Annotated in this window: 51 protein-coding genes (1 of these 51 only partly in view); 40 read left to right on the top strand and 11 right to left on the bottom strand. The window is 41.2% G+C overall.

Going from position 1 to position 57,671, the window contains the following annotated elements; all coding sequences use genetic code 11:
* Nucleotides 1-477: 477 nt before the first annotated feature.
* The 8 genes from AS141_RS02385 (at nucleotide 478) to AS141_RS02415 (ending at nucleotide 9,632) form a co-directional block, all read left to right on the top strand.
* Nucleotides 478-1,446, top strand: coding sequence for an MraY family glycosyltransferase (locus tag AS141_RS02385; RefSeq protein ID WP_057936011.1), 969 nt, complete (start codon nucleotides 478-480; stop codon nucleotides 1,444-1,446).
* A 258-nt stretch (nucleotides 1,447-1,704) separates the two neighbouring features.
* A complete protein-coding gene (locus AS141_RS27205; RefSeq protein ID WP_262480989.1) occupies nucleotides 1,705-1,836 on the top strand; it encodes a hypothetical protein in 132 nt (43 codons plus the stop codon).
* A 272-nt stretch (nucleotides 1,837-2,108) separates the two neighbouring features.
* The gene (locus tag AS141_RS02390) at nucleotides 2,109-2,579 is read left to right on the top strand and encodes a hypothetical protein (protein WP_057936012.1); all 471 of its coding nucleotides are present in this window, start codon (nucleotides 2,109-2,111) and stop codon (nucleotides 2,577-2,579) included.
* 25 nt (nucleotides 2,580-2,604) lie between these two features.
* Complete coding sequence (locus tag AS141_RS02395) at nucleotides 2,605-3,183, top strand: hypothetical protein (protein ID WP_057936208.1); 579 nt, start codon at nucleotides 2,605-2,607, stop codon at nucleotides 3,181-3,183.
* Nucleotides 3,180-4,022 (top strand): hypothetical protein, encoded by an 843-nt coding sequence (locus tag AS141_RS02400; protein ID WP_057936013.1) that lies wholly within the window; start codon nucleotides 3,180-3,182, stop codon nucleotides 4,020-4,022. The genes AS141_RS02395 and AS141_RS02400 overlap by 4 nt, the downstream gene beginning before the upstream one ends.
* Nucleotides 3,979-6,459 carry a leucine-rich repeat domain-containing protein gene (locus AS141_RS02405; protein WP_232424797.1) on the top strand — a complete coding sequence of 827 codons (2,481 nt, stop codon included), beginning with the start codon at nucleotides 3,979-3,981 and terminating at the stop codon, nucleotides 6,457-6,459. The genes AS141_RS02400 and AS141_RS02405 overlap by 44 nt, the downstream gene beginning before the upstream one ends.
* A 382-nt stretch (nucleotides 6,460-6,841) precedes the next feature.
* Complete coding sequence (locus AS141_RS02410) at nucleotides 6,842-8,374, top strand: hypothetical protein (RefSeq protein ID WP_157243365.1); 1,533 nt, start codon at nucleotides 6,842-6,844, stop codon at nucleotides 8,372-8,374.
* 85 nt (nucleotides 8,375-8,459) lie between these two features.
* Nucleotides 8,460-9,632 (top strand): hypothetical protein, encoded by a 1,173-nt coding sequence (locus AS141_RS02415; protein WP_057936016.1) that lies wholly within the window; start codon nucleotides 8,460-8,462, stop codon nucleotides 9,630-9,632.
* Here AS141_RS02415 and AS141_RS02420 read toward each other — a convergent pair.
* The gene (locus AS141_RS02420) at nucleotides 9,563-10,966 is read right to left on the bottom strand and encodes a hypothetical protein (RefSeq protein ID WP_057936017.1); all 1,404 of its coding nucleotides are present in this window, start codon (nucleotides 10,964-10,966) and stop codon (nucleotides 9,563-9,565) included. The genes AS141_RS02415 and AS141_RS02420 overlap by 70 nt on opposite strands.
* Nucleotides 10,967-11,251: 285 nt before the next feature.
* On the opposite strand from AS141_RS02420, the gene AS141_RS02425 reads away from it, so the two are divergent.
* From AS141_RS02425 to rffA, 5 genes are all read left to right on the top strand, one after another.
* Nucleotides 11,252-11,758, top strand: a complete 507-nt coding sequence (locus tag AS141_RS02425) for a helix-turn-helix domain-containing protein (protein ID WP_057936018.1) — start codon at nucleotides 11,252-11,254, stop codon at nucleotides 11,756-11,758.
* Between the two features lie 117 nt (nucleotides 11,759-11,875).
* The gene (locus tag AS141_RS02430) at nucleotides 11,876-12,703 is read left to right on the top strand and encodes an ABC transporter permease (RefSeq protein ID WP_057936019.1); all 828 of its coding nucleotides are present in this window, start codon (nucleotides 11,876-11,878) and stop codon (nucleotides 12,701-12,703) included.
* Nucleotides 12,704-12,830: 127 nt separating this feature from the next.
* A complete protein-coding gene (locus AS141_RS02435; protein ID WP_057936020.1) occupies nucleotides 12,831-13,739 on the top strand; it encodes a glycosyltransferase family 2 protein in 909 nt (302 codons plus the stop codon).
* On the top strand, nucleotides 13,732-14,508 hold the full coding sequence (locus tag AS141_RS02440) for a GNAT family N-acetyltransferase (protein WP_057936021.1): 777 nt from the start codon (nucleotides 13,732-13,734) through the stop codon (nucleotides 14,506-14,508). Before AS141_RS02435 ends, AS141_RS02440 begins: the two co-directional genes overlap by 8 nt.
* A 234-nt stretch (nucleotides 14,509-14,742) precedes the next feature.
* On the top strand, nucleotides 14,743-15,984 hold the full coding sequence (gene rffA, locus AS141_RS02445; RefSeq protein WP_057936209.1) for a dTDP-4-amino-4,6-dideoxygalactose transaminase: 1,242 nt from the start codon (nucleotides 14,743-14,745) through the stop codon (nucleotides 15,982-15,984).
* A gap of 479 nt (nucleotides 15,985-16,463) precedes the next feature.
* Here rffA and AS141_RS02450 read toward each other — a convergent pair whose 3' ends face one another.
* From AS141_RS02450 to AS141_RS02490, 9 genes are all read right to left on the bottom strand, one after another.
* Nucleotides 16,464-17,324 carry a DUF5777 family beta-barrel protein gene (locus AS141_RS02450; RefSeq protein ID WP_087149377.1) on the bottom strand — a complete coding sequence of 287 codons (861 nt, stop codon included), beginning with the start codon at nucleotides 17,322-17,324 and terminating at the stop codon, nucleotides 16,464-16,466.
* Between the two features lie 5 nt (nucleotides 17,325-17,329).
* The gene (locus AS141_RS02455; RefSeq protein ID WP_057936023.1) at nucleotides 17,330-17,866 is read right to left on the bottom strand and encodes a YceI family protein; all 537 of its coding nucleotides are present in this window, start codon (nucleotides 17,864-17,866) and stop codon (nucleotides 17,330-17,332) included.
* Nucleotides 17,867-18,161: 295 nt separating this feature from the next.
* Complete coding sequence (locus AS141_RS02460) at nucleotides 18,162-18,548, bottom strand: hypothetical protein (protein ID WP_057936024.1); 387 nt, start codon at nucleotides 18,546-18,548, stop codon at nucleotides 18,162-18,164.
* A gap of 115 nt (nucleotides 18,549-18,663) precedes the next feature.
* Nucleotides 18,664-19,905, bottom strand: coding sequence for a hypothetical protein (locus tag AS141_RS02465; RefSeq protein WP_057936025.1), 1,242 nt, complete (start codon nucleotides 19,903-19,905; stop codon nucleotides 18,664-18,666).
* On the bottom strand, nucleotides 19,874-20,443 hold the full coding sequence (locus AS141_RS02470; RefSeq protein WP_057936026.1) for an RNA polymerase sigma factor: 570 nt from the start codon (nucleotides 20,441-20,443) through the stop codon (nucleotides 19,874-19,876). Before AS141_RS02470 ends, AS141_RS02465 begins: the two co-directional genes overlap by 32 nt.
* Nucleotides 20,444-20,841: 398 nt before the next feature.
* Nucleotides 20,842-21,369 (bottom strand): RNA polymerase sigma factor, encoded by a 528-nt coding sequence (locus AS141_RS02475; protein WP_057936027.1) that lies wholly within the window; start codon nucleotides 21,367-21,369, stop codon nucleotides 20,842-20,844.
* A 464-nt stretch (nucleotides 21,370-21,833) separates the two neighbouring features.
* Nucleotides 21,834-24,038: a hypothetical protein gene (locus AS141_RS02480; RefSeq protein WP_057936028.1), complete on the bottom strand. Its 2,205-nt coding sequence runs from the start codon at nucleotides 24,036-24,038 to the stop codon at nucleotides 21,834-21,836.
* 2 nt (nucleotides 24,039-24,040) lie between these two features.
* Nucleotides 24,041-25,234: a sialidase family protein gene (locus tag AS141_RS02485; RefSeq protein WP_232424798.1), complete on the bottom strand. Its 1,194-nt coding sequence runs from the start codon at nucleotides 25,232-25,234 to the stop codon at nucleotides 24,041-24,043.
* 2 nt (nucleotides 25,235-25,236) lie between these two features.
* Complete coding sequence (locus tag AS141_RS02490) at nucleotides 25,237-26,304, bottom strand: polysaccharide deacetylase family protein (protein WP_057936030.1); 1,068 nt, start codon at nucleotides 26,302-26,304, stop codon at nucleotides 25,237-25,239.
* A 326-nt stretch (nucleotides 26,305-26,630) separates the two neighbouring features.
* Between AS141_RS02490 and AS141_RS02495 the strand changes: the two genes are divergently transcribed.
* The 26 genes from AS141_RS02495 (at nucleotide 26,631) to AS141_RS02625 (ending at nucleotide 54,871) form a co-directional block, all read left to right on the top strand.
* Nucleotides 26,631-27,908 (top strand): MFS transporter, encoded by a 1,278-nt coding sequence (locus tag AS141_RS02495; protein WP_057936031.1) that lies wholly within the window; start codon nucleotides 26,631-26,633, stop codon nucleotides 27,906-27,908.
* Between the two features lie 4 nt (nucleotides 27,909-27,912).
* Nucleotides 27,913-29,085, top strand: a complete 1,173-nt coding sequence (locus tag AS141_RS02500; protein WP_057936032.1) for an AraC family transcriptional regulator — start codon at nucleotides 27,913-27,915, stop codon at nucleotides 29,083-29,085.
* A 62-nt stretch (nucleotides 29,086-29,147) separates the two neighbouring features.
* Entirely contained in the window at nucleotides 29,148-30,425 is a 1,278-nt protein-coding gene (locus tag AS141_RS02505; protein WP_057936033.1) for a hypothetical protein, read from the top strand.
* A gap of 203 nt (nucleotides 30,426-30,628) precedes the next feature.
* Nucleotides 30,629-30,829 carry a hypothetical protein gene (locus AS141_RS02510; protein WP_057936034.1) on the top strand — a complete coding sequence of 67 codons (201 nt, stop codon included), beginning with the start codon at nucleotides 30,629-30,631 and terminating at the stop codon, nucleotides 30,827-30,829.
* A 26-nt stretch (nucleotides 30,830-30,855) separates the two neighbouring features.
* Complete coding sequence (locus AS141_RS02515) at nucleotides 30,856-34,251, top strand: SusC/RagA family TonB-linked outer membrane protein (RefSeq protein ID WP_232424799.1); 3,396 nt, start codon at nucleotides 30,856-30,858, stop codon at nucleotides 34,249-34,251.
* A 17-nt stretch (nucleotides 34,252-34,268) separates the two neighbouring features.
* The gene (locus AS141_RS02520) at nucleotides 34,269-35,960 is read left to right on the top strand and encodes a SusD/RagB family nutrient-binding outer membrane lipoprotein (RefSeq protein WP_057936035.1); all 1,692 of its coding nucleotides are present in this window, start codon (nucleotides 34,269-34,271) and stop codon (nucleotides 35,958-35,960) included.
* A 450-nt stretch (nucleotides 35,961-36,410) separates the two neighbouring features.
* Nucleotides 36,411-37,133, top strand: coding sequence for a hypothetical protein (locus tag AS141_RS02525; RefSeq protein ID WP_157243366.1), 723 nt, complete (start codon nucleotides 36,411-36,413; stop codon nucleotides 37,131-37,133).
* A 213-nt stretch (nucleotides 37,134-37,346) separates the two neighbouring features.
* On the top strand, nucleotides 37,347-37,565 hold the full coding sequence (locus tag AS141_RS02530) for a hypothetical protein (protein WP_057936037.1): 219 nt from the start codon (nucleotides 37,347-37,349) through the stop codon (nucleotides 37,563-37,565).
* Nucleotides 37,566-37,970: 405 nt separating this feature from the next.
* On the top strand, nucleotides 37,971-38,291 hold the full coding sequence (locus AS141_RS02540) for a hypothetical protein (RefSeq protein WP_057936039.1): 321 nt from the start codon (nucleotides 37,971-37,973) through the stop codon (nucleotides 38,289-38,291).
* A 274-nt stretch (nucleotides 38,292-38,565) separates the two neighbouring features.
* Nucleotides 38,566-39,276 (top strand): adenylyl-sulfate kinase, encoded by a 711-nt coding sequence (gene cysC / locus AS141_RS02545; RefSeq protein WP_317043011.1) that lies wholly within the window; start codon nucleotides 38,566-38,568, stop codon nucleotides 39,274-39,276.
* A gap of 163 nt (nucleotides 39,277-39,439) precedes the next feature.
* Nucleotides 39,440-40,324, top strand: coding sequence for a glycerophosphodiester phosphodiesterase family protein (locus AS141_RS02550; protein WP_087149369.1), 885 nt, complete (start codon nucleotides 39,440-39,442; stop codon nucleotides 40,322-40,324).
* 197 nt (nucleotides 40,325-40,521) lie between these two features.
* The gene (locus AS141_RS02555) at nucleotides 40,522-41,334 is read left to right on the top strand and encodes an FkbM family methyltransferase (RefSeq protein ID WP_057936041.1); all 813 of its coding nucleotides are present in this window, start codon (nucleotides 40,522-40,524) and stop codon (nucleotides 41,332-41,334) included.
* The gene (locus tag AS141_RS02560; RefSeq protein ID WP_057936042.1) at nucleotides 41,331-42,581 is read left to right on the top strand and encodes an ABC transporter ATP-binding protein; all 1,251 of its coding nucleotides are present in this window, start codon (nucleotides 41,331-41,333) and stop codon (nucleotides 42,579-42,581) included. The genes AS141_RS02555 and AS141_RS02560 overlap by 4 nt, the downstream gene beginning before the upstream one ends.
* Nucleotides 42,571-43,305, top strand: a complete 735-nt coding sequence (locus AS141_RS02565; protein WP_057936043.1) for a TylF/MycF/NovP-related O-methyltransferase — start codon at nucleotides 42,571-42,573, stop codon at nucleotides 43,303-43,305. Before AS141_RS02560 ends, AS141_RS02565 begins: the two co-directional genes overlap by 11 nt.
* The gene (locus AS141_RS02570) at nucleotides 43,305-44,006 is read left to right on the top strand and encodes a class I SAM-dependent methyltransferase (protein WP_057936044.1); all 702 of its coding nucleotides are present in this window, start codon (nucleotides 43,305-43,307) and stop codon (nucleotides 44,004-44,006) included. The genes AS141_RS02565 and AS141_RS02570 overlap by 1 nt, the downstream gene beginning before the upstream one ends.
* Complete coding sequence (locus AS141_RS02575; protein WP_057936045.1) at nucleotides 43,994-45,097, top strand: glycosyltransferase; 1,104 nt, start codon at nucleotides 43,994-43,996, stop codon at nucleotides 45,095-45,097. Before AS141_RS02570 ends, AS141_RS02575 begins: the two co-directional genes overlap by 13 nt.
* Before the next feature lie 6 nt (nucleotides 45,098-45,103).
* Nucleotides 45,104-46,087: a putative nucleotide-diphospho-sugar transferase gene (locus AS141_RS02580; protein ID WP_157243367.1), complete on the top strand. Its 984-nt coding sequence runs from the start codon at nucleotides 45,104-45,106 to the stop codon at nucleotides 46,085-46,087.
* Complete coding sequence (locus tag AS141_RS02585; protein ID WP_057936047.1) at nucleotides 46,084-46,896, top strand: glycosyltransferase family 2 protein; 813 nt, start codon at nucleotides 46,084-46,086, stop codon at nucleotides 46,894-46,896. Before AS141_RS02580 ends, AS141_RS02585 begins: the two co-directional genes overlap by 4 nt.
* A 4-nt stretch (nucleotides 46,897-46,900) precedes the next feature.
* Nucleotides 46,901-47,890 carry a hypothetical protein gene (locus tag AS141_RS02590; protein WP_057936048.1) on the top strand — a complete coding sequence of 330 codons (990 nt, stop codon included), beginning with the start codon at nucleotides 46,901-46,903 and terminating at the stop codon, nucleotides 47,888-47,890.
* Nucleotides 47,891-48,883 carry a glycosyltransferase gene (locus tag AS141_RS02595; RefSeq protein WP_057936049.1) on the top strand — a complete coding sequence of 331 codons (993 nt, stop codon included), beginning with the start codon at nucleotides 47,891-47,893 and terminating at the stop codon, nucleotides 48,881-48,883.
* Nucleotides 48,883-49,746, top strand: a complete 864-nt coding sequence (locus AS141_RS02600) for a glycosyltransferase family 2 protein (protein WP_057936050.1) — start codon at nucleotides 48,883-48,885, stop codon at nucleotides 49,744-49,746. Before AS141_RS02595 ends, AS141_RS02600 begins: the two co-directional genes overlap by 1 nt.
* A 67-nt stretch (nucleotides 49,747-49,813) precedes the next feature.
* On the top strand, nucleotides 49,814-50,833 hold the full coding sequence (locus AS141_RS02605; protein WP_057936051.1) for a glycosyltransferase: 1,020 nt from the start codon (nucleotides 49,814-49,816) through the stop codon (nucleotides 50,831-50,833).
* A 33-nt stretch (nucleotides 50,834-50,866) separates the two neighbouring features.
* Nucleotides 50,867-51,748, top strand: coding sequence for a glycosyltransferase family 2 protein (locus AS141_RS02610; protein WP_057936052.1), 882 nt, complete (start codon nucleotides 50,867-50,869; stop codon nucleotides 51,746-51,748).
* A 4-nt stretch (nucleotides 51,749-51,752) separates the two neighbouring features.
* Nucleotides 51,753-52,556, top strand: coding sequence for a class I SAM-dependent methyltransferase (locus tag AS141_RS02615; protein WP_057936053.1), 804 nt, complete (start codon nucleotides 51,753-51,755; stop codon nucleotides 52,554-52,556).
* Nucleotides 52,553-53,773: a glycosyltransferase family 4 protein gene (locus AS141_RS02620; RefSeq protein WP_057936054.1), complete on the top strand. Its 1,221-nt coding sequence runs from the start codon at nucleotides 52,553-52,555 to the stop codon at nucleotides 53,771-53,773. The genes AS141_RS02615 and AS141_RS02620 overlap by 4 nt, the downstream gene beginning before the upstream one ends.
* 3 nt (nucleotides 53,774-53,776) lie before the next feature.
* Nucleotides 53,777-54,871, top strand: coding sequence for a glycosyltransferase family 4 protein (locus AS141_RS02625; protein ID WP_057936055.1), 1,095 nt, complete (start codon nucleotides 53,777-53,779; stop codon nucleotides 54,869-54,871).
* Nucleotides 54,872-55,048: 177 nt separating this feature from the next.
* Here the strand turns inward: AS141_RS02625 and AS141_RS02630 are convergent, their stop codons facing one another.
* Nucleotides 55,049-55,450: a helix-turn-helix domain-containing protein gene (locus AS141_RS02630; protein WP_057936056.1), complete on the bottom strand. Its 402-nt coding sequence runs from the start codon at nucleotides 55,448-55,450 to the stop codon at nucleotides 55,049-55,051.
* Between the two features lie 567 nt (nucleotides 55,451-56,017).
* Between AS141_RS02630 and AS141_RS02635 the strand changes: the two genes are divergently transcribed.
* Nucleotides 56,018-57,671: the 5' portion of a TlpA family protein disulfide reductase gene (locus tag AS141_RS02635; RefSeq protein ID WP_057936057.1), read on the top strand. It continues 77 nt past the right edge of the window; 1,654 of the gene's 1,731 nt are visible here — the first part of the coding sequence; its start codon is at nucleotides 56,018-56,020; its stop codon lies beyond the right edge, outside the window.

Here is a 57,671-nt window from a genome sequence, read left to right on the forward strand (position 1 = left end):
CCGGGAATTGACTGGCTCTTAGTCGGTTAATAGTGTCCTCATCAGCTTATAATAGGGAAACTTGTATAAGATGGGATCACCCCACAGCGTTCCAGAGTTTTGGTTTTTTGATCCGTTTATTTCAGAAAGGAAATGTGGGGAAATTTGTCCTTTTAATAATTCTACATTTCTTTGCTTATAATTCTTCAATTTTGTCAGGTGGAGATCCTACGCAAGACTATTTGGGTGTAGAGTTGTCACTCTTTAAAAATGAAATAGATTTCAAAAACTGCCGTTTGCAAGATCTATTCGGGGTAGGAAGAGAAAAAGAGTATTCGAATTGGGTTCTGATTTGCTTTGTAGTGAATTGAAATCCATTGTGTTAGAACTTGATCGCGGCAAAGAAAAGGAGTTCACCAAAAACGTTTTGCCATAATTAGTTCTGGGTGGGAAATGACTCACTGCAGAAAGAAAATTTTATAAAGTAAATATTATCCTGTGGCTCTTTCTTATATCATTGTTTTTTTAATTCTTCTTCTTATAGCCTTAATCTACCACAGACTGGCTCTTAAATTTGCTATTGTAGATAAACCAAACCACCGAAGCTCCCATATACACAGCACGGTGAGGGGAGGGGGAATTTTGTTTCCATTTGCGGTGGTCTTTTGGTGGATGGCATTTGATTTTCCCAATACCTGGATGGTACTGGGTATTGTGTGGGTGGCTGCTATTAGCCTGCTGGATGATATTTATACCATCTCAAGTAAAATCCGCTTTGGAATACAGTTTTTGGCGCTGACCATGGCTTTTTATGATTTGGAGGTCTTCGCGCAGATTAACTGGATGGCGTTGCCGGTTCTGTACTTTATTTCCCTGGCCATTATCAATGGCATTAATTTCATGGACGGCATCAACGGCGTCACGGGCTTATATGGGCTGGTTTTTTTAGGCAGTATATTAGCGGTGAATGCCTACACAGGAATTTTTGACCAGTATCTGATACGCTATGAAATTTTGGCGATATGTGTTTTTTTAATATTTAACCTGCGCAAAAAAGCCCTGATGTTTGCAGGAGACATAGGCAGTATATCCCTGGCCTATTTGATGATCTATCTTCTGCTCCAGTGGTACCTACACTCAGAATCCTGGACAGTAATTCTTTTCCTGCTCATATATGGGCTGGATACAGCCCTTACTATTTTTGAGCGGATCAGAAAAAGAGAGAAAATATCTACGCCGCACCGCACTCATCTGTACCAAATACTCGCAAACCAAGGAGAAAACCCCCATGTGAATATAGCTTTGGCCTATGCTATCCTTCAGCTTGGGATCAACTTTGCGTTTTTCATCTACCCACAAACTACCCCGGATAATTATTTGGCTTTAGGTATTCTGGTAATATCAGGGTTGATCTACCTAGCTGTTAAAATACTCCTTCTCAAAAAATACGCAAAGATCCAGCAGTAATGGCTAGCAAGCTGCCACTCACAACTGTCAGTAAATCAACCTATTATAATAAAAAGACCCAGGGAAGCCCTTGGGTCTTTTTGTGTGGCAGCTGCCAAAATTAAAACTTAACACTTTGCCAAAGTTGGATCGAATATCCCGAAATAAAAATACCCTATATAGGGTATTTTTTGGCAGTTTTAAGCCGAATTAGGCGCAATGTCCAGATAGGAAGGCTAAAAACCAGCTTGTTTGGGGGCTGGGCATAGCGCCGCCGGGATGAGCCGAAAGCCCGGGCAAAATGGCAATGCCTTGATTTATTTTGAGGCAAGTACCGGCCGCGGTAACTTGCATGTAGGTAGAATTGCCAATGTGAAGTTCAGGTATAAGGTCTTTGAGGAAAGAGTTTAGTGGAATTCCTGAGATTCCAAAAATCATTGGATCACTTATTGATATACAGTAGCACGTAATCTGGGTATTTCTCAACAGAAAGAGTAACCACTCTCCTGATTGATAAACCGCTCAGAGGACATTTCAAAATATTAACAAAAAGCATTTTTGATTTGGAATAGCATTTGCGAGTTAATCATATGATTTTATTTACTTTGCACCCAAATCAAAAAGTAGGGGAATTCCCTGTTTAAAAATTAAAAAAAACTCATCATCTTAATTAAATCCCCAAAATGAAGCAAAAATTGTTTACTATTTCGGTTAACCGCTCACTAATGTTTGCCTTGGTGGCCATGCTGGCCATGGGAGCATGTAAGAGTAAAAAGAAAGCTGCACAGCAACCTGCCCCTCCTGCACCGGTAGAACAGGTAGAAGAAACCACTCCACCGCCAGCACCGGTAGCATCAGCTGAAGAAGTAGCTGTAGAGAAGCTAGAGAATTATTTTAACAGCGTGGCTGCGGCAGGTAACGCATCTATTGCAAACCAGACTATTCAGGAGACGTTGGCAATGTTCTCAAATCAGGAAACTCCTGTTTTGATCGTTATTCACGAAGAAAACGGGATCAAAGATTATGATGAGCCTACCACTATCTCGAAGTACCTGGATTACCTGAAGGATACGAAGAAGAACCTTAACTATATCAGCGATATCCGCATGGACGCCAATGGTAAAGTTTCTGAACTTGAGCTTAGAAGAAAATAATCGCCCATCTGAAAAAAACACACACATGAAAAATAAAATGATCCTTTTCCTGGGCTTATTCCTTGCGACTTCAGTAAGCGTACTAGCTCAGTCAGAAACAATTAGTCCTGCCAGAAAACAGGCAATTGACTCACTTGCACTTGAGAAAGTAAAAGATTTAAGTAAGTACATCAGCATTATCGGAAGTAAAGAGACGCAGTTCTCTGAGGCAAACCGGGTGATGGATCGTGCTGAAGAGCTTTTCTCTCCGGGTGCTGAAATGGGCGTATCCAGTATCAATACCAATGAAATCGCCTACTACAAAGTAAGACGTTATTTCGAGCGTTTGATGGCTTTGAACTACGATAGAGTAAATATCACATGGTATGATATCCAATACATTTCTGACCTTGAAAGACAGCCTGATGGCAGATATGTTGGGGTTGTTACCGTGTTCCAGCGTTTTGAAGGAACTTCCATCGAGACAGGCATGAACTACAAAGACACGACTAAGAAAGACATCACTATCTACGTTGAGAAAAAGCAAACCCAAATTGCCGGTAGGACTATCGAATTTTGGGACGTCATGCTAGGTGACGTGAGAGTGACAGAAACCTCCGCATGAGAATAGTAATCCTTATTTTTGCGATAGCTATCGCAAGCATCTCGGTTGTCTCGGGGCAGGGCATAGGCAGCCCCGGGACAATCAAAGATGATGGCAAATTTGCTGCCTCTACAAAACAACTAAACCAATTCTTCAGAAGATTTAATGCCGAAGAATCTCCCACTGATGGCAATGTACGCTATTATCCAGGTGATTCTGCCTATCACAGTATTTCACTGAGAAAGGGATTTCTTCAAATACTCTTTGACAACCAGACTACCTCAGTAAGCCAGGAGCTGAAGACACAGTTTATTAATGCGGTGCTCTCCCCAGATTATCCTCAGTACCTCAACTTTCACAAAGAAGGGTGGTATGCTGAAGTACAGGCGGATTTCACCTTCAAAGGAAAAAGAGAGTCTGCTACCCTGATATTGAAATTGCAGGCCGAAGGACTTGGATATGAATGGATAATAGATGACGTTTCATTTCCCCCGTTCAAGAATATATTCAATAAACCTGTGGGAGATGGAAAGGATTTTCTACACCCGCTTAGCCATGAACTTGGCTTTATGAATCTAAGAAGGGCTTTCCAAGACTCCGATTCTCCTGAGGCTTATACCAAAACCACATTCAAACCAGATTACCTGACCTTATTTTTGTATGAAATGAAGCAAAATAACATCCGATATCAAACGGTAACCGATGTTAAGTTTCATTTCTTCCAAATAGATGGCTGGTATTTTGAAGTAAATCAATTTAACCGCCCTGGAATGAATACAGGCTGGCTGATTGCAAACCTTGTCAAACTGAACCCAGGTGATAAGGAAACTATCCAGAAATACATTTATGATCAGGATTAAGACTATATATCTAAGTTTACTTCTTCTCTGCGTGGGCATTCCTGTAATAGCCCAGACTATTAAGGGATATACCAAAGCTGAGATCGATGACTATACAACAAAGGTAGAAGATCAGGTCCGTTTTTTGGAATACCTGCTCAACACTATAGGATCTGCCGAGACCCAGCCCAGAGATAAGGATGTCGTTATTAGAGAAAGCTACCTGAAAATTTTCCGTGATGCGGAAGTACAGGTAGAAGACGATCTTTTGCTGGACAGAAAAGTTGTTACCAATAAAAATGTGACCTCCTATTTGAAAGACATTGAATTTTTCTATCGGGATGTCAATTTCAAATTTAAAATAAGAGATGTAAAGGCCCATCAAAAGGACAACGGAGATGTGTATTTTACAGCCTCCCTTGATCGGACAATCACCGCTACGGGGATCAATAATGAAAAAATAACCAATACCAAACCACGGTTTGTAGAAGTTAATCTGGACAGTAAAACCCAGGAACTGAAAATTGCCAGCGTATATACGACTAAAGTAAGCCGGGATGAAGAGCTTACTGAATGGTGGTCGGTACTAGATCCACACTGGCAAGACTATTTCAAAGACCGTTTTGCAGTGAGTGAGTTTGACTCCATTAACCTGGATATGTTGTACAGGTTTGTAGAGGTAGATTCTTTGGATATCTCCGGCACCGATTCATTGTTGGATCTTGCCCCTATGGAAGCCATGCGCAATCTGAAGTATGTAAACCTGAGCAATACCCAGATTACCGAGCTGGGTCCTATATCAAATGTAACTTTTCTGGAATATCTTGATGTTTCCAATACCCCGACTTCGGATATCCAGTTTATTAAATATTCTGACCGTCTGAAGCACCTTGATATCTCCCGGACACAGATCAGGGATATCAGCGAGTTGGTTAATCTAAAGTCTATTAGATCTCTCAGGGTGGAGGAAACACCGATTATGAGCTTTGCTGTGTTAAATCAATTTGACAGTTTGAAAAGCCTATACCTTGCTCAGAGCGGATTTAATAATACCGAGAACATCAAGGATCTTTCAAATTTGGAGAACCTTGATTTAAGCAAAAATTATCTGGTGAATTTCAGCCAATTATCAGACTTGGATTCACTGAAAAATTTAAATCTGTCCAATACAAATATCCAGGACCTTACACCTTTGGCAGGACTTGAAAACCTTGAGGTCCTAGATATTACAGAGACAGAAATATCTGATATCTCGGCACTCAACGGGAAGTCAAGTCTAAGTAAGGTTTTGGCAGATGGTACTAAGCTTTCTGTAGTTGCTTCGGATAATTTCATCCGGAATAATCCGAAGGTCTTGCTTATCCATCATGTAAAAGATCTGGAAAGCTGGTGGGCGGGATTATCCGAGGCCTGGAAAGCCAGTATGAAGAAAGCAAATCCTAGCATTACCTCAGACAGCCCAAGTGTGGAGATCCTTACCGGCACCATTGGCCTGGAAGAATTGGATTTGAGCGGCGCAGGAATAGAAACCTTAAACCCGATCACAAGATTCGCCAAACTTACCAAAGTGGATTTTTCGGACAATCCCATTACCGAGCTTATTTCCCTGAGTGAAGTGAAGACTTTAAAGGAGATCACCGGGAAAAACACACAAGTGAAAGACATTGCACCTTTGAAAGCAAATGAAGATTTGGAGAAATTAAACCTGGATGGAAGTCCGGTGGAGAGCATTCTTAGTGTAGCTAGTCTCCCAAAACTAAACTACCTGAATGTCAATGGTTCTGAAATCTTTGTCGAAGAAATTCCTGAGGTGCTAAGTCAAAAAACAGAGTTAACCATAGTTTACCGCACCGAAGAATTGAATACATGGTGGGAAGAGTTAGATGACAGCTGGAAGGAACTATTCAGAAAACAGTTCTCCCTACCTGAGAATCCTACTTCAGAGGAGCTCCATTCCCTTACAGAAAAGTCCTCCCTGACCTTCGAAAGCGTATCAGTAAAAGACATTCATGCGCTTTCAGTATTTGTTAATCTGCGTTCGCTGGTGATTTTTGATGCTCCGGTAGGTACTATTGATCCGATCAAAGAGCTTAAGCTTTTGGAGAAGCTGAAAATATCACAAGTGCCAGTGACGGATTTCTCTCCATTGCGAAATCTATCTAAATTAAAGGAACTGGACATCAGTAATTCCGGGATTGAAGATTTAGATCCTTTGTCTGGATTATTGAATTTGAAAACATTGAATATTTCAGGTACGAATTTAAAAAGCCTAAGAGGGCTGGAAGGGTTGGTCGATCTGGAAGAATTGGATGTGGCCAGTACAAACCTAAGATCCTTAAGGCAAATCGAAGGGCTTCCAAACCTGAAGAAGTTATCCTGTTTCAATACCCGGCTTACCAGCAGGGCAGTAGATCGCTTTAAATCGACAAATCCTGATTGTGAAGTAAGGTATTATTGATTATATTGAAGAAATGAGCTAGCGGGATCAACTGCTAGTTGGGATATGCAATCCCAAAGCAGCCTTTCTGTTCCCCTGGCTGGAACCTGACTGATTAGGATTTATTTTAAATCTGATAAACTGGAATAAAGGGATTTAAAAAATAGTTGAAAAAAAACTTTGTTTTCCCTTTTAAAAAGTATTGTTGGAAAAGTTTCTTAATCACCCTGACATAAAGGTATGCAGTGCCATCCCCAAAAAAAATACCCTGTACAGGGTATTTTTTTGCTTGAAGGGGGTAAAGTTTTCCACAATATTGTATTTTAATAAGAATAGATTTGGTTATTCTTGTTTGGCTCCTAAAAAGTTAGCCTTTTTAAAGGCTTAAAAACAAAGATCCATTTTGAATAAATCGCTGGTCGGGTTTGCAGTTCTATCTCTTTCGCTGATACTATTGGGGATGAACCGCGGGTTTGATATTTCTGATGAGGGCCTTTACGCTTTACTGGCAGTTCCAGATCAGGAAAACCTGGCAGGTATTTTTAACTATGATCTATTCTTCAAGCTATTTTATAAGATCACAGGAATAGAGTTTGGATTAATCGGTCTTCGGTTTCTTAGGCTTTTAACCTGTATTGTGGGGGCTGGGGCATTGATGGTATTTTGGGATAATTTTACCCAAAAATCAGCCCAAAGAACATCCATATTCTTAATCAGTCTTTTAGGGATATTTGCCAGCTATGGTTTCCTGTCGCAAACCTTATCCTACAATTCGATTAATTTGATGTGTGGGTGTATTTGGCTAGGATTGATTTCCAGCCGACAGCTGGGAAGCAGAACTATTCTTTTATTAGGAGTTACACTTTCACTGTTCTTTTATAGCAAGATTACGGTTTGCTTGATCATCAGTGTGCTGACAGTTGGTTTTATACTGTGGAAACAGGATTGGAAGGCAGGTGCTAAAAAGCTGGTACTACTTTGTCTTCCTTTTTTGGTATTTGAATCAATTTTTACGTTCTCTCTGGAGGAATCTGGGATATCACGTGCGTTTGCTGCCCAGGAAATGCTCAATTATAGACCGGATTACCATTTCTGGGTCTTAGTAAAATATACTTGCGTTGGCGTTTTTTGGTCTTTGGTAGTAAGTACTCCATTTGTATTTGCAGGTTATCTAAAAAGTAAATCCAATACCAACTATAGATTTGTTATTGTTGTTGGATGTATAGGATTACTTGCAATTACCTATCTGACAACGATAACCAATGAGGTAAACCATTTTTTCCTGTTGGGGACAGTGTCAATACTGGGTTTTCTGTTGGGGGGGGTAAAAAGTTCCGAGCTCAACAGAAATCAGCTGGTTTTTCTCATCCTTCTTATAGTCTTTCCTTTCATTCTCCATTTTGGCAGCAATGTTTATTTTTTGAGATTAGGGATTCATTATTGGGTGTTCTGGATACTTGCCACCTTGTTTATGCTTAGGTATATTCAAGAGGAGTTCATAAAACCTATGAGGGTTTCGGTAGGAATAGTAACGATAGTATTGGTTGTTAATGGAATTTGGATTCATCCTTTTGAACAAGAGCCCTTGTGGAAAGCAACTCAGAGATGGGATTATGGGGATGGAAATGAGATTTTACTCTCAGAAAAGCAGGTGGTGTTACTTAGCGCAATTAAACCGTTGGTTCAGGGCCAAAAGCAACTGCTAGCTTTTTATCGGATTCCCGGGATCCCGTATTTATTGGATAAAACATCACCCAAATCACCTGGCTATTGGTCAAAAAGCCAGACTGAGTATTTTTTTTCTTCTGATTTTCATACTGATCTGTTTATCTTTTATGCTCTTGATCCATTGCCTTCATTCGTGAAGGGTGATTTTTCCAAGAAACATATCCAACTTCCCCATGGAAAAAAAATCCAGGTTTTATGGAGAAAATAAAGTCCAGTTCTTTTCGGTTGTTTTGGTCATTTCCAATGGTTACAATCTGGTTCCTACAACCCTCCCAACCCTTATCTGTGTATAAATGAGGTTTTTTTTATTCAGTTGGAAAAGGGAAATAATTTTTGATTTGATAGTCTTATCAATCTACTTCCTAACACTTTTTATTTTTCTTACAAAATTCGAAGGCAGTGATATTAGGGGACATAATAGTCTACTTACAACCTATTTAAGTGCAGGGTATTTTCCTATCCCGCCACTTTACTACTGGCTGGTTTATCTGGTAGATATGGTGGTTAGGGTGAAATATGAATTTGTTGCCAGTTCGGCAATAGTGGTAACTTTTTTCCAATGGTGGAAATATAAGCTGATCTATGTATCAATTGATAGGGAAATTGCTGGGCTTAAGCCATTAGCCATATTTCTTTTGACCCTGTCTTTTTTGTTTCTGAGCCCTATTTATATCCCAGCAATAGATGGGGATTTTTGGTACCTGGGTAAATTTACCCAAACTATCTGGCATAGTTCTACCTTAATTTGCTCCTTTCCATTTTGTATTCTTTTGGTGTGGAAAACGCTGGACTGGCTAAAATGGCATAAAAGTGTGGATCTATGGAAAATATTTTTTTTGAGTCTGCTCATAATTCTGACCAAGCCCAGCTTCTTGTTTTGTTACATTCCGGCACTGCCAGTTTTTGTTTTCCTTCAGAATTATAAGGTTTCCAGACAACTTGGCGAGGTCATAGCTCTTGTGGGTCTGTTATTCAGCCTTTTATTGATTGAAAAATACCTGATTTTTAGCTGGGATCCCGTGCTGGATAAGCTTTACACTCCTAGCGAAAAATCGCAGGTTGTATTCAATCCTTTTAAAGTATGGCTGAATTTTACCCAAGAACCCATTTTCGATATCCTTACCAGTTTCCCATTGTTATTTGCGGTTTTAATTATATGGAGAAAAAAAGTTTTCGAATCTCTTTTGTTCAGTTTTTCACTTGTACTCCTTTTTTTCGCATTACTGGTTTTCTTTCTATTGGCTGAATCAGGCTTTAGGGAGTTTCATGGAAATTTCTATTGGCAGATCCCAATTGCGCTATTTCTTTGCAATCTAAGTATCGTCTATTTTGTGTTGGGACAATTCCGTTCAGAAAAAAGAAAAATGAGTTGCAAATTTATGGTTATCGCATTGGTTTATTTTTTACAGGCAATCCTGGGACTTGGTTTTTGGTTGAGAATTTTGATTGATTTAACGCACAAGTGATCGATTTCTTCCACAAGAAAATGACTTGGTTCTTTGTGTTTCATACTGTAGTAGGGGAGGATATAGGTGATTGGTTTTCTGTCGGTGTTGAGAATTGGAAGATCTATTACTTTATAGTTTGAGAGCAAGGCAGTGTCAATGAGAACTAATGGTGCGTCCAAACCCTTTAAATCAATCATCGTTTTTTGCGGGATTTTCTCCATCCTTGAAGGTACTCTATAGTTCATTAGTACGGACTGAAGTGGAAGAACCAGGATAAAGGAAATCAGATTTAGAGCTAGCAGAGTGATTATGGGGTACCTATCACGTTGACTATCAATTATTCCTAGGTTTAGAAAAATTGTCATGGGACTATACATTCTAAGATCTACCCACGTGTAATTTTTATAAAGAATCAAATTGAATAGCATAATACATCCAAGTATCACCAGTCCACTGCAGATTAATTTGTCTTTTCTGAAAATTGTAATGCTAAGCAGTACCGTAGTCAGGATCCAAATTTTTTGTACTACATAAAAATTGCCATCGGCATAGGTAAATGCATAGCAAATATTTTGTTTGAAGTTATCGAGAACAATATGAAATGCGGAAAAATATGCCCCGGTTGCCAACATATCCCCAAGGTCCGAAAAGGTATTAGGGACTTGCTCATGAAGAAAATGCTGATATAAAAACGGCAATGTGAGACCAAGAAAGAAGTATAAAGATTTGGCAAATCCTTTGACTGGACCTGGAAGGACCAATAATCCAAAAAGTGCAAAAAACCAAGTACTTCTGATTGAGCCTAAGAGTAGGATGAATAAGAGGAGCAGTACGAAATCTTTTGTTTTTTCAGTTGAACTATAGCGGTTCATAAGAAGATACAATCCTATTGCCCCGGCAATATGAAGCAGTTCAGGAAGGTAGGTGACAGAATAAAAAAGCGTAATTGGGCTTCCAATTATAATAAGCAGTTGAAGGAGTCTAGTTCTCCATGGGGTCTTATTGTTATACAGAAGGGGCATAAGAGCAAGAACCAAAACCCCTATATTGATTAGGGGAATTGTAAAACCCTTCCAGCCGACTAGCTTGGCAATAATGCCATAAAGCAGAGGATACAAAGGCCCATGGGCATCAGCACCGATAAGCCTCGAACCTTTTCCACTATAAGTAAACGTCGCTTTTAGAGAATTGCTGAGGTAGAAATTTTCAGAGTTCTTATAAAAGAAGTATTCATCTCCATAATATGGTGAGTAGTCGAGTCCCAAAAAAGAAAAGAAATAGCTATAAACAATGAGGATCCCAGCCAACAGCACCAGTAGATATTGAACCTTGCCAATCTTTCTGAAATCCATTAATTCTCGAGGAATTTATCCTTTAATCTTTGCATATAGGTTATGAAGTGATAAAGATTGAGAATAAATCACCAAACTCCAACCAACAAAGCTGCAGCAAATATCCCTTCTTGCAAAATTCCCAAAAGCCCCTAAATTTGTCTAACCGAGTCAAAAAATTACTCGATGAGGCTAAGTCCTTACCTTGCTCTCTGAAGCATGTAGTGTGACCGACAGAGCGAAGCTGGCTTTACTTTTAAATTCTTCCATTCTAAATTCTCAGTTCCCTCCATTTTAGATTTCCCCTTGCTCGAATCCCTAGTCACTTCCAAAACCCGGATCAAGCTTCTGCTGAAGTTTTTTTCACATGCCAATTCAGGTTATTTGCGCGCTCTGGCCAAAGAGTTTGAGGAGTCAACCAATTCTGTCAGGGTAGAGTTGAACCGTTTGACCGAAGCAGGCTTATTGGTTTGCGAAGATGAAGGAAAAACCAAAATGTATAAGGCAAACACCAGTCACCCCTTCTTCGATGAAATCAGGGGTATGGTTTCCAAATTCCTCGGTTTGGATGATCTGATGGAGCGGATTGTCAAAAGAATGGGAGAGGTAGAGATGGCCTATATAGTCGGTGACTATGCCAAAGGCATAGATTCTGGGACTATCCAAATGGTACTTATTGGCAAAGACCTAGATAAGGAATATTTGGAATTTCTTAAAGAGAAAACCTACGAGAAAGTACATCGAAAAGTAGAAGTATCTATTTTGGAAGCCGACCCAGGTGATATTCAAGGTATTCTGGTCTATGGAAAATAAGCTTTAGCGGGACTAAGGCCACCGTCCCAAGACCACCTGGATCGCTCTACATGACTTTCGGGTTGGGATCCATCAACCAATTTAAATTTTTAAGCTGCTTCGTTTTAAACTCAAAAATTGAATCCTAAAGAAAATATTAAAATCATCCAGCCGACATCAGGCTGGCAGCTCATCGATTTCAAGGAACTCTGGAGATATAAGGATCTCCTTTATTTTTTAACGTTGAGAGGAATAAAGGCGCGGTACGCACAATCAGTACTGGGAGTCGCCTGGGCCATAATCCAGCCTTTATTTACCACCATTGTATTTACTGTCGTCTTTGGGAACTTAGCCAAAGTAGATTCAGATGGTATTCCTTATACTCTATTTGCATACCTGGCACTTTGGCCCTGGAATTACTTTTCTGGAACCCTTACCGAATCGGCTAATTCCCTGATCCAAAATGCCAATATGATTACCAAAGTTTATTTTCCCAGAATGGTATTACCTCTTTCCTCCATACTTTCTAAGCTGTTGGATTTTCTCATAGCATTTGTAGTGGTGGTAGGGATGATGATCTATTATCAGATTACCCCTGGATGGGGATTATTGGTTTTGCCCTTGTTGATCATCCAACTTCTAATGTGTAGCCTGGGGATGGGAATGGTGCTTTCTGCTATGGCAGTTAAATACAGGGATGTTAAGCATGCATTGACTTTTGTGGTACAGCTCTTACTTTATGCAGCTCCGGTAGTTTATAGTACCACCGCTGTACCTGAACAATACCAGAAATTTTATGTGTTGAATCCTATGGTAGGAGTTATTGAAGGGTTTAGGGCTGCTTTTCTAGATCGCCCTATGCCTTGGCAGTGGATCTGGCCAGGTTCCATCGTAGCCTTGTTTCTCTTCGTTTTTGGAATGATGTACTTCCGCAGAATGGAAAGGATATTCGCGGATGTAGCTTAGTGAAATATTGGCCGTTTCGAATTTTCGATTTCTCTAGTTACTGCGTTGAGCCTATTGTAACCACAACTCCGACAGCTCAAATAAAACACACAATACCTATGGTCCCTAACGGTACCCATCCCTGAAAATGCTTTCAATTATCTCCCCGGTTTATCGCGCAGAAAATATCCTGGCTGAACTCGTAGCCAGAATAAAATCCGCCATCCCAGAGGAGGAATTCGAAATTATTCTGGTTGATGATTACAGTCCTGACAACTCGTGGTCTGAAATTGAAAGGCTTGCTACTATCCACCCAGAGATAAGAGGCATCAAACTTTCCCGCAATTTTGGTCAACATTACGCTATCACAGCCGGGCTGGATGCTACAAAAGGGGATTGGGTAGTGGTGATGGATTGTGATTTGCAAGACCGGCCGGAGGAGATTCCCAACCTGTTGAGGAAGGCCCAACAAGGTTACGATGTAGTGCTTGCCAGGCGTGTCAACAGGCAAGATAGTTTTTTCAAAAAGCTCTCTTCCAAAGTCTTTTACCGAACCCTCGCCTGGCTTACCGGATCAGAGCAGGACGAGCGTATTGCCAATTTTGGCATATACCACCGCAAGGTCATCCGGGAGATATCAGGCATGCGGGAAAGCATCCGCTATTTCCCTACTATGGTCAAGTGGGTTGGTTTCCGCCAGACCACCCTTGATGTGGTTCATGCAGAAAGAGAGGTAGGGAGCAGCAATTACAACCTCAGGCGACTGTTCAACCTTGCGTTGGATATTATGCTGGCTTACAGCGACAAGCCAATCAGGCTTACCGTTAAACTCGGCCTTATGATAGCGCTCACCGGGTTTTTGTTTGCTCTTTATACCCTATATAAGTATTTGCATGGAGATATAGTAGTAGCCGGTTATGCCAGTTTGATTATCTCGCTCTGGGTGCTCACAGGCTTCCTGCTGGTAACCCTCGGGATGGTAGGGCTTTACATTGGAAAAACCTTTGAGGGAGTAAAGAACAGACCGATTTATATTGTAGAGAAAAGAATTGGCTAGCTATGGAAGAAAGTATTGTACAAAGCAGTATTCACCAAATCATTTTTTATCCGGCCAAACACTAAATCCCTTAATTTTAAATTCCAGACCAACACCAATCCTGAAACCTGAACTACTATATCTCCCCTTTGACAGCTCTCTTTTCGGTTATCAAGTCGGCAAAACGACTATCGGGGATAGTTGGAATGAAAAAGACTTTCTGAAAGCAGCTGGGGATTTTCGGCTTGTCTATCTCTTTTCAGAAAAACCAGTAGAATTGCATGATCACGGATTCCATTGGGTGGATACAAAAGTCATTTTCGAAAAGGAATTACAAAACCAAATCGAAGTTGTAAGTATTCAGCCTTTTCAAGGAAACCTGAACAATGAGCTAGAAGAGCTGGCTTTTCTAAGCGGCATACATTCCAGGTTCAAAATTGATCCCAGGCTCCAAAACGGAGAATTTGAAAAACTATATAGACTTTGGATTACAAAGGCATATGAGTCTAATTCAATCCTCCAATCCCCAGATCTGGCCGGAATGGTAACCCTCACTGTTGAGCATGGGCAGGCGAATATTGGCTTGATTGCTGTTTCCGGGGAAAACCAAGGGAAAGGTTGGGGCAGAAAACTCCTTCAGGCAGCAGAATACCAAGCCTTCAGGCAAGGAGCTGTCATCATGAAAATTCCAACTCAAAGCAGCAATGCACCCGCTTGTAAGCTATACGAATCACTAGGTTATCAATTAAAGAACAAGATTCATGTGTACCATTATTGGAATAACAGCTGACAAAGAGGTGTATAGCTAACAAAAGATAGTAAGTAGTAAAAAATATGAATTATACACGTGAGGTATCATCATTATAATTCAATTTACAATTTAGAATTGGATTATAGGTATATCAGTTTTTATGTCCATAGCGTAGTAAAAGCATCTTAAGATTCGGCTAACACCAGTTTTGGGGCAATAGTCCGACAAAGCAGGTTTTCTGTCTAAGGTCATCCAGCTCAAACCATGGAAGATATGGCTGCCCACATCCCACATCCGACCTTGAAAATCCCCTTCAACAAACCCTACCTTACAGGAAACGAACTCAAGTATATTGAAGAAGCGGTAGCAATGGGGAAAATCTCAGGCAACGGGGAGTTCACCCACCGTTGTCAGGAATTTTTCGAAAAACAATACGGTTTTCTGAAATGCCTGCTGACTACCAGCGGTACCGATGCTCTGGAGATGGCAGCTATTCTACTATCTATTCAGCCGGGTGACGAAGTAATACTTCCCAGCTATACCTTCGTTTCTACAGCCAATGCATTTGTGCTACGCGGAGCCAAAATAGTTTTCGTGGACAGCCGTTCGGATCATCCCAATATCGATGAATCCCTCATCGAGGACCTGATCACTTCGAAGACCAAAGCCATTGTGGTGGTTCATTATGCAGGACTTGCCTGCGAGATGGATGTGATCATGGATATAGCCCACAGGCATAGGCTATTTGTGGTGGAGGATGCTGCCCAGGCTATTGCATGTTATTATAAAGGCCGGGCACTTGGGAGTATCGGACATCTGGGCACGATGAGTTTCCATGAAACCAAAAATATCCAGTGTGGGGAGGGAGGGATGCTTATGATCAATGATCCCGGGATGATCAAAAGAGGGGAGAGGATCTGGGAAAAAGGTACGGATAGAGCAGCTTTTTTCAGAGGTGAAGTGGACAAGTATGAATGGGTTGACATAGGAAGCTCTTTCTTGCCATCGGAACTCAATGCCGCATTCCTCTGGGCCCAATTGGAGAATCTTGATAGCATACATGAACGGAGGAAAGGAATCTGGGAAGATTACTATAAGTTTTTCAAGAAAGGTGGTTTAACTACAAAAGTTTTAAGTTCTGATTACCTTGATGAGCTGTTAGTTGCTGATTTTCAGTTCGTTTTCAACGAACTGCACGCAAGCGCCAGTCTGCCGACCATAATTGGCGCATCCAATGTGGAAAAACCGTTTTACAACCAGCATGCAACATTTAATTACCATATTTTCTATCTTCTCTTCCCGTCTGCGGCATCCAGGGCAACCTATGCTTTAACCCTTAAAGAAAAAGGGGTTTTAGCCGTTTTTCATTACCAGAGTCTTCATAGATCGGAATTTTCCAAAACACACTTTCCGGAGCAACACCTCCGTAGTCTCCCTAATGCTGATCGCTATTCAGATTGTTTGTTGCGATTGCCTATGTTTTATGAATTACCGGAATTTAGTGTCTTCGTTTAGCATATTGCCAATTCAGTTCAGAGGAGAATAAGATTAAAGTTTGTTGTTTCATCTGTTTATAATAGTTTTTCAAAGGTCATATGGAATCTCGCATGCATTATAATCATCCCAGTGTGTGACTCTTGAGTCATGCTCGATTTCATATGATTATAATTTGTCTTTTAAGGGCCATATGGAATCTCGCATGCATTATAATCATCCCGGTGTGACGTTTTCGTCATGCTCGATTTCATGCGTTTATAATTTGATTTTTATAGGTCACATGGAATCTCGCATGGGAGATAATCATCCCAGTGTGTGACTCTTGAGTCATGCTTGATTTCATAAGGGCAACCGGTAGTAGGAAAGATGCTGTCTTTTGGCTGTGGGAGCGTCCCAATCGACTGAACTCCATGCTTTCCTAAAGGATATCAACCATAACCTTGACTGCCCTCATACTTTTTTGCTTTTCCAACATCATCGCGCACCAGCTCGCTCCCTCACTTTTTCTTCCCTATCTGAAATGATCTTACGACGTTAAAACCAAAATGAATATCTCCATCAAAGAAATTTCCCTGAGTAGAGGGAATAAAACCGGATGGGGTCATTTCATTGGAATTGGTGAGATGAAGTTGGAAGACATGCCCGCCCGTTTCTATATCCACACCTATCCCCAGCGAGTTGTACCCAGGTAGATCTTTACCAAACCTATAGTAATATTCACCTGTTATATTGACCCTATTGGAAACGGCCACTTTACCGGCAATTCCCAGGGAAGCAAGATTATTGGGTTCCTCCTGAGTAGGCACCAGGTTTCTATGCACAAAACTGGGCATCAGCTGCAGGGAAAATGCAGAGCCAAACTTCCTGGCCAGCAACAGCTGGTGCACATAGCGCAGCCTTCGCTCGAAATTCATGGGTAATTCAGGTCTTTTGAGGGTGTAGATTGAGAAATCACTTACCCAGGTGGCAGAGATAGGCATATCCTCAGCTTTTTGTTCCAAAATCCTGGCTTTAATAAAACTGTCATATACCTTGTTGACAGAATTCCTTCCAAATCCTACAGTCACCCGGTCCGAAATGGAGTATTCCAGACCCAATCGTACATTGGAATCATCCAGACCAAACAGATTGTATGCTCCGGAATTTAATCTGCCAAAACGGTGGGAAATGATTACATCCAGATTTCCTTTTCCTCTGGTTTCTATAGATTGGCCGTTGATTATCCGGGTTCCCTTGAAGGTTCCCAAAACTATTTCCGGCTCCTGTTTAGTACTCGTCCTCAACTCCTCCAGCAAGTCCTGACATTGGGCAGATGTCGCCATCAAGGCAATAAACAAAGTGAAATACAGTTTTTTCATTGTCATTATTGGGGACTTTTAAATTCAAATTTTACAGTTACCTCTACTTCCTCTGCGATATTTTGGAACATCAGCCTTGGGATATCAATTTTGTAGTCTTTCAAAACCACAGGGAATACAGCCTCCATTCTTATTTTCCCGTTCACCTGTGTGATAGTCCCCGGGATTTTCACACGCTTTTTCACTCCATGGATAGTCATATCCCCTTCTGCAATGGCATTGGACTTGGCGATTTCCAGGTCATATCCTGATATTTTTCCCTGAAAAAATGCCTCCGGATAGTTGTCAGATTCCAGGTAGTTTTCATTGAAATGCTCCTTCATCAGGGATTTTCTAAATTCAAATCCGTTTATGGGAATCAGAAAAACAGCCTCTCCGCTTGCCACGTCAAAAATTGCTGTGGCTTTTTTGTTTTCAGCACTGATGTCCTCGATAATAGCACTGCTAAAAAACCGGACATATCCTGTTTCGGAGCGTAATTCCTGACTATGAACCTGCATAGTCTGGAATAGCAAAAAGGACAAGAGTATTAACCTTTTCATCTGTTTATAATTGTTTTAAAATGGTCAGATGGAATCTTTGACGATTAAAATAATCATTGCCCTGTGTGTTTTAATGATGATTTTAATCGTGTCGATTTCATGTGTTTATAATTTGTTTTTAAAGGCCTTATGGAATCTCGCATGGTGAATAATCATCCCGGTGTGTTACGTTTTCGTCATGCTCGATTTCATGTGTTTATTTATTGGTTTTTAAAGCCAGATGGAATCTTTGACGATTAAAATAATCATTGCCCAGTGTGTTTAATGATGATTTTAATCGTGTCGGTTTTATGACTTAGTTGTCTTTGGCACCAGCAGTAACCCAGCAATAGATGAGCTCTTTTTGCTCAGCGTTGATGGATCTGCCAGAAGCAGGAGGCGGCATGGTCCCTGCTTGGGTATTAGCCCGTATAGCACTGGAAAACTGTATAATATTTTCCGCGACTGTAAAATCCACTCTACCTGTGCCTTCCACATGGCAACCGGAAACCGCACAGTTTTGCTGAAGTATAGGTATGATATCTGCCGCAAGAGAGGCATTACTATCTTCACATCTCACAGCACCTGGGGGAGGTAGCTGATCTTCCGAATCAGAAGAGCAGGAGATGGAAATCAGAAGAAGGGCAGCAACACTTGCTAGTATTGCCCATTGGGATTTCTGGGATGGTGTTTTCGTTTTCATGATGTAGAAGATTAGGTTTTTTTTAGACAAATAGATTTCTATCACCCCCTGAAGAAGGAGTGTTCAACTTGCTTGATAATATGATTGGGTAATGAGTTTTTCTGCCTTTATGCCATTATTTTCCGTCCGGTCTGCCAGGGTAAAATTTAAGTCCTACAAATAAGCCTGTGCTCTTTAGGGAAATATCCCCTTCACCCACTCCGTTGAGCGGTACTTTAAAGTAAGGTTCTACCTGGATGCTCAATTGTTTTGCTAATTTCCGCTCGTATCCTATACTGAAATTGGCCACCCCAAAGAAATGGTTATTGGCACCCTTCACATCTATTTCATGGGTGTAAGGGTAACCGGTACCAGTATCCTTGTATTCCAGTTCATAATGCTCTTTGAGCATGAGATAGGAGGAAAGTCCTACACTTGCAAATACCCGCTGAAGCTTGCCCTCAAGAGGATAAAACCTCAAATTGAGCGGGATATCCAGAATATCGCATTCACCTATGACTCTGTCCGGTTGGTCACCATAGCCGGATTGATACCCACCTTCAGTGCTGTAAGGCTTGAAGGAATAAAATACCCCGCTGGAAACACTGATCCGTGGTCGCAGGAAGTATTCGGCACCTATTCCCACTGCCTGACCGGCTTTTCCGACCTGGTTCAATTTAATCCCGCTAAGGTCTGGTGCGGCCTGGACAGAAATGTTAAACCGCCCTGCAAACCGATGCGGTTTTCTTTCCTTTTTTACAAGTCCTCCATCGGCAGCAGTTTTTGCCAGGATTAGACCGTCTTCTGGCCGAAAATCTTCATAATCCATGGCAGGAATCTGATTGGTCTGCCATAGGAAAGTAGTATTTTCCAGTTTCTTGAATTCCGGGATTTCAGAAAGAATGGCTTCCGAAGCCGTTTTATCTACCTTCCCGTTTTCAATAACTTGTATCTTCGGTTCAGAAACCCCGGGTTTCCCTAATCCGCTTGCCTTCGCTGTAGATGATTGAACTGGCTTTGCTTCATCTTGAGTCAAAGTAGCTTCGGAGTGGGTTATCTCAGTACTTTTAGATCTACCTTCATTGCTTTCCGGTATGTTGTTTTGTGTTTCATAGGCAGTTGTATTTTGGTTCAGGTCCTTTTTTTCCTGCAATGGATTCCAGAATACTATTGATATCAGCAGAATCAGGAGTACTGCTCCCGACCAGCCCAGATTTCTCTTCCCCCACCAACCCGGAGAGGGCGCTGATGTTTTATCCAAACGTGCTTTCATGTCACCCCAATCCTCCTCAGAGAAGGGGATCTCAGCCGAATCGGATATTTCTCTTAGGATATCATCCAGCTCCTTATCGCTCCTGACGTAGGATTTGTTGCTCATGGGTTCTGGGGTTTAATAACGCTCTTAATTTTTCTCTGGCCCGGGAAAGGTTTGATTTGGAAGTTCCGATACTGATCTCCAGCATACCTGCAATTTCTTCGTGGCTATATCCATCGAGAATATAGAGGTTGAATACCATGCGATAGGAAAGAGGCAACCGATGGATCAGAAGGACCAATTCCTCGTATTGCATAGTATCCAGTGCACTTGGCTGGGAATCCTTTGATTCAGGAATAAATTCAAAGCCAGTTTCATGGACTTGCTTTAGTTGTTTTTTGTAATAGTTGATAGATAGATTTACCAATACCTTTCTAAACCAAGGTTTGAATGCCTGATTAGGATCGTATTTTTTTGGAGAGGAAAACAGGATCATAAAGCCATCATGGAGAATCTCCTTAGCCTCCTCCCGGGTGGCGGTATACCTAAGGCATATACTCATCCCATAACTGTAATAGTGCCTATACAGTACCTCCTGGTCTTTGCGGTTGTTATCCACCAGGCCCTGCCAGATTTTTTTATCCAGATATTCAGATTTCACATTCCCGGGTTTGCCTAGTCCTTACAAAGGAATTTACAAATTGGTTGCGTAGGAATTTGAGAAAAGTAAAAAAAGAAGCTGCCGGGAATTTTGGTCCCATTCCTTTTGGCATCCCATAGCCAATGCAGGCCTGCCTTATAAGGAGCCAGTACCTGTCCATAGTGAAGTGTTCTACTATGGACTTCGAAGTAGTCTTATTTAAAAATTACCGGGTAAATTCAATCCCCAGTCAGCAGGGTTTATTACAAAGTAATTGGGTGATAAAAGACCGGCCCTTTATGCCGGCGAGGGACATGCGTACCCAGATGAGTCACATACCAGTTTTTGCACTTACTTCAAGAGCCCTGACCATTCCGGCAACAACCATATACCGCGGGAAAACCGACAAAAACGACAACCTACGTTAAATAATTCCTGAGGCTTAATCTTGCTTTGATCAAATGGTTTTTAACGGTGTTTTTTGAGATCAGCATCTGATCTGCGATTTCCTGATAAGAAAGATTTTCGAAGTAGGAAAGCTTAACCACCTTCTTCCTTTGATCGGTAAGCCTTTCTATTGCATCTTCCAAACGGATCATAAGGGCTTCCTCTTCCATCTTCAGATCCACCGAACTTTCGATCCTGTTTTTATAAAATTCCTTTGACCTTACCTTATCCCTGCTTAAATGATTAAAGTAATCTATCACTTCGTTTTTTGAGACGGTAAAAATGTAGGATTGAATTCCCTTTTCTGAATCCAGATCTTTTCTCTTTCTAAGGATTTTTAGAAAAACATTATGAAAAATAACTTCAGCCTCTCCCGCATCTTTAATAAGGGATACAATAAACCTGACCACAATAGGTTTATATATATAGTAAATTGACTCAATCGCCTCCTGTTTCCCCATTTTGAAATTTTCAATAGTGTCTATAGTAGGTGTTGTCATAGGACTTGCTTGGTTTGCTTACCCAATTTTGAAAAAATAAAGCCAACCAGATACGTAAATCACGCATTTAAATCCTCAATTTGCGAAAATTTAGAACTGGTTACCGATTAATAATCAGAATGTTATCTTATTGTTACCTGGTAGCCCGCAAGGATGTCGGTCAGGTCGTATCCTTCTCTTATCCGGTAGGAAGACCGATACTTCGTCTACGCTCAGCACAATAGACGGGAGACTAAAGCATGCCCCAATTCTTAAGTTTATCAGATTCTAGGCCTCCATACTGGCTGTAAAGCGGATAGCTATAAACTGCCCGATGTTTTCTTGGATAACCAGCTGCTGGACCATGGGTAACCCTTTCTGCCTATTAGCTACTTTTTATCAGTATTAAAAAAGCTTTGACAAATAAAAAGGCCTAAACTTCAGCAGTGAGTTTAGGCCTTTTCATACCTGATTCCAGGTTTACCTTATTCTATTGCACCCAGATAGCGGCCCATCCAATAAGGAAGTAACCAAATATCCCCTGGGCTGTAGGCAGACCTTCCGTTTCCGGTTCCATCCAGATTAAAGCGATTGGCATTGTGTCTTGCTATTTTGGTCTCCGAGGGAGATAGCACCTGGGAGGTCGTTTGTCTTCTGAAATTGGTTTCAACGTTTTGGATATCCTTACGGTGGCTGTTTTGCACATTCCAGTTGATCAGATCTATAGGATGCTTCTGCAGAAACCAGATAGATTCCTCCAGATCAAATTTTTCCGGTTGGACGACAGCGGTAATAATGTTCCACAAGCCGTCTTTTTCAGGTCTTTCTGCCTCCCAGTGATCAAGGATTGTTTCCTTGAATTTAGTTTTCAGTTCAGGATCTAAAGCATACCTATACAGTCCCCAATACCCTAAAAAGTACATTTCGTCATCCGAATGGTTCCAGGCCTCTGATAGCATTTGGCTATAGGAATCACTACCGTCCCCGGCTTCCCCGATGATTTTCATAGGTCTCATCAGGTTTTCCAGATACCCGTGATCCTCCATCAACTCAACCGCCTTTTCCTTATACTTCTCCTTGCCGGTAAAGTGGTAGGCAGTCTGAAGCATGCTGATGATATTCGAGGAGTTGAGTTTTCTGTCCCCCACCTGAACAGGAAAGTTGTTGACATAATCAGGATTCCACTTGCCCCAAAGTGTAGGTTTCCCGTCAAAATCATACAAATACATGTCATGCGCCACGATGTGCGACATCATGGTGTCCATCAGTTCGATGGATTTGTTTTTTACCCATTCATCCTCTACAAGTTCGGCCAGCACCCCATAGACAAACATATGTCCGATTGCTTCATCGCTGCTGGTTGTAGATTTCCAGTCCCATTCCGGATCCGGAGCATGTTGCCATCTTTCAGGATCTGCCAGTTTTTCTATGTAACCTGATCTTTCAAAAGAGCGGGAAGGGAAACCCGCCACAGGATTAATGGTGAACAGGCGCTCCATAGCCAATAGAGATTGTCTGATCTGGGAAAGGGCTTCCGGATCCTTGGTCTGCGCATATCTAAACCCCTGAGAAGCTAAATACATGGAGGTCCAAAGCCCATCGTTATCCGAGTCATCCAGTTTTCCTGAACCTATTTTTCCCGGCTCTGTAAGTTCAAGAGAGGCATTAAATCCATGTCTTAAATGGTTTTTTCGGGTGTATTCATCGAAAAATTCCGCTTTTTCTGCCAAGGTCATCTCTTTGCGAGCTATAGTTGCTAGACCTTGATCGGTAAGGAGGTAGATTTCGTGCTCACCAAAGGCAATGTCAAAAACTGCCTCCCCGGGAAGCCATCGCTCTAAATAGTAGTAGTTGATTTCCCCGTTGGGGAGCAATACAAAAGCTCCTTTGCTTGTACCAAACCAGATTTCATCTCCATTTGTCTCCACCACCAGTATATCTGTCCACGGGATTTCTGTATACAGGGGGGATTGGTTTTTGGATTGTATGTCATAGGTGAAATATCCTTTGTCACTTCCTAATACCAACTGGTTTTTGGGAGAGAAGTAAGCCAGGGATTTCAGTCCCTTACCCGACAATTCTTCCTGTAATTTGTGGGATATAGGATCAAACTGATAGACTTTTTCCTGGCTCATGACCCAGAACTTTTTCTGGGCAGGGTCATATTGAATGTCCACCACTTCCTGGGGGGCGGGTAGCGTGATTGTTTCATCTATGCCTGATCCTACATACTGCAGTTGCTTTCCGTCACTGAGCAAAAAATCAAATTGGTCTCCTCCTTCGAAGCGATGCGCCGATGGCAGCTGATGCTTCAAAAATAAGCTGCCTGCCCAGGCGTTGCTGAATATGGCTTTGTCATCCAGATAAACTAGCTCGCCCTGATAGCTGTCGATTGCCCGGATTTTTTTTGCAGACATAGGCAGGTAGGACTGATCTGTTGCCAATGTACCCCAAACCTGAAACTGGCCTGCTTCAGGTCGCAAAAGCTGCGTGCTCTCCAGTATCTGTACATTCCCGGTCTGGTTACTCGCCAGGCTTTGTGTAGATAAATCCTGGAGCGGCCTGGAATTGATAATGGCATATTCCTGTACAAAAGGCGTGTCCGGGTAAGATCCCCCTGTCCCGGATTGTCCTAGTACCGCGGTCTGAGTCAGGGCGGCAAAAAGCAAAGCATATATTTTTTTTTGCATAATCAATGTATTTGGTTGGGATCCAATAAGCGGTACTGGATGGTTTTACCTTCTTCTAAATGTTTGGAATAGGTGAGATGTACAAGGCCGTTCCTGTCCTGAATCAGTGCGGGATAAGAGAATTTCCCCTGACGGGTGGAGTCTAGCTCAAGGTATTGGGGAGCGCTCCATGCATTTCCCTCATCCGATGAAATCCAAAGTGCCAGCTGGTATCTTCCATCCTGGATATCATTTCCTACCATCCACCATCGTCCGTCTTTGAGTTTCAGCAGTTCCACACTGGCAGTATTAGGGAATGCTGTTTTTTTGGCGGCCGTCCAGGTTTCACCCCCGTCTTTTGAAATACTTTGTTGAATCATGGTAGGAGCATCCCCGGCATCCCGAAGCATGGCTACTATATCTCCATTTTCTTTCTGGATCAATGCCGGTTGGATAGGGCCTTTCCCGACAAGCGGCAAACCAGGTTTCCAGCTTTCTCCCTGATCGTCTGAAATAGCCATCAGGGAAAAGTTGAAACCGTCTGAATAAAGCGGCAGAAGAATCCTGTCTTCAGTGACAAGAGGCTTGATGCGCGTCATCCATCCCATACTTGTTTTTTTTGAGTCCTGCGAGGCTTCAATAATCAGTTTCCCATACTCAGGAGCATAGGATGACCATCCCAGGTGGGAGGGAGGAAGATCCTTGAACTTGCGGACTACTTCCTGTGCAAATTCATCTCCGGGTTTAAGAAAAATATTGTCCTGCCAGTGCCAGACAGGTGCCCCATCGGTATCAAAAGATTTACTTCTTCTCAACCGCAGAATAGAATTTTCCCATTCGTTGGCATTTACGGCGATCCATACCAGGAACAGCTCTTCTTTTTGATTTAGAAAAAGCACAGGATTACAATCTGGTATCCCCGGTGTGTCGGCCATCTCAAAAGGTTTGGACCACTTTTCCTGCCCCTGTTTTTTCCGTGACCCCATCAGCAGGACATCATCAGATTTTCGTTCACCGGAACCTTCAAACCAAACAGTAAGCAAATCCCCATTGGGAAGTGCCACTATACTGCTGGCATGGGTATGTTTTGCCAGCAAGGGGAATATAGACTCGTTGACCAGGGAGGGCACTAGAGGGGATTGGGCAAGGAGGCAGACGGGTGCCAGTACCATTCCTATCCATAAGAAGGTTACTTTTTTGAAAAGGTTTTTTAGCATAATCAGTTGATGTTTTTTCTACGCTCCATGACTTCTCTCCAGGTAGTCAGGATGATTCCTTCCTCTTCAATATAGGTTTGCAATTCTGGAGAAAGCATGGCTTCCAGGTCCGCCTGTCTGGAACTCCCTGAGCCTGAAAAACGCTGGAAGTTTTCCGTGTTTTCACTGCAGTGGACAATGATCATGGCCAGGCCAGGCTCCATCCGCTCTAGCGTTTCCTTGAACTTCATGATTTTATGTTGGGTCAGCTCTGCTTGGGTGAAAGGCTTCTTTTCAGGTTTCCAGTCCCCGCTGTCCTTGTGGAGGTCATCCAGCACAGGAAAGCCCGAGTTCCAGATTTTTTCTCCCAAAGCCTGAGTCTGGAGCAGAATATCAGGAGTAGGCAGCTCCATCCCTTCTTTATAGTTTCCTTCTTTCTTTAACTGCTCGATCACAGGTTGTTGAAAACTCTCAGTGATAAGTTTATTGTTGCCTCCCGGAAACATAACCGGGATCCGGTATTCCAATCCTACCCTCAGATAAGTTTCCAAAAATTCCGGACTGGCAAAAAGCGTCCCCATATGGGAATCCAGATGGGTTGGCACAATACCGTTTTGCATGGCGCGGTCCACCTGCGCTTTCAATTCCAGATATACCTCCTGCGCAGAGGCATGGGCCACGACCTCTTCTACGCTGGGCCAAAAAGAACCTTCCGGATCCAATAATCCAGGCACCAAAGTGCTGCCTGCCAGAGGCTCCCAGCGGTAAGTTTTCCACTCGGAGGTGAGTACCAGATGCAGGCCGATGTCCATGCCCGGCGTTTCCTTGCTTATTCTCAAAAATGTGCCCGCCCAGGGACAGGGCATCATGACGCTACAGGAGGTGGCCACACCTTCCTGCATGGCCTGAAAGGTCCCTTGATTGGATTCAAAGGACATGCCAGCATCATCTACATGAAATATCACCACCTTGCTTCCTCTAGGATATCCCAGTTTTTCGGCATAAGTCCGGTTTACATTGGATTGGGCAAAAGAACAAGTGATGGACGAAATCCATAGAATCAGAAAAAACTGTTGTTTGTTGAAATGCATTTCAATTGACCATTAGCTTTGGTTGGTTTACTGGTGTTACCTTACTATTTTAGAAATGGACTAACAGATTGATTTTAATTTAGTATAATTATCAGTATTCTGTCGGGCTTTAACCGATAAGTATTAGATCATCACTAACGTATTGGATCATTATAGTATAATTAAGAAACCGTTAACCGGCTAATTTCTATTGTCATTCTGTTTAAACTTGAATTATAATCCAGTTGTATCCGTCTTTCAATCCTATCATTGATGAAATCTCCATCTTCGGTCTTCTGACTCCGCTCTGCAATCTCATAATCGGATAATCATAAAAATCTAAAAACATGCCTGGACAAGAAGTGGGAACCCAAAAGAATAAGCAAACGAAAATCCTCTTACTTATTTTTTTAATATTCTTTGTTATATCCCTGATGTCCAATATTCTTGGCCCAATCATTCCGGGGATCATTGAGAGTTTTTCCCTGAGCTATGGTTTAGCCGGGTTTTTGCCATTTGCATTTTTTGTGGCTTATGGGGTCATGTCTCTTCCTTCAGGATTATTGGTGGAACGCTGGCGGGAAAAACCAGTGCTCTTGCTGGCATTTAGCCTGGCAGCCATAGGTGCCCTGTTGTTTGGTTTCAATCCCCGGTTTGGTTCTGCTTTGGGCTCCCTGTTCATTATCGGCATGGGAATGGCCATGCTCCAGGTGGTCATCAATCCCCTTTTAAGGGTTACCGGAGGGGAGGAGCACTTTGCGTTCAATTCTGTGTTGGGCCAATTGGCTTTTGGTGCTGCTTCCTTCCTTAGTCCCATGTTATACAGTTACATGGATCAGTCCCTGTTCACTCCCGAAGCGCCTGCATGGATCAGCCTGTTGGAAGAATGGGTTCCCGTGGAAATGAAATGGGTTTCTGTCTATTTTGTGTTTGCCCTGCTTGCTGGAGTCATGTTGCTGTTGATAGGGGTTACAAATTTCCCGAAAGTGGAACTGAAAGATGACGAGAAAGTGGAACTGGGGAAAACCCTGAAAAACCTCCTGGGCAAGCGGATGGTCTGGTTGTATTTTCTTGGCATATTTTCCTACGTGGGGACAGAACAGGGGATCGCCAACTGGGTAAGCCAGTTCCTGCAGGATTATCATGGCGTGGATCCAGGTACCGGCGGGGCCAAGGTAATTTCCTATTTCTGGGGGCTGCTGACCCTAGGTTGTTTGCTGGGATTGGTGCTGCTGAAATTTATGGACAGTAAACTGGTTCTGGTTTTGTTCAGCTGTACGGCCATCCTTTCTTTATTGACCGGCTTGTTGGCAGAAGGCAATCTGGTACTGATCGCATTTGCCTTCTCAGGATTCTGTCTCTCGGTAATGTGGTCTATCCTGATTTCCCTGGCGTTGAATTCCGTTGATTTTGCGCATGGGACTTTTGCAGGATTACTCTGTTCGGGTATTGTGGGCGGAGCCGTCATCCCCTTGGTTATCGGCAGCTTAGCAGATTTTATCGGATTGCAGGCAGCGATGTTCTTCCTGTTCATTCCACTCGGTTACATACTGTTCATTGGGATTTGGGCCAAGCCTCTGGTCAGCAACTCCCGTGTCCGGTCACTAAAGGAACTGTTCAACTAATCATATGCACCGGATAATATTACTGCTGGATTTTGCCGAAGAGTATAGCAAATCATTATTGAAAGGGATCAGTACCTATTCCGGTAAAAACGGGCAATGGACCTTTTGCCGCATGCCTTTATACTATAGGGAAACGGTGGGGGTCAAAGGTATTCTCAAGTGGGCAAAGGAATGGCGGGCCGATGGGATCATTGGTCAGTTGTATAATGAAATGGAGGAGGAGTTTATAGATGGTGATATTCCTGTCATAGCCCAGGATTTTAAAGAACGGTTTTCCAAAATCCCCAATATCACAGGTTCCTACCGGAAAACAGGGGTGATGGGAGCCGACTATTTTCTCAGCAAGGGGTATTACAATTTCGCGTTTTATGGGTTCAATACCATCGTTTGGTCCCGGGAGCGAGCGGAAGGATTTGAATCTGCTGTCAAAAAAGCAGGATACCAGGTCAACTATTTTGAGCATAAAAAATCCCGCTCTACCGACATCTGGTATTACAAGAGCAAATCCTTGAGTAAATGGCTGAAGAACCTGCCCAAACCCGTTGCCTTGATGGCATGTGATGATAATCAGGGAGTCCATATTCTGGAAGCCTGCAATCACAACAAGATCAGGGTACCCCAGGAAGTGGCAGTATTGGGAGTGGACAATGACGTGACATTCTGCGAACTTGCAGACCCACCCTTATCGAGTATTGTCCTGGATATAGAAAGGGGAGGCTATGAGGCAGCGCAGGTTTTGCATGAAATGATAAAAACCGGAAAAAACAACTTCCGGGATGTGGTTGTCCCCCCGCTCAAAGTAATGACCCGCTCATCTACCGATATGTTTGCCTCCTCAGATGCCTATGTTGCCGAAGCCCTGACTTATATCCATAAGAATATTGATAGAAATATCCTGGTGGATCAGGTGGTCAAGGAAGTGCCTCTTTCCCGCAGGGCCTTGGAGAAACGATTTTTACAGGTTACCGGGCATCCCGTGTATAAGTATATCACTAAGATCAGAATGGAGAAACTGGCCCAAAAGCTTTTGAGTTCAGACCAGAGTATTTTTGAGATAGCCATGGATCTGGGATTCCAAGACAGCACTAATATCGCCAGACAATTCAAACAGTTGATGGGCTATGCCCCTGGCGAGTATAGGAAGCGGTTCGGCGCCAACGCCTTACCTTTCAAATAAGAAACCATGGAATAGTTTACCTGCCATTAGTCCAAACAATGCCTCTTGGGGTAGTGTAAGCAATGGGAAAGAATAAAACCATCCTTTTACTAACAGCCTTAAGCTTAGGCACCACCTGGGCGATCCGAGGCCAATTCGGCCATGAACAGGGAGCTGCCTGGGCTGGAGGCGTTGCTTGTATCCTTTTAGTTTATAGTTGCGCCAATCCCAACTGGACCAGAGTAGGGCTTAAGGCATCCCTGATGGGGGCCGTAGGATGGGGGCTTGGTGGAATGATGAGCTATGGGGTAGTGGTAGGTTATGGAAGATCCGAGGACTGGCTCAATGCAACGTACGGACTGCTGATGTTGGGACTGATAGGCGGGTTATACGGATTGTTGGGCGGCGGTTTGTTCGGATTGGGGATAGAAGAAGGCAATTCCGGTAAAAAGGTGGCCTGGCATCAGCTTTTGGTGGAGATGACCGCTGGTGCTGTTATTTTTTACTTTTTTATCGTGGAGCAGCTGGGAATTTATATGACTCCTCCCAGATCTGAAGCCTGGGCCATATGTGCCGGTGCTGGGTTGGCCTTACTTTATTTTTTGGTAAGAAATTCCTATTCCGGAGCGCTGCGCACCGCCTTATTCTCTGCGATCGGTGCAGGGTTTGGTTTTGCTTTTGGTAACTTTCTGCAAGTCATGGGGTTCCTGTCCAAAATCCATTTCAATTTCTGGAATGTCATGGAGTATAGCCTGGGCTTTTTCGGAGGTTTGGGAATGTCTTATGGGTTGTTGACAGGATTTAAAATGGCTTCTTCAGGCACCATACAGAAATTTCCGGTCAATTCAAGAATAAAGTGGTCCATGATTGCTTTGGTAGGAGTGATCCCTTTGATCGTTTTCCATCAATCGTTTATAGAAAAGGACCTCATTCCTTCCTTTTCCGGTTTCGGGCTTTCCGATCCTGGGTATTGGGCTGCTTTTGCCACCTTATTTGCTTTTTTCCTTTGGGTACTGATGCAGCTTTTGGGGTATTGGAATTACAAAAAACTCCGGTTAAAGGAAATAGGGGATGATCAGTTTTTATATAGGACAGCAATGATGTTGCTTTTGACTTATATGGCTTTTTCCCTGTTGATCACCGGAGCATTCATCAGTATGGAAAGAATAGAACAATACCTCTATGTACTGAATTTTATCGTTATTGCTATTTTGATCAGTAAGAGAACTGTAGAGAAAGGTGTTTTACCGGCTTTTTCAGCAGCTAAAGTAGGGGCTATTGCACTTTTGGCAGTTCTGGTTGCAGGAGCAATTGCCGCATTTTCTCATGGCCCCATTCCGGGAGGACAAACGAGATTCTAGAAATCCCTTATTCCCTTGCATGAACCTGATTTCCCGGGGAGTCTCAGAAGACTTTGTGTAGTCGGTCTTAGGAGATCTTCCGTAGTGTTTCCCGAATGTTATGGAAGCCGCATTTTTTTATCCATCAAATTAACAAACTGGTAACCAGTGGATAGGTAGTCCATTTTTTAAAGAGGAAGGTATTAGAGGAGAAGGTACAGCCTATGAAAAATCCAACGATCAAGGAATTACTGGAAAAACTGTCAACCGGTGAGATACTCAAGGATGAATTTGATCTTTTTCTAAAAAAAATAAAAAAGGAAAAGGGAACAAGCGACTTGGATCAAGCCTTTCTGGAATTTTTTGATGGATTGGCCCCGCCGGAAGAAAATGAATGCCCAGACCAAAAACCGAAAAACAACTAAGATTTACCCAATAAATGATTATGCTTATGAAACATTTTTCCAAAAACAGAAAGCCGAAAATCAGTTGGGGGCTCCCCCTGATTCTTGGATTGGTGCTGTTCCCCCTGTTTGGGATTTCAGCCATGACTTCGCCACTCCCCGTCCTGATTGAGGATGCCCTTCAGGCCCAGCAGGTAGAGGGGAAAATTGTCTCCAGTGAGGACGGATCTCCCATCCCCGGGGTTACGGTGCTTGAAAAAGGGACCAGCAATGGGACGGTCTCAGAGATAGATGGAACCTATTCGCTGGAAGTTGCAGGCCCTGGTGCAATACTAGTTTTCTCCTTTGTGGGATTTGACTCCCAGGAAATCACCGTAGGAAACCAGTCAGTCATTAATATTTCCATGAGTGAAACTGCCACCGATATGTCTGAAGTGGTGGTGACAGCCCTGGGAATCAAGCGTGACCAGCGCTCTCTGGGATATGATGTCTCCAATGTAAAAGGGGAAGAGCTGACCCAGGTTTCCCAGGAAAACGTTTTGAGTTCCCTTTCCGGTAGAATGCCCGGGGTTACCATTAACCAGACCAGTGGTCCGGGATCCTCCATGAGTATGGTCATCCGGGGTGCTACTTCGTTGACTACAGACAACCAACCCTTGTTTGTGGTGGACGGAGTGCCCATGTCCAACTCCCTAAACAACATTAGGGAAAACGGGGATGGAAACCAGGTGGATTACGGAAATGCCATTTCGGATATCAACCCGGATGATATAGAAAGTATATCCGTGCTGAAAGGTCCCAGTGCCGCTGCATTGTATGGCACCAGGGCAGGAAACGGGGTGGTGATCATTACCACCAAATCCGGAAAAGCAGGAAAGACAATGGGCATTTCCTTCTCCTCCAGCAACGTTTTTGAAAGACCTACACGACTACTGGATTTTCATTACAAATACGCAAACGGCAACCGTAATGCTGTATTCAACGAAGGCTCTGCCTATTGGGGAGGTCCGGAATTAAATGCCGGCAATACTGCTGTTCAATGGAATAGTCCATTGGATGCCAATGGAGACCCTATCCCAACTGAATTGATAGCCTATCCGGATGCAATGAAAGATTTTATGCAGACTGGCATTACTTCCACCAACAATATTGCAGTGGATGGGGGAAGTGAGCAGACTACCTATAGAATTTCTTATTCCAATATGTTGCACCAGGGGATGATACCAAATTCTGACCTGTTCAGAAACAGTTACTCTACTTCCCTGAGCCATAAAATCACAGAGAATCTGACGTTTACTTCCAATTTCAACTACACCAACAGCAAATCCAACGATCGTCCGAGTACCGGGGATAGAAGGGCGAATCCCCTGGAAGCGGTTTATAATTCCCCTTACGTGGATTATGAGCAGATGAAAGGTGTCTGGGTGCCGGGGCAGGAAGGGGTACAGCAGATCAGGACTGAGGCCGGTGACAACCCCTACTTTATCGCCTACGAAATGCAGAATGCATTTGAAAGAGACCGCATTTATGGAAATGTGGCACTGGAATACCAATTTTCTGAATCCTTCAACATCCGGGCGCGCTACTCTCTGGACCGCTCAGACGAGAACCTGGAAACTATTATCCCATTTAGCTATAGCAGGATGGCCCGTGGAGGATACTACACTTCTGATATTCTGACACAGGAATCCAATGCTGACTTTCTTGCTTCCTGGAATGATGATTTTGGAAAACTGGATGTAAATGCTTCCATAGGCGGCAATATCATGAACCGTTTTGGCAGAAGTACCAATGTGGGAGTAGGAGGGGACAGAAACAACGGACTGGTCATCCCTGGAATTTACAATGTTCAGAATATTCCTGCTGACAACCGCTCAATGAACAATTCCTATTTCGAAAAGGGGATTTATTCCATTTATGGATTGGTTTCCTTCGGCTATGCGGACCAGCTCTACCTGGACTTGACCGCAAGAAACGATTGGTCTTCCACCCTGCCAAGTGAAAACAGATCCTATTTCTATCCCTCAGCTTCCCTGAGCTGGCTGGCAAATTATACGCTGGGGCTGCCGGATAACATTGATATGTTAAAACTGAGATTTGGTGCGGCACAGGTAGGGAATGATACTGGTCCGTATAACCTTCTTCCAAACCTGTCCACCGGGCTTTACAATTCCATCAATACCGCCAGCATGCCTTCCAGTCTGTTAAACCCGGACCTGAAGCCAGAGCAGGCAACTTCCTATGAAGGCGGGATTGACCTGAACATGTTCAGCAACAGACTGCGATTTGCAGGAACAATCTATCAGATTGATAACAGAAACCAGATTTTCTCAGTAAACCTTCCTTCATCATCCGGCTATTCAGGGCGTCTGATCAATGCCGGTCTGATCCGGAGCAAAGGCGTGGAACTGGCGCTGGGAGGAACTGTCCTCAATAAGAAGAACATCACCTGGGATGTAGACCTGAACTGGAGCAGAAACCGGACAACTGTGGTAGAACTCACAGAAGGGTTGGACAGAATCACACTATGGTCTGAAAACGGCGGTGGAGCTATCACCTTGGTAGGAGAGGAAATCGGCAATATGTACAGCACTTCTTATGCCGAGGTAAAAGATCCAAATTCTCCCTACTATAAATGGCCGGTTCTTTCCAACGCAGGAGAATGGCAGGAGCTTTCCGGGACCGAAAACCTCAAGAAGGTAGGGAACTTTAATCCGGATTTCCAGATGGGAATGCAGTCTACCCTGAAAATCAACCGCTTTATCATAGCCGCCAGCTTTGACTGGAGGCAGGGTGGAGAGTTTATGTCCTTTACCTACAGGTATGGGGAGTCGGACTGGAAATCCCAGAGACAATTGGATAATCTGATTCCGGGCAGCCTGTATGAAACCGACGAACTGATCGCGATGATGAAAGCGGATCCAGATAAATACATTATCCCTGGCCCCGGCAATTACCCTAGAGTTGGAGGCCACACTGCTGCCACAGGAGGATATTCTGTGGACGAAAATGGCAGTGACGGCGCCTTTGTGCCGGGCGTGATCCAAACAGCCGGGGCTGATACTCCGGATGATTTCAGCGATGATGTGTACACAGAGCACCTGGGAGGGGAGGGGACCAATATTTATCCGATTACCAACACCTACCCTTGGGATTACAACGAGCAGGTAACCTTTGATGCTTCCTTTATCAAATTGAGGGAACTGAGCATAGGTTATAGCATTCCAAACTTTGGGAAATTCAGAAATGCAACCATTTCGATCTATACCCGGAACCTGATGCTCTGGACCAAGGCTGATATAGGAATCGATCCGGAAAGAGCCTTCTGGGCAAGCGGCGGAACACAAGGGAATACCTCTTCCCAATTCCGTCAGGGAATCGAACGTCAGAATGTGATGCCATGGAGCTTTCCTCTGGGCTTCAAACTGAATTTTAATCTTTAATCTCAAATCAACGAACCATGGACATAACATCTAAACTATATCGAGGATTATTGATGGCTTTGATTTGCTGGCTTGGATTCTCAGGCTGTGATGATAAGCTTGATGAAATGAATGTCAATCCCTATGGAATTGATCCTGCGGAAGTAAATCCTAATTTATTGATGCCTTCAATTTTGGCAGATGCAGCCCAAAGTTATGCCGGGTTGGGAGTAAATGACCTGGCCGGTGCCGTACAGCATACCCAGAAAAACGGCTGGTACGATGCCCATAACAATTACGCTTGGGAAAGTGTAAGCTGGGCAGGATGGTATAACATCCTTCGAAACAATAACCTGTTATATAACAGAGCTGTAGAGCTGGAGAGCAACTATTTTCAGGGGGTAGCCCTGACCATGAAATCCTTTGTCTTTGGCAACATCACCGATCTTTGGGGAGACGCTCCTTACACCGATGCCCTGAAAGGGGATGAATTGGCCACTGAGTTTCAGTTCCCGAAATTCGATAGTCAGGAAGTGATATATGATGGGGTTATTGCAGATCTGCAAACAGCCGTTACGCTATTTAATTCAGCGAATACCGACGCAGTGACACCTGCCAATGACCTGTATTTTGGTGGGGATGCTGCGGCCTGGAAAAGATTTGCCAACTCCCTTTTACTCCGCTACTACCTGAGAATATCCACCCAAAAACCGGACGTGGCCAAAGCGGGCATTGAGGCAATCTATGCTTCTGGGGATTATATCCAGAATGCCTCCCAAGATGCCGTACTGGATTATACCGGGGGAGCCAGTGATATCTGGCTCACCCGGCATGTGGCTCTGAACCCCGATGATTTCCAGCGGTATCAGGCCTGCCAAACCTTTATCGACCAGTTGATGGGAACTAATGATCCCAGACTTCCTGTCTGGTTTGCACCCGTACGGGTAAAGTGGGAGGCTGATGAATCGCTCGATGTTGCCGCTGAGGATTTTATCCGCAAAGACGGTACACCTTTAGGCGTGGTCACCTATCCATTTGATGACTTTGTGAACAACTACCCCGGTGAGAACTTTACCCGAAGGTATAATCCTGCTATGGCAGACTATAATGATGCTGAATACGTAGGATTACCCCCTTCACTGATGGTTCCCGAATCCTATAACGGCAACCCTTCCCCGGGGCAGGGTACCCAAAATCAACACGTGTCCCAGTTGGCGGACATCTACCAGTCGGCAGGAGCCGCAGGCGATATTCTTAAGGCCAGGTTGATCTCCTCAGCAGAAGTGAGCTTTATCTTTGCCGAAGCTGCTTTGAAAGGCTGGAGCGTAGGATCCGCAGAGGAGCATTATTATGCAGGCATACAAAAGTCGTTGACCGTATGGGGTAAAGCTGACGATTACGAGAGCTTTATCGCTGGGGAGGGAGTCGCTTTTGATAACACCCTGGAGCAGGTGATGGAGCAAAAGTGGGTGGCAAGCTGGACTGCAGCAGCAGAAGCTTTTGCAGACTACAGACGTACAGGTTACCCTATGTTGCAAACAGGTCCCCAGTCTCCGCAGCCAAAAATTGCCCTGAGATTTCAGTATGGAGATGATGAGTACAACAACAATGGCGAAAGTATCACCGGAGCGTTGGACAGATTGGAGCTGACAGACTATTCCGGAGGGTTCGGAAAGGACAGCCAATGGTCCAGGCCTTGGTTGTATCAGGGAACTACCATTCCCTGGTAAGCTTCTGACTTACTTCTTTTGATCATTTTAACCTCCATGTTAATTCATAGACATGGAGGATTTTTTATACACTATCAACTAGGAAGTAGGGAGCAATAAGTTCTAAGGGATAATACCCAATTGCTTATTTATGCTTGATTTTTAGTCCGTACTAACCTTGACATCTAAGTCTCCAACCTCCGACATCCGGCGCCCAACCTCTTTCAAGCCACTAACAAACTTCCAAGACCAAAGTTTGCTTTTCAAAAACTACCGAGTAAATTTATTACTCAGTCGTCATTACATGAAGGCCAAAGCCGACAAAGCCTCCCTGAGGGACGACAATCTCTAGTAAACAACCGGCAGCCTAACCACTACCCAATCAAACTGGCTGTGGGTGAAAGGGCGAAGCTATGGCAAATGGTCGGTGATCTAGGTGAACATCCGACATCCAACATCCCCCAGTCCTCAATGGGTTTAAAAAAAACGATAAGAAAGTACCTTGGCATACCACAACTGGAAGAATCAATCTCCCAAGCTACCTTAACTCTGGAAAGGGAAGTTGCATTCCGGCAGCGGGAACTCAAAGCACTGGAAATCCTAAAGCCCTATTTGCCGCAGGGATACTTATTTGAAACCGGATTTTCCCTGCCCCTCCAGCTCATCCAACATATAGTCAACGACATCTTGGTATACCAGCCCAAGACTATACTGGAGCTGGGATCCGGATTATCCACTCAGATCCTCGGCAATATGATCAGGATGGAGGGCTTGGACATAAAATTCATCAGCGTGGACAATAATTTCACCTGGCAAAAGATGCTGAAACCCAAGTGCCCCCAAGTAGCCTTTTATAGCTTTCTCCTGTCGGAGCAGAGCCCTCATTCTTACACCAAGTCGGGAGTATGGTATGAAATCCCTGAGGATCCTCCATGGGGAGAAAACCTTATAGATATGGTGCTGGTGGATGGCCCCAAAGGGAATAGCTGTGAAAAGGCCCGGTATGGATTTATCCCTTTTCTAAAAGGTAGGTTAAGTGAGCTTCCTATAATCTATGTAGATGATACCCATAGGGCTGATGAGAGATTTATAGTGGAGCAGGCCAGTAGTGCATTTGATCTCCCACAAGTTCAGTCTTTCCATCGGTACAGCCGATTGTCCAAAGTAGAAGATTTCTATACCGCCCCGGCGTAAAGAATTGAAGGTAGCAATTAGTAGTCAGTAGGTCAGTTGTCAGTCTTCAGTAATCTGATGCCCAACTTGGATTTCAAATCTCCAGTCCCCAATCCCCAATTGTCTGACATCAAACATCGGTCACCGGATATTCACAAAATGGACAACTTAAAAAAACAACCTATATTGATTTTGCGTTTGGAAATAAATCCCAAGTAATTAAATAGCTAGACGATGAGCAAAAAAGAATTAAGTACTAAAGATCTAATAAAAGCTCAAAGTAGGGCTGGTCAGCGTGCTAAAAAATTGATCAGAGTCTTGGGACTAGAGGACATGGTAGCACGAAACAATAAAGTCATTCAAATTAAACCGAATGGTCAAGAAGTGACAGTTAAAGAATCACGGTTTAAAAGCAAAAAAGTCCAGAAAGGAACTTTTAAAATACAGAATTGATCACCAAAACTTCAAAATTCAGACTTTTTGCTGACCCAAACGGAAGCGGAAAATCCACTTTGATCTGAGAAATCAATGAGTCTTTTAATCTTGGAGTTTTCGTGAACGCAGATTTGATAGAATATGAGCTAAGGAAAAGCAAGTTTATTGAGCTTTCCACTATTTTTGGAAAGAATACAATATCTGAAATTGACTGGAAAGCATTTTATAAAAAGTATCAGATTGAAGATAGCAGAGCAGTTGGTCTGATTCCAGATAAGTTAAGAAGGGGTCTTAATCTGGAAAAGCGAGATCAATAGTTATGCTGCTTCAATAATAGCCTCTTTTTTCTGTTTTGAATTGTTGAGAAGAAAGACGACTTTTTCATTCGAAACAGTAATGTCTCATCCATCAAAATTTCATTTTATGCAAGATGCAAATGCGGCAGGATTTAAAACATACCTCTATTTTATTTGTACGGAAGATCCCTTGATTAATCTTCAGAGAGTGCGAAATAGAAAGGAAATGGGCGGTCATGATGTACCCGAATATTTACTAGAAAGCCAGTATTGCAGATCCTTAGAACAACTTCACGCTGCATTTTTGACCGCACATAGAGCCTTTGTAATTGATAGTTCAAATAGGAATCGAAACTTAATTCTAGAGAAGAACCACAAAACTGTAACCATTAATACAGAAGCAATCCCAGGCTGGATAGCTGAGTGTTTGGTTAGTAAATTAAAATAGTTAGTTGCCATCATGAATTGTCCTGCCAACCGACGATATACCCCAGTGGTTGTATTCGGCAAACAGAAACTATTTTAGAAATTAAAGCCTACAAGCGCAGTCCCATTTCATCCAGCACCAAACATCGGTCATGGTACATTCCTTATTTCAAATTTCTGACTTCAGATTTCAAACCCTTAACCCCTAATCTTTATTCCCTAACTCTCAATCCCATTTACCAGACACTATCTTGATAATATTTGAAGCATGATAACGTTTAATCAATAGTTTGTCAATGGTGAAGAAGTCTGTTTCGACTCTGGCTCTGGATACATCCAAGGCAACTAAGGGAGTTCGAATCCTCCCGTACGCACATCTAATTTATTCCCCCACTGTGGCTATGGAAAAGCATGCGCATATTTATCCCACCACACAGAAGGTGACAAAAGAGGACAGGGCAAGACTATTAATGCAAAAGCCTTTACTAATCTGGTTTACAGGTCTGTCTGGCTCAGGAAAGTCAACTTTGGCAAATCATCTGGAAGTAACCTTGCATCAAAAGGGGCTTAAAACATTCATCTTAGACGGTGATAATCTAAGAACGGGATTAAATCAGGATCTAGGCTTTACTGACGTAGATAGAAGAGAGAATATCAGAAGAGTAGGCGAAGTAGCTAAGCTGATGATGGAAACGGGTTTAATCGTAATTGCAGCCTTTATTTCTCCAATGCAAAAGGAAAGGGAAATGCTCAGGAAGCGAGTAGGGGCCGAACAGTTTTTTGAAATTTATGTCGATTGTCCTATTGGGGTTTGTGAAGCAAGGGATCCTAAAGGAATCTATCAAAAAGTAAGAGCAGGGGAAATCAAAAATTTTACCGGGATAGATGCACCTTATGAAATACCTAAAACTCCTAATCTGACAATTAATACGGAGAATTGCTCAATCCCGGAAGCACTTACGCTTATTAAGAACAGTATTTCCGAAAGATACTTGGATATTGCCTAAAGGATTACCCCAGTTCAGTAGGAAAGGCTTTTAAAGAGTTGAAAAAAGTATGTAATCAGTGGTGTGATGAGTAAATCTATAGATCGATAGCAACTTCAGATCTCAAATTTCAAACCTTAGATTTTAGACTTTAGATTTCAAACCCCAAATCCTCAAACCAAAATTGCTTTCCCGCTTCCTTACATTTCTTTACCTTCTATTTTCCCTGACGCTCTCAGCGCAGGAGCTGCATAGGATCGCGCCAAACTCAGCAGCCGAACTCCATGCTTTCTTTCAATACCAAGAAGGAAATGCCCCGATTATCTCAGGACATCGTGGAGGAAAGGAACCCGGATATCCTGAAAATAGTCTGGAAGCCATGGAATATACCCTCCAGTTTACTCCTGCGATCTTTGAGGTAGATCCTCGGATAACCAAGGATTCTGTCATTGTGCTGTTTCATGATGCTTCGCTGGAGCGTACCAGCAATGGGCAGGGCAAGCTGATTGACCACACATTTGAAGAACTGCGACAGCTGCAGCTTATGGATGTCAATGGAGTACTGACACCGTATAAGATTCCATCTTTAGAAGAGTCTATCGCATGGGCCAAGGGAAAGACCATCCTCAATCTGGATCATAAGGACGTTCCTCTGGCAGTCACTGCTCGTACTCTAATTGATTTGGATGCCTTAAGCCATGTCATGATTACGGTGCATGCTCCTGAAGAGGCAGCATTCTACCTCAGCCAGGATTCCCGTTTTATGTTTTCGGCTTTTATCCGGAATTTTGAGGAACTGGAAGCCTACGAAAAAGCAGGCATTCCCTGGAGTCAGCTTATAGCTTATGTTGGCCCGCTCTCCAAACCGGAAAACCAGGCTCTTTACGATGCCCTTCACCAGAGAGGAGTAAAGGTCATGATCTCCGCTGCCCCCAGCTATGACAAGGAAACTGACGTGGAGAAAAGAGCAGAGGACTATAGAAAAGTCATTATCGAAGGAGCCGACGTACTGGAATCTGATTATCCGATTGCAGTAGGAAAGGCTTTTAAAGAGTTGAAAAATAAGTAGGTAATCAGTGTGAAGTCACGATCTTCAGTATGACATTCATCTGGCATTTAACATCGGTCATCGGACATCAGGCATTTTATCCTTCTAACTTAAAACCTTGCTTTTCAATACCTTCACTTTGCTTCTATTCCTACCTATAGTATTCCTACTATACTGGTTTGTATTTCAGAATAATTCGAAGCGTATTATTATTCCGCATGAATAATGCCCTCAAAAGGAAGTTATATAACGTGCTCTCTCGCAGTAGGAAAAAGGGCTTTGTGAAAACCCTTTTGAGATTAATTAAAACAATATATTTTGCTTTAGAAAATAAGAATAATGATCAGAAGAGTAATGGCGAAGTTTGGTTAATTAATCAACTGAAAGATTCTGAAATAAAATTAAATACAATTTTTGACGTAGGAGCAAACGTTGGTAATTGGACTAGAATGGTTAGGAGTAGATTCCCGAATTCAAGATATCATATTTTTGAACCTCTCCCAAGTATTTATAGAATTCTCGAAAAGTCTTTTATTTCTGATTTGAATTTAAAAATCAACAATCTTGCATTATCCAACTCATCAGGAGAAATAGATTTCAATTTTTGTCCTGATCAGCCTTCTTTCAGCTCTATTTATAAGACATCATTAAGAGATAATTTTCAAACTATACAAATATTTTGTCAAAGAGGTGAGGACTACTGTTTAAGTAATAGAATTGAATACATTGACTTTTTAAAAATTGACACGGAAGGATCTGAACCTTTTGTTTTACAAGGGTTTGATAAAATGCTGTCTTCAGGAAAAGTGAAAATAATTCAGTTTGAATATGGTCCTCATAATATAAAGTCGAAGTTTTTGATAATTGATTTCTATATTTTTTTTAAAGAAAAAGGGTATGTGATTGGCAAGATTTATCCCAATCATGTGGATTTTTCAGAATATCACGAAAATAAAGAAAACTTTATTTTATCAAATTATTTAGCAGTTAGAGAAACTGAGACTGAAATATTTAGGGTATTGGGGAGATGAGTAAAACAGTAATTAAAGTAGAAAACCTCTCCAAGCGCTATCGACTCGGCTTAAAGGAAAAACAGGCTGAAACTTTAGCAGGGCAAATAGCTAATCTAATAAAATCCCCTTGGCAGAATCTAAAGCGACTTCGTGAGATGAGTCGTTTTGGGACAGAAGATGAATCAGTCTTCTGGGCACTTAAGGATATTAACTTTGAGGTCAAGGAAGGAGAAGTATTAGGGATCATAGGTAAGAATGGAGCAGGTAAATCAACCTTACTTAAAATACTTTCCCAGATCACCGAACCAACTTCAGGAAAGATTGAAATTCACGGGCGTGTCGCCTCACTTTTAGAAGTTGGAACTGGTTTTCATCCGGAGCTATCTGGCAGAGAAAATATCTATATGAATGGGACTATATTGGGAATGACCCGGCGGGAAATAGATGCCAAGCTTGATGAAATTATTGATTTCTCAGGAGTTGAGAAGTTTATCGACACACCTGTTAAGTTCTATTCCTCAGGGATGAAAGTACGATTAGGATTCTCCGTTGCGGCTCACTTAGAACCTGAAATTTTGATTATAGATGAGGTTCTTGCTGTTGGCGATTATGAATTCCAGAAAAAGTGTTTGGGAAAAATGGAAGATGTGGCTGGCCAAGGGAGAACTGTATTGTTTGTGAGTCATAATATGGAAGCCGTTTCTACTTTATGTAAGAAAGGCCTTTTATTAAACGATGGAGGTGTTCTGAATTATGGAGTAATAAAGAATGTTTTAAATTCTTATTTAGGGCTTGCGAGCAATTTTGGCCACCTATATACTGATTATGAATCAAAGGGAACTCCGTATGTAAGAAAAATTGAGATAGTATGTTCAGATTCAGATGGTCATCATAATTTCGGAAAGCCTTTACGGATAGATTTCGAAATATTGTCGAATATAACAATACCAAATGCAACGTTATCATTTCAGTTAATTGATGAGAAAAACAGAGCGATAGTTCATTGTTGGATTTTTCAATCAGATCAAAAATTCTGTCACTATAAAGGACTGCATAGAGTTTCTTGTTTTCTAGAAACTCCAAAATTATATATGGGAAGATATTCTTTAACTGCTCATTTCGGAGAAGGAAAGGGGGGGAGGAAATACCAAACAATAGAGCATGCCTGTTGGCTGGAAGTCAATATGCACGGTGTTTATAGAGAATTTGACTGGTTACCAAATTCTTGTACTTATTTAGAAAATTTTAGATGGGATGTTAAATAAGATTTTTAAGAAATTAAAAAGCTCCAAAAAGCAGATGGATAATACGTTTGCAGATTTTTCGCAGAAGGAGAGAGAATTTATTTCATCTGTATCCAAATTCACTATGACTTCTCCAGAACGTTTAGTTACTCTTATTAGATCTGTGTACTATTTAGAGGAGAATGGTATAGAAGGCGATTTTGTTGAATGTGGTGTTTGGAAAGGAGGCAGTGTGATGGCTATGATTAAAGTCTTACAATCACTAAATATTGAAGAAAGAGATATATGGTTGTTTGATACGTTTGAGGGCATGACTGAGCCAAAGGATATGGATTCAAAGTTTGACGATACAAAGGCTGAGATCTTGCTGAAAAATGATTCATCGAGAAAATCTACAGTATGGGCAGTAAGCAGTTTGAAAGAGGTTAGTGCGAACATATCTTCACTAGGTTACCCATCTGAAAAAATTAAGTTAATTAAAGGGCCTGTAGAGGATACTTTACTGAAAAATAAAACCGAGAAAATTGCTTTGCTTCGTTTAGATACTGATTGGTATGAGTCCACAAAAATTGAACTTGAAACTTTATTTCCCAAATTGGTCAAAGGTGGAGTTTTGATAATAGATGATTATGGCCATTGGAAAGGATGCAAACAGGCTGTGGATGAATATTTTGTAAAACAAGGCTATCCAATCTTTTTAAATAGGATAGATTATACCGGTAGGATTTTTATAAAATACTGGTAATGATTGATTTTAATCCGAAGGAAATAACTTATGAAAATATCGATCGATTTTTTATTAAAGCATCGATTTTTAAATTTATTCAATCTAATAAGAATGTTTTTAAAGGAAAGTTTCTTGATGTTGGGTGTGGGGAAAAGCCATATGAATCACTAATTCTGTCAAATCATAATGTCATATCCTACACCGGTATTGATTTGATAGGTGGCCAAGAATATAAAAAAGGAGTGAAGCCTGATTTTCTATGGGATGGGATTACTTTTCCTTTTGATGACTCAGTTTATGGTTCTGCGATGGCCACTGAAGTATTAGAGCATTGTCCTGATCCATTAGTTAGTTTATCTGAAATATACAGAATTCTAAAGGCAAGCTCTCCATTGCTTTTGACTGTTCCATTTATTTGGCCTACACATGAAACTCCTTATGATTTCTATAGATATACTCCGTTTGGGCTAAGGCACTTGCTAGTGAAAGCAGGTTTTGAAGATATTGAGATCACATGTCTGGGAGGCTGGGATGCATCTTTAGCCCAAGTCTTAGGGCTCTGGTTAAAACGAAGAAAAATGAGTAGAGCAAACCAGAAAAGGCTTTTCCTTATAGTCAAACCTGTAATCCAATATTTACTTAAGAAAGACAGGATTTTGGAAGAATCATCTGAGCAAAATCTAATTACAAGCATAGGAGTAGTGGCATGGAAAAAATAAAAATATGTTTTACCTCAACTGACCTAAATACTTATTCCGAAACATTTATTCGAAATCTAAAAGATGGGTTAGATGCTAAAATCTTTCATTGTTATGGAGCTATGTTTCCGTACTTGTCAGAAGATAAAAGTCTCCAAAGCTATAAGACCCCACCACTGATTGATTTGATCATGCATAGAGTAGGGCTAATCAAAAAGCCTTTAAGAGAATATTATCTAATTAAGTATCTCCAAGCGCAACGAATCAATCTTATTTTCGCGAATTATGGGCCTTCAGGAGCTGCATTGGCTCCTATTGCTGAGGAACTCAATATCCCCTTAATTGTTCATTTTCATGGTTTTGATGCTTCTATTTATGATGTACTTGCAAAATATAGAGAAGCTTACTATCAAATGTTTTCTATTGCCAAAGCTATTATTGTAGTATCAGAAGAGATGAAAAGTGATTTATTATTGTTAGGAGCACCTGAAGAAAAACTGTTCAAAATGACTTATTCACCGAAGCCTTTGTTTTTTGATGTCATTCCAGATTATCATAGCAATCAGGTGTTGGCAATAGGGAGGTTTGTAGAGAAAAAGGCGCCGCACCTAACTTTATTAGCTTTTCAAAAAGCAAAGGAAATTTGTCCGGAACTCCGATTGAAGTTTGTAGGTAGTGGAGTTTTACTTCCTGTCTGCCAGGATCTTTGTTTGTCTCTTGGTATAAAGGATGTAAACTTTGTAGGAGTTTTATCACCCGAAGAGATAGCTAAGGAAATGAGCAACTCTTTTTGTTTTATCCAGCATAGTAAGCAAGCAGCAAATGGGGATAAAGAAGGAACACCAGTTGTAATCCTAGAAGCTTTGGCCGCAGGACTTCCTGTGATAAGCACGCTACATGCAGGTATTCCAGAAATGGTAAAGGACGGGTATAATGGTTATCTGGTCGAAGAGGGCGACGTGTTGGGTATGACGGTAAGGCTAGTTGATCTTGCTCATGACCGAAATAGAGCAGCGAGTTTTGGTAAATTTCGGAAAGAGTCAAATCAAATTGATTTTAAGGATTATTTATTTCAATGGAATAAATTAATATATAAAATAGCATCCAATTAAAAACCATTGAAAATAGTCTTTATACATATTACTGCGGGGAATGATTTTTACTCCGCGATGATTAGATTATCAATAGCATCTGTGAGAGCTTCTAATCCAGAAGCTACGATTACTCTTTTGATAGACCATTCGAGGTACAATAAAGTTGAAAATAGTAGAAATTTCATTGTAAACGAGGTAGATGAGGTTCTTGTGCAACATACACCTGATGGTACGCCTGCATTTAAAAGTAGGTATTTGAAAACAAATTTGGGTAAGCTTGTAGATGGTCCTTTTGTTTTCTTGGATTCAGATACTTTTGTTCGAAAAAGTTTAAAATCAGTTTTTCAAAGTCATTTTGATATAGCAGGGTGCAAAAATCTAAATAGAAAGAAGGTACATGAGCAAATAAATGGGCGTGATTTAGCTATTTTAGAAGGGATAGGATGTGATTTATCTGACAGAGACTATATAAATAGTGGTGTTCTTTTTTTTTCCGGAACAGAAAAATCTAAACGATTTTCTGAGATATGGCATCAAGAATGGTTAAAGTCTTACTCAATATCAAAGGAGATAGTTGATCAACCAGCACTATATTCAGCCTTCTCTAAATTTGAAATAAATTTCAAGCTTCTATCTGATGATTTCAATTCTCAAGTTAAGACAAGATTCTGGTTTAAAACTTCTGAATTCAATTCTAAAGGCTATTCAAACTTGGAGTGGGATTCCACTATTTGGCATTTTTTTGCTTCAATTGAGGAGTTACAAATCACAACAGAGTTTGAAATGGCTGTGAATGAACTACTAGCCAAAAATAAATTGGATGAAATTAATATTCATAGAATATTAAAACGTAATCATCCATGGAGATCTTCAGGTTTTCTAGATGAATTGGTTATTGATAAAGTGTTAAAATCTTCAAAGATTAATGGCATTTTGAAACTTTGGATCTCTGGTGATAGAATAGGGGCAATGAAAGAGTGGTTGTTAAATAGGTTTTATAGGTTTTGAGATATACACTTTCCATAATAATCCCATGTTTCAATTCAGGTGTCTTCCTTAAGGAAGCTATTGAAAGTTGTTACAGGTCTGAATTTCAGGATTTCGAAATTATTATAATCAATGATGGATCTTATGATAAAATCACATTAGAATTATTTATGGAAAGTTGGCCACAAAACTTGAAAATAGTAAATCAGCAAAATAAGGGAGCTGCAGCAGCTAGGAATTTTGGGGTTTCGCTAGCGCAAGGTGAATTTCTTTTGTTCTTAGATAGTGATAATAGAATTTGGCCTGATTATTTGACGAAAGCTCTACAAATAATTAGACAAGACTCAAAAATAGCTGTTGTTTATAGCAAACCTTATTTTTTTGGGGGAGAAGAAACGCAAGAAACCAGTCGTTTTGATGTAAAAGACTTTTCATTAGACTCGTTATTGGCTGGTAATTATATAGATATGTGTTCCTTGGTTCGAAAAAGTGCTTTTAGCGAAGTTGGAGGATTTGATGAAAATAGGGAGATTTTTTTTGGAGAAGATTGGGAGCTTTGGATAAGAATAGCTCATGCTAATTGGAAATTTCGATTTCTGAATGAGGTGGTTTTTGACTATCGGATTCGAAAGGGATCTTTAATGGATCAAATAGATCAGGAAAGATGCAGGCGTACCCTTCAATACGTGGGTTCGAAGCATGGGTTAATGATTCATAAGCATTATAGAAAGTATTATCGTATCGTGGAGAAGATGCAGACAAAACCTTTTAGGTATTTTATTAGAATTTTGTATTGCAAGTATATCCTCCGCAAACCATTTATAAATTAAAAATTTGAATAAAATTTATTTTACTCTCTGCTCCAATAATTACTTAGCGCATGCAGCTACTCTCGGAAAATCTATCAAGCAATATGATCAAGAGTCAAAGTTTATTATTGGATTGGTAGATAAGAAAGATTCTACTATAGACTACGGACAGTTTTCGTACTTTGAGATTATCCCCTGTTTTGATCTAGGGTATTCAGAGTTTACTGAGATGCTAGTTCACTATAATATTATCGAGTTCAATACAGCGGTAAAGCCTTATTACTTTGAATATTTATTTCGAACTAGACCTGAGGTAGACCGCATCTATTATATAGATCCGGATATTTTACTGTATCAACCAATAGAATCATTTGATATTGAATGTGACGAAGCTGATATTTTACTTACGCCAAATTTAGTTTATTTGCCAGAATCAACTTCCACCGGAGAACTGGCATCTCTCCGTCATGGGGTGAATAACCTAGGATTTATTGGGATAAAGCGAGGGACACAAGGTTTAATATTTATACAATGGTGGAAAGATAGACTTAGGACTCATTGCAAAATCGATAAATGCAGAGGGATATTTGTGGACCAAAAATGGGTGGACCTGGCTCCACTTTTTTTTGATCGAATCAAATCCATAAAACACCCAGGTTGGAATATGGCATGGTGGAATTTTTCTGAGCGTAAATTGCTGAAGTCCGGTCAGACATTGTATGTAAATTCAGAAGAATACAAATTGATTTTTTTCCACTTTAGTGGCTTCAAACCTGGTAATCGGCAGATCACTGAGCGGTTTCAGTCGGATGAGTTTACGATTGATGATGATCACTTGCTACAGTCTCTTTTCGATGATTATGAGAAGCGTCTGTATTCCAATGGATTAGAGTATTTAAGTAATGTCAAGCCTCTCTTGCAGTTTAAGGAGGTTCCAGATTCTTCATGGATTAGATTTGGTAAAAAGGTCAAGTCCAAATCCAATAACCTTATCTTTAGAATTTTTAAAGTATAAATGGATTCCTTTCCTGGAATAAGTATAATCATCTGCACTCACAATGGAAGTGCGCGTTTAACACCCACTTTAGAGGCAATTTCAAAGTTGAATGCTGAATTCCCCTGGGAAATAGTAGTTATAAATAATGCTTCAACAGATGAAACTGCTACCGTTGTTAAGAAATTTTTTACCTCTCACAGCAGTAAAAAGTTGAAATGGAAACTAGTCGAGGAAAAGACTCCGGGATTGGTTTATGCAAAGTTTAAGGGAATTGCAGAATGTTTATATCCGTATTTATTATTCTGTGATGATGATAATTGGTTGTTTCCTGACTATTTGGTTAATGCTGCTGATATTCTTTCAAAGAATAATCAAATAGGTGCATTAGGAGGTAAGGGGATAGCAGTATTTGAAGGAGAAAAACCGAATTGGTTTGAGAAGTACTATTCCACTTTTGCAGTTGGAAGCCAAATCAATCATTTAGGAGATAATTCAGCAAGACTGGGATATGTTTATGGTGCAGGTGCTATTTTTAAAACAAATATTCTAAAAGAAATTATAGATTCAGGGTTTCAATTAGCGCTTACAGGAAGGAAAGGTGATATCTTAATTTCTGGTGAAGATGTTGAGCTTTGCTATTTAGTACAAATCAAAGGCTATGAGTTACATTACAGTGAGCGATTGGCTTTTTACCACTGGATACCTAGAAAAAGAACTGATTGGGAATATTTTTTGAAAGTAAAAGAAGGAATTACACACAGTTCTGCATTCCTATTTTCTTATCAATATTTTTATATGAATAAGAATAGAGGTGTTATTGCCTTTACTCGGGCTTTGTACTGGAAACTTCTAGTTGCATATTTAATTTATCACAAAAATAAGGTTAGACCAACTAGAGGTATTATTAACTTTGACTTAGCGATTAGGATATTAAAAGCAAGGAAGCATTCACTTAAAAAGGATTTTTATCTAGCAATCACCCATTTTAAACAATTAAAAGAGTTCTATTGATGCCTGATATTTCTATAATTATACCATTTTTTAATGAAAGAAATACATTAGAGAAAGCTATAAATTCTGTTTTAATTCAAGATTTTAAAAATTGGGAATTGATCTTAGTGAATGATGGGAGTACTGATGATTCATTATCTATTGCTCAAAACTTTGAATCTTCGAGAATTCATATTCTTTCTCAGAAGAATCAAGGAGTTAGTGCCGCTCGTAATAGAGGAGCTGATCATGCAAGTGGAAAATGGTTAATTTTCTTGGATGCAGATGATTTGCTATTAGGGGACGCTTTGGACAATTATTATGGAAAAATGTCTAATACTAATGCTGGGCTCATCAGATCAAGTTATACTAGAAGAGTATGTCTTGAAAATCAAAATTGGATAGAAGAAAAAAATAGGAAAACGGCAAAAATCCCGGGCAGTTTTGCCATTCTAACAAAAGTTTTTTTTGAGGTAGGTGGCTATGATGTAGATTTTTGTTATGGAGAAAATTCAGAATTGTTCCGAAGATTAGAGTTTAAAAAAATCATGACCTCCCATTTGGATAAGGATACTTTAATTTATTTTGATAAGGAAGGAACTCAGAGTAAAAATATTCATGCGATTATTTCGTCAAATAAATTGCTAATTGAAAAATATAAAGAATACTTTGAATATTATCCTAAAGAAAAACAAGTTTATTTACAAATTTTGGGTGTTTGTTATCTAAGGATTGGTGATTATAAAGCCGCTAATGAAATTTTGTGGAATGCGTATTTACTGAATAAGTTAAATTTCAGAACATTAGCTCGATGGGTTCTAAGTCTTTCGCCATATGTCTCAGAAAAAATTTATCCGAGAAGGGTTAAATATATAAATGAATAGTTGTCTTATATTATATAGAGGTCCTCTCCAAAGATCAAGGCTTACCTTAATTATTTCTTCCTATTGTATGTCATATGATACAGTTGATTTTGTATGGCTTTTACCACATGCTAAATATTTTGACGATGTAGTATTTGGGGATTTTATGAAAAAATTCGAAGTGAATTCTAGTAAAGTGATTTCAGGCAGGATTTCGAATATTTTAAAAACAAGGATTTATCTTAAAGAAATTATTAATGAAAGAGAATATAAGAAAGTGGCTTTGGTGGGTACAACTTCCAGATTTTTCTATTTCAAGAATAGTAAAGAAAAAGTCGATTGGTTCATAAATGGTGTTCCAGAGGAAAGACTTATTCATGATAATTCTCCTACGAATAAACTAAGAGTTAGAGCTTTTTGGTATTTTACTAATTTGTTCAAAGAGGTAGACCAAGTTGTTGCTGTTTCCTCATATATGGCTGAATATTTGAGAAATAAAGTAAATGCAAATGGTTTCTATTTTGTTCCAAGTGGGATTTATCATCTAGAATCAAAGCTTAATGTAGATAGAGGGCTTAAGATGGTTTACTCAGGGTCTGGTGCCCCATGGCAGTGGATAAAAAGACTCTCCCTTTTATGGAGAATGATTCACGAAAAGGAGCCGGATGTAGAATTTCTTGTTATCTCGAGGGATAAAAGATGCGTCCTGCTAAAAGAGGGCATTGATCCTAAAAATATTCAATTTAAACAAGCAGAAAATGGAGAAGATGTTTTTTTATATATGCAGGAAGGTGTATTAGGGTTTTTAATTAGAGAAGAAAATATTGTAAATCATGTTTCATTCCCCATTAAATTTGGAGAATATCTTGCAGCTGGCTTGAATGTGATAGTTTCTGATTTTAATTGGTCTTGTGCAGATTTTATTAAAAAGAATGGAGGTGGGCTCCTTGTTGATAATGATGATATTCAAGGTTCTGTAAATAGAATTATTGAATTTTATAAGGGATTGGACAAAAAATCAGAATTAAAAGCTATTGGGTTAAGTAAAAGTTTAAGATTTGATAATTCTCAGCAGCAATTGATTCAAATAATTCGTGCTAATTTTTAAGTGGGGAACAGGAATATCCTTCTTAACCATGAAATGTTTTTTTCCATTGTAATTCCATTTTACAATCGAATGGATTATTTGGGATATGCAATTGAAAGTGTACTAAACCAAAATTATTCTAACTGGGAGCTAATCTTGGTGAATGATAGTTCTTCCGATAAATCTGTTGACGTAGTTAAAAAATATACCGATAGTAGGATAAAGTTAATTTCTCTTTTAGTTAACGGAGGGAATGCCAAAGCTAGAAACGAGGGGTGGAAGGCCGCTGTTTCTGATTGGGTGGTGTATCTAGACAGTGATGATTGGTTGGAATCAAATTACCTGGAAAATTTGTATCAAAGTATTCAAGGCTATCCAGAAACTAGCTTTTTTTGGACTGGGGTTCGTTTTATTAATTCTCATTCTAAAATTCTGAAAGAAGAATTCTGGCAACCGAGGGAGAGTCTTCCAGGATCAACATTCTTTGATGAATTAAGAATTGGAACCAATTGTGGTGTCGCATTCAAACGAGAATTGCTTGAAACTCACCAAGGATTTGATGAGTCTTTTAAAGCCTCAGTTGATAGAGAGTTTTTTCTACGGATATCAAAAGAGGAGAAAGGGCTAGGAATTAATAAGATTCTAGTCAATTGCCTGATAGGTGATCATGAATCTGTAAGGAAGAATTATGCCTCACAATCAGAAGCATACAATAAATTAATTGCTCTACATCGGCAAGAGATACAATCTACTAATTCTCGAAAAAAATGGTGGTATCATAAAGCAATGTGGCTCGCACTTTATTGTGGAAATACTGCCATAGCCCGTGCCTATTTGCTAGCTATGAATTGTCCTATAAAGTCACTCTTACTTTATTCTATATTTTCTCTTTTTCCCCTTGGTATGGCAAAGGATCTACATAAAAAATTGGCCTAAAGCAATGATTAAGAATTATGTAAAAGCTTATTTACAAGAAAATATTTCGCTTGATGAAACTTTGTGCCTACAACTTTCTAATCCTTCAGAGAATGATTTTTTGATCTTGAAGGAGTCTCCTGGAGGGTGGTCCATAGACAAGCATGTGGCCGAAGCTTTAATGCGTCTGGTGGAAAAAAATAAGATAACAAGAGTAGTAGAAGTAGGAGCAGGTTTCTCTACCGTTGTATTTTACTATGTGCTTTCCAAATTAGGTTTAGACTATGAAGTATTTTCTATGGAAGAGAATGTTGATTGGTTTAAGATTCCAACTGTCTTGGAAGCCTTGGTAAATGTGGAAGCTTTGCAATTTCATACCGGAGACCTTAAATTTGTCTTTGGATATTTTGGTATCCACGCAACCTATAAAATACTTGAAAGAGAAAAGCTTAGTCCGGGAGTGGAACTAGTATTTATAGACGGTCCTCAGTATTACTATGGTAGAGAAGGAGGTTTAGATGGGATATATGACAAGCTGAAGGTTGGTTGCTTGATTATAATGGACGATACGGAGCGCTATACTGAGCAATGTGTGATATATAAATGGTTAAAAGTATATAAGGGGCTTCAACTTATATACCATAACGAATATTTTGGCGATAAAGGATTTTCAATCTTGATGGTCGAATCACCTTTGACGAAGCAATTTTCCTTGAAAGCTTATTCCTTAGGATTGATGCAAGGGATTAAACGGGTTACCAACTATAGGAGAATTATTAAAAAGCAAGCCTTAATAAAATCTAGTATAAAATTTAATAAAACAGTTTGAAGCTTCTCTTCACCCAAGATGCACTTAATAACGGTGGTGCTGAGCGCAGTCATTTAGAGATTTTATCCAGGTTTTCGAGGGAAGTGGATGTTTCCTTTGTCTATCTCTATCCCAAACATGATTTAAAACAAGAGTATGAAAAAGCCGGCATACGGCTTATTTTTTTGGATATTCCAGAATCCTACCATTTGCAGTTGGCTGTTTCCCGGTTGGTAAAGCTGATACGTTTCGAAAAACCAGATATCCTCATCTCTTCTCTTTGGAGAGCAGATGTGATTACCCGTATTACTTCCGTAATTACCGGCGTTCCATTAATTGGAACCTTGGTAAATGACAGCTACGCACCCTCAGCCTGGAAGGATAAAAAAGGCTTGAAATACAAAATAGTGTATTGGCTGGATCGCCTGACTGCCGGAATACCGACCCATTGGATCGCCAATTCCCAAGCTTTGGCAGATTCACATGTAAGGACGCTGGGATTGGATGCGAAGAAGATTTCTGTGATTTATCGTGGGAGGGAAGTCCCCACGCTGATCGGGATTTGCAATCCTGATGTCATATCCCAGGAATTTGTAATTCCGTTTGCTCCTTCTCCGCGGTCCATGCCTGCCCGTCCGTCAGGGGGATCCCCACAGACCGAAACCACCGAAACTTCCATCACACACGAGGCATTTCGTTTTATAACCTACGGTCGTCTACTGGAGCGCAAAGGCTTTCAGGATGCGATTCATGCATTTAGGCAAGTGATTCAGTCTTATCCTAATTCTACGCTCACTATTTATGGTGAAGGGCCGTATCGAACAGAGTTGGAAAATTTGATTATAAAGCTGGAACTAAAAGGCAAAGTCACTCTTCCGGGTCATGTCTCTGGCCCAACTGCCTTACTAAAGACTGCCCACTGCTTTATCTTCCCATCTTGGTATGAGGGTTTTTCAGGCACACTGGTGGAAGCCATGATGGCCAGTATGCCAATCATAACTTCGGATATCCCCATGAACCTGGAGGCTGTAATCCATCAGAAAACTGCCTTGATTTATCCTGTGAACAAGTTTGAAATACTAGCTGAGCAGATGAGCTTTGCATTAAATAATCCTGAACAAATGGCAAAGCTGGGGGAAGAGGCGCGCAAAGTAGCTATGGAGAAATTTTCCATAGACAAAATTGCCAAGGACTACGAGGCTATGATACATTCCATTTTTGAATCAGCAGGCCAGTAAATATTGAAAATAATCCAACTTATCCAGAAGCCACAGCGAAGGGGAGCGGAGATATTTGCCGCCCAACTGAGCGAACAGCTTAGACGCAATGGAAATGGGGTGTTGCTGGTAAGTATATACGAGGGCGTTGCTGAACTGTCTTTCAACGGAGAATGGATTAAGCTAAAGAGACCGATTGCTAATCGGTTTTTTGATTATAGAGGCTGGAGGGATTTTGCCAATCTGGTGAAGGAATTCCAGCCTGATGTCATTCAGGCCAATGCTGCAGATACACTTAAATTTTCAGTATTTTCTAAAATACTCTTTCGATGGAAAGTCCCTTTAATCTATCGAAATGCCAATCAGATGGGAGACTTTATACGCAATGCTTTTCACCAAAGATTTAACCAATTTCTCGTTAATCAGGTTACTTCGGTAGTCTCTGTGTCCAAAGAGTCCAGAACAGATTTTCACCAGACCTTCAGCTTTCCACAGGATAACTCAATTGAAATTCCCATTGGCATTGTACCGGAAGAAATTGAGCTGATGCAGCAAGAAAAAGATCCCGTAGATCTTCCAAAGTCTTTTATCATTCAAATTGGAAGCTGGGTTCCTGAAAAAGACCCGCTGGGAATGTTGCAAATTTTCAAAGAAGTCTTAAAATCCCGACCGGATCTTCAGCTGGTTTTTATGGGTTCAGGTCCATTAGCTGCTAAAATACATCAGAGCATAGAAGATCTGGGATTAAAACACGCTGTTCACCTGATTGCTAGCCAACCCAATATTTTTGCTTACCTACAGTATGCTGAAGCCTTGGTTATGCCTTCTCAAATCGAAGGGCTTCCTGGTGTAATTTTGGAAGCCATGTACTGCAAAGTTCCAGTTGTAGCATATGGAGTAGGGGGAATTCCTGAGGTATTGAGTTCCGGACAGACAGGATGGTGTATCCAGCCCAGTGACCAGAAAGCTTTTTGCGAAGCAATAGTAGAGATCTTAAATTCTTCTAAAACACAAAAATCCACCATTATCGACCAAGCCCACACTCAGATAATCACAGATTTTAAACTTTCACAGATAGCTTCCCGCTTTGAAGATTTTTACAGGAGTTATTTAAGATAGTCTAATGCAAACTTTTTTATGACCAAGCAGTTAGTATTCAGTCGGTTATAAATGCTAAAATAATCACCTCTCAAAACTTCAAACAAATTATGTAGTCATCAACAATGTTTGCATTTTTTTCCTGATTAGTCCTAACAAGACTTTATATTCCTCAATCGCTGTCAGCAACTTATAGCATCACTTATTTTCCTCCAAGATCTTTCTGATCGCCTCATTCATCTGCAGCATCGTCTCCATCATCTTCATCATTACTTCAGTTTGATTTTTATCTGCATAGTTCGCTCTGACATTTCCAGAAATTGAGAATGGTGAATTTGTAAGATGTTCTATAATATGCCCTGGTTGTGCAGATAATAATTGGAGTGGATCGATTTTAAAAAACTCAGAAACCTTCTGGACCATATCCACTGTGATCTTGCTCTCGCCTCTCTCGTACTTGGTATAGGTTGCTTCCTTAATGCCTAAATATTCTGCAACCTCCAATGCTTTGGTATCAGTCAATTTACGGTACATATAGAAATTCCTACCGATTTGTTTATTCTCCAAAATGGTGAAATCTGATTCTTCTTCTTCTCTCATGGTAATGTGGTTTATGGTCAAAAATAGGGCTTTTGAGCCTATTCAATGCGTTTTTTTGCAAAAAGTAGTTTAAAACTACTTTTCATAGAGTTTATACTACCGAATTTATTCTTTTTTGATGAAATCTCTAGTTAAAATTGTGTAAGAATCATTTCATATGGAGGTTTTTGAGACAATTTGTGCCTTTTTCCTTTCTTCTTCTCTTTATCGAGGAAAAGGCAGGTACTTATTTGCACATTTTGAAATTTTGATTCTGACTGCTCAACACGGTAGATGGCTATCTGCTTATGATCGCCTGTATCCCCTGAAGCCCAAGAATCCGATCTAAGGATGGGATTACTTTTTCTCCCTGATTACTTCCGCTAGGTTCTTGTGCACTGCAGCGGGACGATTCACAAATATCAGGGAGTGACGTCTTACCCATGGCACCGGGTATGATGGAGATCATCTGCTGCAGCGGATCAACAGCTCCATTACTTCACTTATTTCTAAATAGTTAAAAAAGCCCTTGGAGGCTTGAGTGGATTACTATGTCCAATTCTCAAATCCATCAAGGCATTTATTGGCATGAAAAAACATATACGCTCATGCTTCCTGGCATCGCTATGCCTATACGGAAGCACACTGTTGGCACAAGTTTCTGATTCACCCGGGGCGGATTTTCTTCATAAATCTAGCCCCACAATCTCCTATGGTTTGGGAGACACCCATCGGGGCGGGGAGACCCACTCCGATACTCTTCCGGAGAATAGTGGTTTGGTTGATCACTCCGGGCAAGGGCAGAAGGGCAAAAGCTCTTCTGTCCAACCGGAGGGAATGCTCTACCTGGAAATTGCCTCACCTAATCCATCGGATACACTATGGGTCACTTTCTGGGAGCATTTGATCAATGAAAGACTGACGGTCACTCCCGGAATTACGCTGCCTGTCATTAGAAGTCCAGGGGATTTTCTCGATAGAAGTTCCCACAATGCTGTGTATGAAATTACCTTCCCGGCATCATTTAAAGACGGCTTTTTTTCCATTCGCAAGGGAAGCCAGACTCTTGTCAGGCACTGGTATTTTTCTTCTGCTGACAGGGCAAGGGTACGGTTTGATCTGAATTCCGGCAAAGTGCTTTTTGGCGGGCCTGCATCCGCCTTCTACCGGACACAACATGAGCTGGATGTGTTGTTTGCAGAGGAAAGCTATAACCGGAATCCGGTGATGGTCACCCGGTCCAGAGAAAGCCTATTTCAGGACAGTAGCTCCAAAGCACGTTATCAGAAAGTTCTGAACAGACCTGACGATATCCATACCGGCATGGATATCCTGGTTCCCGGAGAGAACGGCTGGGATTATCTCAGGCCAATTCTGGAAAGGGAGCCCAGTTCTCATCCTGCGTGGGATTTACTCGAAGAAAAATCCGCTGAGTTAACCGAATGGCAGCTCTTTTCCCTGAGCGCCAGGCTGACCGGACAACTTCTTTATGCAGGGGTACAAAAGGCTGAATTTGCAGAATCCGAATTGAAGCAGGATCCGGATAAAACACAGCAATACCTGGACTGGATCAGGGGATTCACGCTGGAGAAGCAGGTATTCACCCATCCAAGGCTGGTAGATGCATGTCTCCGGAATGCTTCCTTAAAATCACGACTGGAGGGGACTTCATTTTTTGCACAGGCAGAAAAATACGGTTCCGGAATAAAGGATGAAGTCATTGCTTTTTATGTCCTTGACAATTTTAACCGGTTGGGTGAAAGACTTCCCGAAGTACTGGAAATGAGCCTTTCAAGGCTCACTACCCCATGGATTTCAGCGCGTATTTCTGAGCTGACAGCAATGCAGGGCAAAGTGCTCAGAGGCGACCTACTCTGGGATATGGATGGAAAGACAGTTGACCTGAGGGATTTCAGGGACAAGACCCTGTTGATCCATTTTTGGATATCAGGATGCAAATTCTGTATCCACGAATATACGACTGTGCTGAATGGGCTTGCCGAGAAATACAGATCCGACCCTGATATACTGGTGATATCGGTCAATGTGGGAGACAGTCCCGAAAAATGGAAACAAAGCATCGCATCAGGCAGATACACCTCAGCAAGTATGCTTAATCTCCGGGCAGATAAAGATAAGGGCTTTACAGAGCATTACCGCATATATTCCTTTCCCCAGAAAATGATCGTAGCTCCCGGTTCCAAAGTCCTCCTGCAGACCATCAACAGAATGGAAGCAGAAC

It is taken from the genome of Algoriphagus resistens, assembly GCF_001442615.1.
Classification (GTDB): Bacteria; Bacteroidota; Bacteroidia; order Cytophagales; family Cyclobacteriaceae; genus Algoriphagus; species Algoriphagus resistens.

Excerpts from the sequence above, each read along its gene's own strand:
- AS141_RS02400 (WP_057936013.1), top strand. The coding sequence starts at position 3,180 with ATGAGAATAGTAATCCTTATTTTTGCGATAGCTATCGCAAGCATCTCG.
- AS141_RS02450 (WP_087149377.1), bottom strand. The coding sequence starts at position 17,324 with ATGAAAAAACTGTATTTCACTTTGTTTATTGCCTTGATGGCGACATCT.
- AS141_RS02395 (WP_057936208.1), top strand. The coding sequence starts at position 2,605 with ATGAAAAATAAAATGATCCTTTTCCTGGGCTTATTCCTTGCGACTTCA.
- cysC (WP_317043011.1), top strand. The coding sequence starts at position 38,566 with ATGGTGAAGAAGTCTGTTTCGACTCTGGCTCTGGATACATCCAAGGCA.
- AS141_RS02560 (WP_057936042.1), top strand. The coding sequence starts at position 41,331 with ATGAGTAAAACAGTAATTAAAGTAGAAAACCTCTCCAAGCGCTATCGA.
- AS141_RS02435 (WP_057936020.1), top strand. The coding sequence starts at position 12,831 with ATGCTTTCAATTATCTCCCCGGTTTATCGCGCAGAAAATATCCTGGCT.
- AS141_RS02605 (WP_057936051.1), top strand. The coding sequence starts at position 49,814 with ATGTCATATGATACAGTTGATTTTGTATGGCTTTTACCACATGCTAAA.
- AS141_RS02505 (WP_057936033.1), top strand. The coding sequence starts at position 29,148 with ATGGGAAAGAATAAAACCATCCTTTTACTAACAGCCTTAAGCTTAGGC.
- AS141_RS02485 (WP_232424798.1), bottom strand. The coding sequence starts at position 25,234 with ATGCTAAAAAACCTTTTCAAAAAAGTAACCTTCTTATGGATAGGAATG.
- AS141_RS02630 (WP_057936056.1), bottom strand. The coding sequence starts at position 55,450 with ATGAGAGAAGAAGAAGAATCAGATTTCACCATTTTGGAGAATAAACAA.
- AS141_RS02570 (WP_057936044.1), top strand. The coding sequence starts at position 43,305 with ATGATTGATTTTAATCCGAAGGAAATAACTTATGAAAATATCGATCGA.
- AS141_RS02480 (WP_057936028.1), bottom strand. The coding sequence starts at position 24,038 with ATGCAAAAAAAAATATATGCTTTGCTTTTTGCCGCCCTGACTCAGACC.
- AS141_RS02510 (WP_057936034.1), top strand. The coding sequence starts at position 30,629 with ATGAAAAATCCAACGATCAAGGAATTACTGGAAAAACTGTCAACCGGT.
- AS141_RS02475 (WP_057936027.1), bottom strand. The coding sequence starts at position 21,369 with ATGACAACACCTACTATAGACACTATTGAAAATTTCAAAATGGGGAAA.
- AS141_RS27205 (WP_262480989.1), top strand. The coding sequence starts at position 1,705 with ATGAGCCGAAAGCCCGGGCAAAATGGCAATGCCTTGATTTATTTTGAG.
- AS141_RS02460 (WP_057936024.1), bottom strand. The coding sequence starts at position 18,548 with ATGAAAACGAAAACACCATCCCAGAAATCCCAATGGGCAATACTAGCA.
- AS141_RS02515 (WP_232424799.1), top strand. The coding sequence starts at position 30,856 with ATGAAACATTTTTCCAAAAACAGAAAGCCGAAAATCAGTTGGGGGCTC.
- AS141_RS02565 (WP_057936043.1), top strand. The coding sequence starts at position 42,571 with ATGTTAAATAAGATTTTTAAGAAATTAAAAAGCTCCAAAAAGCAGATG.
- AS141_RS02525 (WP_157243366.1), top strand. The coding sequence starts at position 36,411 with ATGGGTTTAAAAAAAACGATAAGAAAGTACCTTGGCATACCACAACTG.
- AS141_RS02465 (WP_057936025.1), bottom strand. The coding sequence starts at position 19,905 with ATGAGCAACAAATCCTACGTCAGGAGCGATAAGGAGCTGGATGATATC.
- AS141_RS02575 (WP_057936045.1), top strand. The coding sequence starts at position 43,994 with ATGGAAAAAATAAAAATATGTTTTACCTCAACTGACCTAAATACTTAT.
- AS141_RS02415 (WP_057936016.1), top strand. The coding sequence starts at position 8,460 with ATGAGGTTTTTTTTATTCAGTTGGAAAAGGGAAATAATTTTTGATTTG.
- AS141_RS02555 (WP_057936041.1), top strand. The coding sequence starts at position 40,522 with ATGAATAATGCCCTCAAAAGGAAGTTATATAACGTGCTCTCTCGCAGT.
- AS141_RS02520 (WP_057936035.1), top strand. The coding sequence starts at position 34,269 with ATGGACATAACATCTAAACTATATCGAGGATTATTGATGGCTTTGATT.
- AS141_RS02390 (WP_057936012.1), top strand. The coding sequence starts at position 2,109 with ATGAAGCAAAAATTGTTTACTATTTCGGTTAACCGCTCACTAATGTTT.
- AS141_RS02420 (WP_057936017.1), bottom strand. The coding sequence starts at position 10,966 with ATGGATTTCAGAAAGATTGGCAAGGTTCAATATCTACTGGTGCTGTTG.
- AS141_RS02615 (WP_057936053.1), top strand. The coding sequence starts at position 51,753 with ATGATTAAGAATTATGTAAAAGCTTATTTACAAGAAAATATTTCGCTT.
- AS141_RS02600 (WP_057936050.1), top strand. The coding sequence starts at position 48,883 with ATGCCTGATATTTCTATAATTATACCATTTTTTAATGAAAGAAATACA.
- AS141_RS02500 (WP_057936032.1), top strand. The coding sequence starts at position 27,913 with ATGCACCGGATAATATTACTGCTGGATTTTGCCGAAGAGTATAGCAAA.
- AS141_RS02595 (WP_057936049.1), top strand. The coding sequence starts at position 47,891 with ATGGATTCCTTTCCTGGAATAAGTATAATCATCTGCACTCACAATGGA.
- AS141_RS02455 (WP_057936023.1), bottom strand. The coding sequence starts at position 17,866 with ATGAAAAGGTTAATACTCTTGTCCTTTTTGCTATTCCAGACTATGCAG.
- AS141_RS02495 (WP_057936031.1), top strand. The coding sequence starts at position 26,631 with ATGCCTGGACAAGAAGTGGGAACCCAAAAGAATAAGCAAACGAAAATC.
- AS141_RS02530 (WP_057936037.1), top strand. The coding sequence starts at position 37,347 with ATGAGCAAAAAAGAATTAAGTACTAAAGATCTAATAAAAGCTCAAAGT.
- rffA (WP_057936209.1), top strand. The coding sequence starts at position 14,743 with ATGGCTGCCCACATCCCACATCCGACCTTGAAAATCCCCTTCAACAAA.
- AS141_RS02610 (WP_057936052.1), top strand. The coding sequence starts at position 50,867 with ATGTTTTTTTCCATTGTAATTCCATTTTACAATCGAATGGATTATTTG.
- AS141_RS02490 (WP_057936030.1), bottom strand. The coding sequence starts at position 26,304 with ATGCATTTCAACAAACAACAGTTTTTTCTGATTCTATGGATTTCGTCC.
- AS141_RS02540 (WP_057936039.1), top strand. The coding sequence starts at position 37,971 with ATGCAAGATGCAAATGCGGCAGGATTTAAAACATACCTCTATTTTATT.